Annotated in this window: 42 protein-coding genes, 2 pseudogenes and 3 riboswitches (1 of these 47 only partly in view); of the genes and pseudogenes, 20 read left to right on the top strand and 24 right to left on the bottom strand. The window is 72.8% G+C overall.

Going from position 1 to position 57,671, the window contains the following annotated elements; genetic code table 11:
* On the bottom strand, nt 1-735 hold the 5' portion of the coding sequence (gene cobG / locus AB0F01_RS16660) for a precorrin-3B synthase (RefSeq protein WP_362095487.1). The gene continues 663 nt to the left of window position 1, outside the view; 735 of the gene's 1,398 nt are visible here — the first part of the coding sequence; the start codon lies at nt 733-735; its stop codon lies beyond the left edge, outside the window.
* 44 nt (nt 736-779) lie between these two features.
* Nucleotides 780-933: riboswitch (cobalamin riboswitch) on the top strand.
* Nucleotides 934-963: 30 nt separating this feature from the next.
* On the opposite strand from cobG, the gene cobN reads away from it, so the two are divergent.
* The gene (gene cobN / locus AB0F01_RS16655) at nt 964-4,599 is read left to right on the top strand and encodes a cobaltochelatase subunit CobN (protein WP_362095485.1); all 3,636 of its coding nucleotides are present in this window, start codon (nt 964-966) and stop codon (nt 4,597-4,599) included.
* 64 nt (nt 4,600-4,663) lie between these two features.
* Here the strand turns inward: cobN and AB0F01_RS16650 are convergent, their stop codons facing one another.
* From AB0F01_RS16650 to AB0F01_RS16625, 6 genes are all read right to left on the bottom strand, one after another.
* Nucleotides 4,664-5,506 (bottom strand): ABC transporter ATP-binding protein, encoded by an 843-nt coding sequence (locus tag AB0F01_RS16650; RefSeq protein ID WP_362095482.1) that lies wholly within the window; start codon nt 5,504-5,506, stop codon nt 4,664-4,666.
* Entirely contained in the window at nt 5,503-6,582 is a 1,080-nt protein-coding gene (locus AB0F01_RS16645; RefSeq protein WP_362096024.1) for an iron ABC transporter permease, read from the bottom strand. Before AB0F01_RS16645 ends, AB0F01_RS16650 begins: the two co-directional genes overlap by 4 nt.
* 14 nt (nt 6,583-6,596) lie before the next feature.
* Nucleotides 6,597-7,565 (bottom strand): ABC transporter substrate-binding protein, encoded by a 969-nt coding sequence (locus AB0F01_RS16640; protein WP_362096021.1) that lies wholly within the window; start codon nt 7,563-7,565, stop codon nt 6,597-6,599.
* A 155-nt stretch (nt 7,566-7,720) separates the two neighbouring features.
* Nucleotides 7,721-7,905: riboswitch (cobalamin riboswitch) on the bottom strand.
* A gap of 91 nt (nt 7,906-7,996) precedes the next feature.
* Nucleotides 7,997-8,815 carry a tetratricopeptide repeat protein gene (locus AB0F01_RS16635; protein ID WP_362095479.1) on the bottom strand — a complete coding sequence of 273 codons (819 nt, stop codon included), beginning with the start codon at nt 8,813-8,815 and terminating at the stop codon, nt 7,997-7,999.
* A gap of 282 nt (nt 8,816-9,097) precedes the next feature.
* Nucleotides 9,098-9,805 carry a (2Fe-2S)-binding protein gene (locus tag AB0F01_RS16630; RefSeq protein WP_362095477.1) on the bottom strand — a complete coding sequence of 236 codons (708 nt, stop codon included), beginning with the start codon at nt 9,803-9,805 and terminating at the stop codon, nt 9,098-9,100.
* 485 nt (nt 9,806-10,290) lie between these two features.
* A riboswitch (cobalamin riboswitch) is annotated at nt 10,291-10,474 on the bottom strand.
* Between the two features lie 180 nt (nt 10,475-10,654).
* Entirely contained in the window at nt 10,655-11,677 is a 1,023-nt protein-coding gene (locus AB0F01_RS16625; protein WP_362095474.1) for a LacI family DNA-binding transcriptional regulator, read from the bottom strand.
* 139 nt (nt 11,678-11,816) lie between these two features.
* On the opposite strand from AB0F01_RS16625, the gene AB0F01_RS16620 reads away from it, so the two are divergent.
* The 6 genes and pseudogenes from AB0F01_RS16620 to AB0F01_RS16595 all read left to right on the top strand — a co-directional run bounded on the left by AB0F01_RS16620 (nt 11,817) and on the right by AB0F01_RS16595 (nt 19,961).
* Nucleotides 11,817-13,118 carry an extracellular solute-binding protein gene (locus AB0F01_RS16620; RefSeq protein WP_362095471.1) on the top strand — a complete coding sequence of 434 codons (1,302 nt, stop codon included), beginning with the start codon at nt 11,817-11,819 and terminating at the stop codon, nt 13,116-13,118.
* A gap of 10 nt (nt 13,119-13,128) precedes the next feature.
* Nucleotides 13,129-14,085 carry a sugar ABC transporter permease gene (locus AB0F01_RS16615; protein WP_362095469.1) on the top strand — a complete coding sequence of 319 codons (957 nt, stop codon included), beginning with the start codon at nt 13,129-13,131 and terminating at the stop codon, nt 14,083-14,085.
* Nucleotides 14,082-14,900: a carbohydrate ABC transporter permease gene (locus AB0F01_RS16610; protein WP_362095466.1), complete on the top strand. Its 819-nt coding sequence runs from the start codon at nt 14,082-14,084 to the stop codon at nt 14,898-14,900. The genes AB0F01_RS16615 and AB0F01_RS16610 overlap by 4 nt, the downstream gene beginning before the upstream one ends.
* On the top strand, nt 14,897-17,275 hold the full coding sequence (locus AB0F01_RS16605; protein WP_362095464.1) for a glycoside hydrolase family 3 N-terminal domain-containing protein: 2,379 nt from the start codon (nt 14,897-14,899) through the stop codon (nt 17,273-17,275). Before AB0F01_RS16610 ends, AB0F01_RS16605 begins: the two co-directional genes overlap by 4 nt.
* Before the next feature lie 183 nt (nt 17,276-17,458).
* Nucleotides 17,459-18,444 (top strand): annotated as a pseudogene (locus AB0F01_RS16600) (oxidoreductase).
* Between the two features lie 317 nt (nt 18,445-18,761).
* Nucleotides 18,762-19,961 carry an oxygenase MpaB family protein gene (locus AB0F01_RS16595; RefSeq protein ID WP_362095461.1) on the top strand — a complete coding sequence of 400 codons (1,200 nt, stop codon included), beginning with the start codon at nt 18,762-18,764 and terminating at the stop codon, nt 19,959-19,961.
* Between the two features lie 81 nt (nt 19,962-20,042).
* Here the strand turns inward: AB0F01_RS16595 and AB0F01_RS16590 are convergent, their stop codons facing one another.
* The 3 genes from AB0F01_RS16590 to AB0F01_RS16580 all read right to left on the bottom strand — a co-directional run bounded on the left by AB0F01_RS16590 (nt 20,043) and on the right by AB0F01_RS16580 (nt 23,257).
* Nucleotides 20,043-21,257: a TetR/AcrR family transcriptional regulator gene (locus tag AB0F01_RS16590; protein ID WP_362095458.1), complete on the bottom strand. Its 1,215-nt coding sequence runs from the start codon at nt 21,255-21,257 to the stop codon at nt 20,043-20,045.
* Nucleotides 21,258-21,638: 381 nt separating this feature from the next.
* Nucleotides 21,639-22,733 carry an NAD(P)-dependent alcohol dehydrogenase gene (locus tag AB0F01_RS16585; protein WP_362095455.1) on the bottom strand — a complete coding sequence of 365 codons (1,095 nt, stop codon included), beginning with the start codon at nt 22,731-22,733 and terminating at the stop codon, nt 21,639-21,641.
* Complete coding sequence (locus tag AB0F01_RS16580; protein ID WP_362096019.1) at nt 22,730-23,257, bottom strand: DUF4334 domain-containing protein; 528 nt, start codon at nt 23,255-23,257, stop codon at nt 22,730-22,732. Before AB0F01_RS16580 ends, AB0F01_RS16585 begins: the two co-directional genes overlap by 4 nt.
* Before the next feature lie 30 nt (nt 23,258-23,287).
* Between AB0F01_RS16580 and AB0F01_RS16575 the strand changes: the two genes are divergently transcribed.
* Nucleotides 23,288-23,548 carry a hypothetical protein gene (locus AB0F01_RS16575; protein WP_362095452.1) on the top strand — a complete coding sequence of 87 codons (261 nt, stop codon included), beginning with the start codon at nt 23,288-23,290 and terminating at the stop codon, nt 23,546-23,548.
* Between the two features lie 72 nt (nt 23,549-23,620).
* On the opposite strand, the gene AB0F01_RS16570 is transcribed toward AB0F01_RS16575, so the two are convergent.
* Nucleotides 23,621-24,346 carry a TetR/AcrR family transcriptional regulator gene (locus AB0F01_RS16570; RefSeq protein WP_362095449.1) on the bottom strand — a complete coding sequence of 242 codons (726 nt, stop codon included), beginning with the start codon at nt 24,344-24,346 and terminating at the stop codon, nt 23,621-23,623.
* A 286-nt stretch (nt 24,347-24,632) separates the two neighbouring features.
* Between AB0F01_RS16570 and AB0F01_RS16565 the strand changes: the two genes are divergently transcribed.
* The 6 genes from AB0F01_RS16565 (at nt 24,633) to AB0F01_RS16540 (ending at nt 33,884) form a co-directional block, all read left to right on the top strand.
* Complete coding sequence (locus tag AB0F01_RS16565; protein WP_362095447.1) at nt 24,633-25,796, top strand: CaiB/BaiF CoA-transferase family protein; 1,164 nt, start codon at nt 24,633-24,635, stop codon at nt 25,794-25,796.
* A gap of 235 nt (nt 25,797-26,031) precedes the next feature.
* Nucleotides 26,032-27,057, top strand: a complete 1,026-nt coding sequence (locus AB0F01_RS16560; protein ID WP_362095444.1) for an LLM class F420-dependent oxidoreductase — start codon at nt 26,032-26,034, stop codon at nt 27,055-27,057.
* A gap of 26 nt (nt 27,058-27,083) precedes the next feature.
* A complete protein-coding gene (locus AB0F01_RS16555) occupies nt 27,084-28,226 on the top strand; it encodes an acyl-CoA dehydrogenase family protein (RefSeq protein ID WP_362096016.1) in 1,143 nt (380 codons plus the stop codon).
* Nucleotides 28,227-28,349: 123 nt separating this feature from the next.
* A complete protein-coding gene (locus AB0F01_RS16550; protein WP_362095441.1) occupies nt 28,350-29,564 on the top strand; it encodes an acetyl-CoA C-acetyltransferase in 1,215 nt (404 codons plus the stop codon).
* 49 nt (nt 29,565-29,613) lie between these two features.
* Nucleotides 29,614-31,824 (top strand): 3-hydroxyacyl-CoA dehydrogenase NAD-binding domain-containing protein, encoded by a 2,211-nt coding sequence (locus AB0F01_RS16545; RefSeq protein WP_362095438.1) that lies wholly within the window; start codon nt 29,614-29,616, stop codon nt 31,822-31,824.
* Between the two features lie 227 nt (nt 31,825-32,051).
* A complete protein-coding gene (locus tag AB0F01_RS16540) occupies nt 32,052-33,884 on the top strand; it encodes an AMP-dependent synthetase/ligase (RefSeq protein ID WP_362095436.1) in 1,833 nt (610 codons plus the stop codon).
* A 449-nt stretch (nt 33,885-34,333) separates the two neighbouring features.
* On the opposite strand, the gene AB0F01_RS16535 is transcribed toward AB0F01_RS16540, so the two are convergent.
* Nucleotides 34,334-35,473, bottom strand: a complete 1,140-nt coding sequence (locus AB0F01_RS16535) for an acyl-CoA dehydrogenase family protein (protein ID WP_362095433.1) — start codon at nt 35,471-35,473, stop codon at nt 34,334-34,336.
* A 103-nt stretch (nt 35,474-35,576) separates the two neighbouring features.
* Here AB0F01_RS16535 and AB0F01_RS16530 point away from each other — a divergent pair, with 103 nt between their 5' ends.
* Both AB0F01_RS16530 and AB0F01_RS16525 read left to right on the top strand, forming a co-directional pair.
* A complete protein-coding gene (locus tag AB0F01_RS16530; RefSeq protein WP_362095430.1) occupies nt 35,577-36,203 on the top strand; it encodes a TetR/AcrR family transcriptional regulator in 627 nt (208 codons plus the stop codon).
* A 58-nt stretch (nt 36,204-36,261) separates the two neighbouring features.
* Entirely contained in the window at nt 36,262-36,672 is a 411-nt protein-coding gene (locus tag AB0F01_RS16525; protein WP_362095428.1) for a RidA family protein, read from the top strand.
* 199 nt (nt 36,673-36,871) lie between these two features.
* On the opposite strand, the gene AB0F01_RS16520 is transcribed toward AB0F01_RS16525, so the two are convergent.
* The 4 genes from AB0F01_RS16520 to AB0F01_RS16505 all read right to left on the bottom strand — a co-directional run bounded on the left by AB0F01_RS16520 (nt 36,872) and on the right by AB0F01_RS16505 (nt 40,769).
* On the bottom strand, nt 36,872-38,377 hold the full coding sequence (locus AB0F01_RS16520; RefSeq protein ID WP_362095425.1) for an aldehyde dehydrogenase family protein: 1,506 nt from the start codon (nt 38,375-38,377) through the stop codon (nt 36,872-36,874).
* The gene (locus AB0F01_RS16515) at nt 38,374-39,315 is read right to left on the bottom strand and encodes an oxygenase MpaB family protein (protein WP_362095422.1); all 942 of its coding nucleotides are present in this window, start codon (nt 39,313-39,315) and stop codon (nt 38,374-38,376) included. The genes AB0F01_RS16520 and AB0F01_RS16515 overlap by 4 nt, the downstream gene beginning before the upstream one ends.
* A 357-nt stretch (nt 39,316-39,672) precedes the next feature.
* Nucleotides 39,673-39,900, bottom strand: coding sequence for a DUF397 domain-containing protein (locus AB0F01_RS16510; protein WP_362095420.1), 228 nt, complete (start codon nt 39,898-39,900; stop codon nt 39,673-39,675).
* The gene (locus AB0F01_RS16505; protein ID WP_362095417.1) at nt 39,897-40,769 is read right to left on the bottom strand and encodes a helix-turn-helix transcriptional regulator; all 873 of its coding nucleotides are present in this window, start codon (nt 40,767-40,769) and stop codon (nt 39,897-39,899) included. The genes AB0F01_RS16510 and AB0F01_RS16505 overlap by 4 nt, the downstream gene beginning before the upstream one ends.
* Nucleotides 40,770-41,117: 348 nt before the next feature.
* Here AB0F01_RS16505 and AB0F01_RS16500 point away from each other — a divergent pair, with 348 nt between their 5' ends.
* Nucleotides 41,118-41,474: an ATP-binding protein gene (locus AB0F01_RS16500; RefSeq protein ID WP_362096013.1), complete on the top strand. Its 357-nt coding sequence runs from the start codon at nt 41,118-41,120 to the stop codon at nt 41,472-41,474.
* A 179-nt stretch (nt 41,475-41,653) separates the two neighbouring features.
* Here the strand turns inward: AB0F01_RS16500 and AB0F01_RS16495 are convergent.
* The 3 genes and pseudogenes from AB0F01_RS16495 to AB0F01_RS16485 all read right to left on the bottom strand — a co-directional run.
* Nucleotides 41,654-42,106: pseudogene (locus tag AB0F01_RS16495) on the bottom strand (LysR substrate-binding domain-containing protein); the annotation flags it as partial.
* A gap of 172 nt (nt 42,107-42,278) precedes the next feature.
* A complete protein-coding gene (locus tag AB0F01_RS16490) occupies nt 42,279-44,105 on the bottom strand; it encodes a glycoside hydrolase family 3 protein (RefSeq protein ID WP_362095415.1) in 1,827 nt (608 codons plus the stop codon).
* A 330-nt stretch (nt 44,106-44,435) separates the two neighbouring features.
* A complete protein-coding gene (locus tag AB0F01_RS16485) occupies nt 44,436-45,911 on the bottom strand; it encodes a non-reducing end alpha-L-arabinofuranosidase family hydrolase (RefSeq protein WP_362095413.1) in 1,476 nt (491 codons plus the stop codon).
* Between the two features lie 581 nt (nt 45,912-46,492).
* On the opposite strand from AB0F01_RS16485, the gene AB0F01_RS16480 reads away from it, so the two are divergent.
* From AB0F01_RS16480 to AB0F01_RS16470, 3 genes are all read left to right on the top strand, one after another.
* Nucleotides 46,493-47,950 carry an endo-1,4-beta-xylanase gene (locus AB0F01_RS16480; protein ID WP_362095411.1) on the top strand — a complete coding sequence of 486 codons (1,458 nt, stop codon included), beginning with the start codon at nt 46,493-46,495 and terminating at the stop codon, nt 47,948-47,950.
* A gap of 124 nt (nt 47,951-48,074) precedes the next feature.
* Nucleotides 48,075-49,604 (top strand): glycoside hydrolase family 43 protein, encoded by a 1,530-nt coding sequence (locus AB0F01_RS16475; protein ID WP_362095408.1) that lies wholly within the window; start codon nt 48,075-48,077, stop codon nt 49,602-49,604.
* 120 nt (nt 49,605-49,724) lie between these two features.
* Nucleotides 49,725-50,783 carry a LacI family DNA-binding transcriptional regulator gene (locus AB0F01_RS16470; RefSeq protein WP_362095405.1) on the top strand — a complete coding sequence of 353 codons (1,059 nt, stop codon included), beginning with the start codon at nt 49,725-49,727 and terminating at the stop codon, nt 50,781-50,783.
* 25 nt (nt 50,784-50,808) lie between these two features.
* Here AB0F01_RS16470 and AB0F01_RS16465 read toward each other — a convergent pair whose 3' ends face one another.
* The 5 genes from AB0F01_RS16465 to AB0F01_RS16445 form a co-directional block, all read right to left on the bottom strand.
* A complete protein-coding gene (locus AB0F01_RS16465; protein ID WP_362095402.1) occupies nt 50,809-52,608 on the bottom strand; it encodes a CocE/NonD family hydrolase in 1,800 nt (599 codons plus the stop codon).
* Nucleotides 52,605-54,104: an alpha-N-arabinofuranosidase gene (locus AB0F01_RS16460; RefSeq protein WP_362095399.1), complete on the bottom strand. Its 1,500-nt coding sequence runs from the start codon at nt 54,102-54,104 to the stop codon at nt 52,605-52,607. Before AB0F01_RS16460 ends, AB0F01_RS16465 begins: the two co-directional genes overlap by 4 nt.
* Nucleotides 54,105-54,275: 171 nt before the next feature.
* A complete protein-coding gene (locus AB0F01_RS16455) occupies nt 54,276-55,169 on the bottom strand; it encodes a carbohydrate ABC transporter permease (protein WP_362095396.1) in 894 nt (297 codons plus the stop codon).
* On the bottom strand, nt 55,169-56,191 hold the full coding sequence (locus tag AB0F01_RS16450) for a sugar ABC transporter permease (RefSeq protein WP_362095393.1): 1,023 nt from the start codon (nt 56,189-56,191) through the stop codon (nt 55,169-55,171). The genes AB0F01_RS16455 and AB0F01_RS16450 overlap by 1 nt, the downstream gene beginning before the upstream one ends.
* 10 nt (nt 56,192-56,201) lie before the next feature.
* The gene (locus AB0F01_RS16445; protein ID WP_362095390.1) at nt 56,202-57,491 is read right to left on the bottom strand and encodes an extracellular solute-binding protein; all 1,290 of its coding nucleotides are present in this window, start codon (nt 57,489-57,491) and stop codon (nt 56,202-56,204) included.
* Nucleotides 57,492-57,671 lie beyond the last annotated feature (180 nt).

Genomic DNA, 57,671 nt, shown 5'->3' with positions numbered 1-57,671 from the left:
CGCCCGCGTCAGCCCGCGTGCCACCGCGCCCGTCAACTCGTCGTCCGGCACGTCCAGTTCGTGGATCCGCCAGACCCGCGCGCCGCGGGCGCGCGCCACGTCCAGGAACACCTCCGCCGCCAGCACGGCGGCCCGGGGCGCGTCCTCGCCGGAGACCCGCAGGGCCTCCGGTGCCGAGCCCAGCGAGAGCAGCGCGCCCTCGCCGTGCGTCGCCCGCACGGTCACGTCGGCGCCGAGCCCGGCGACATCCCCGCGCCCGTCGTCCAGCGCGAACAGGAAGCGACCCGACAGGGCCACCGCCGCCGCGCTCGCGCACAACGCCGCGTCCAGGTCCGTCAGCCACCGCCGCACGTCCCGCGCGCCCCGCCCGTCCAGGCCGGACAGCGGGGAGGCGACGACGTTGCGCACCCGTTCGTGCGCCGGCGACGGCAACAACCCGGCCGCGCCCAGCAGTTCGGCGAGCTCCGCGCCGCACGCGGCCCGCAGCCCCCGCAGTTGGACGTTGCCCCGGGAGGTCAGATGCAGCTCCCCGTCACCGAGGAGCCGGGCCGCGTCCCCGAGCACCACGGCCTGCTCCACGGTGAGCACACCGCCCGGAATCCGCACCCGGGCCAGCGCCCCGTCGTCCGCCTCGTGCAGCCGCAGGGCACCCGGGCAGGCGTCGCCGGCGTCCCGGGAGACCGCTGTGGCCTGGGACGACGAGGGGTGGGGTGCCGTGGACATGGCGGCGAGCATACCCACCATCACACCGGGTGCACGCCCTCCCGTCCTCGCCGGGCACCTACTATGCTCCTCAGCGGATCACCCGATCCGCCACCGCCATGACGGCGACAGGGGAGGAAGCCCGGTGAGAATCCGGCGCGGTCCCGCCACTGTGAATCCGGCCACTGAGGCCGGGTGAGCCAGGAACTCCCGCCGTCTACACCGCCCGGGGCGCGGACCCCGAGGAAGGCCAGACGACGCATGCCGTTCTCGTCCGGGGACCACCCCCAGCACGCCGAGCAGCCCCGCATCCTGCTCCTGTCGACCTCCGACACCGACCTGCTCAGCGCCCGCGCCGCCGACGGCCCCGTGGCCTACCGGTTCGCGAACCCCTCCCGGCTCCCGCTCGACGACCTGCCCGCCCTCCTCGACGGCGTCTCCCTCGTCGTCGTCCGCCTGCTCGGCGGCCTGCGCGCCTGGCAGGACGGCCTCGACCTGCTGCTCGCCGACGGCCGCCCCGTCGTCGTCCTCACCGGCGAACAGGCCCCCGACGCCCAGCTGATGGCCGCCTCCACGGTCCCCGTCGGCATCGCCGCCGAGGCGCACGCCTACCTCGCCCACGGCGGCCCCGCCAACCTGGAACAGCTGGCCCGGTTCCTGTCCGACACGGTCCTGCTCACCGGCCACGGCTTCGATCCGCCCGCGCCCGCCCCCACCTGGGGCCCCCTGGAGCGCACCTCCCGCGGCGGGAACGGACCCGTCGTGGCCGTGCTCTACTACCGCGCCCACCACATGAGCGGCAACACCGCCTTCGTCGAGGCGCTGTGCTCGGCCGTCGAGGACGCGGGCGGACGCGCCCTGCCGCTGTACGTGGCCTCCCTGCGCGCCCCCGAACCCGAGCTGATCGACGCGCTCGGGGCCGCCGACGCGATCGTCACCACCGTCCTCGCGGCCGGCGGCACCCGGCCCGCGGAAGCCTCCGCGGGCGGCGACGACGAGTCCTGGGACGCGGGCGCCCTCGCCGCCCTGGACGTGCCCATCCTCCAGGCGCTGTGCCTGACCGGCTCCCGCACCGCCTGGGAGGACAACGACGAGGGCGTCTCCCCGCTGGACGCCGCGAGCCAGATCGCCGTGCCCGAGTTCGACGGCCGCCTGATCACCGTGCCGTTCTCCTTCAAGGAGATCGACGCCGACGGCCTGCCCGCCTACGTCGCCGACCCCGAACGGGCCGCCCGCGTCGCCGGCATCGCCGTCCGCCACGCCCGCCTGCGGCACGTCCCCGCCGCCCGCAAGCGCCTCGCCCTGGTCCTCTCCGCCTACCCGACCAAGCACTCCCGCATCGGCAACGCCGTCGGCCTGGACACCCCCGCCAGCGCGGTCGCCCTGCTGCGCCGGCTGCGCGAGGAGGGCTACGACTTCGGCGACGGCGCCGACGTGCCCGGCCTGGCCTCCGGCGACGGCGACGAACTGATCCGCGCCCTGATCGAGGCCGGCGGCCACGACCAGGAGTGGCTCACCGAGGAGCAGCTCGCCCGCAACCCGGTGCGCATCCCGGCCGCCGACTACCGCCGCTGGTACGCCACCCTCCCCGAGGACCTGCGCACCTCCGTCGAACGGCACTGGGGCCCGCCGCCCGGCGAGATGTTCGTCGACCGCAGCCGGAACCCGGAGGGCGACATCGTCCTGGCCGCCCTCCGCTTCGGCAACCTGCTGATCCTCATCCAGCCCCCGCGCGGCTTCGGCGAGAACCCCATCGCCATCTACCACGACCCCGATCTGCCGCCCTCCCACCACTACCTGGCCGCCTACCGCTGGATCGCCGCCCCCGCCGACGACGGCGGCTTCGGCGCCGACGCGATGATCCACCTCGGCAAGCACGGCAACCTGGAGTGGCTGCCCGGCAAGAACGCCGGCCTGTCCGCCGCCTGCGGCCCCGACGCCGCCCTCGGCGACCTCCCCCTGATCTACCCGTTCCTGGTCAACGACCCCGGCGAGGGCACCCAGGCCAAGCGCCGCGTCCACGCCACCCTCGTCGACCACCTCGTCCCGCCGATGGCCCGCGCCGACTCCTACGGCGACATCGCCCGCCTGGAACAACTCCTCGACGAGTACGCGCAGATCGCGTCCATGGACCCGGCGAAGTTGCCCGCGATCCGCGCCCAGATCTGGACCCTCATCCAGGCCGCCCGCCTCGACCACGACCTCGGCCTCCAGGACCGCCCCGACGACGACGGCTTCGACGACTTCCTGCTGCACGTCGACGGCTGGCTGTGCGAGGTCAAGGACGCCCAGATCCGCGACGGACTGCACGTCCTCGGCACCCCGCCGGACGGCGCCGACCGCGTCAACCTCGTACTGGCCATTCTGCGCGCCCGCCAGATCTGGGGCGGCACCACCGCCCTGCCCGGCCTGCGTGAAGCCCTCGGCCTCGACGAGTCCGCCGCCACCCGCACCACCGCCGACGCCGCCGAGGAGGAGGCCCGCGCCCTCGTCCAGACCATGGAGGATGCCGGCTGGGACCCCGCCGCCGTCCCCGCCGACCGCGGTGAACAGGTCCGCGCGATCCTGGAGTTCGCCGCCCGCGAGGTCGTGCCCCGCCTCGCCGCCACCACCGCCGAACTCGACCACGCCGTGCACGCCCTGAACGGCGGCTTCGTCCCGGCCGGCCCCTCCGGCTCCCCGCTGCGCGGTCTGGTCAACGTGCTGCCGACCGGCCGCAACTTCTACTCCGTCGACCCCAAGGCCGTCCCCTCCCGGCTCGCCTGGGAGACCGGCCAGGCCCTCGCCGACAGCCTCCTCGAGCGCTACCGCGCCGACCACGGCGACTGGCCCAACTCCGTCGGCCTGTCCCTGTGGGGCACCAGCGCCATGCGCACCGCCGGCGACGACGTCGCCGAGGCGCTCGCCCTGCTCGGCGTCCGCCCCGTCTGGGACGAGGCGTCCCGCCGCGTCACCGGCCTCGAAGCCGTCCCGTACGAGGAACTGGGCCGCCCGCGCATCGACGTCACCCTGCGCATCTCCGGCTTCTTCCGCGACGCCTTCCCGCACACCATCGGCCTGCTCGACGACGCGGTCCGCCTGGCGGCCGGACTGGACGAACCGGCCCACGTCAACCACGTCCGCGCCCACGTCCAGCAGGACCTGGCCGACCACGGCGACGAACGGCGCGCCACCACCCGCATCTTCGGCTCCCGCCCCGGCACCTACGGCGCCGGCCTGCTCCAGCTCATCGACTCCCGCGACTGGCGCACCGACGCCGACCTCGCGGAGGTCTACACCGTCTGGGGCGGCTACGCCTACGGCCGGGAACTCGACGGCCGCCCCGCCCGGGGCGAGATGGAGACCGCGTACCGGCGGATCGCCGTCGCCGCCAAGAACACCGACACCCGCGAACACGACATCGCCGACTCCGACGACTACTTCCAGTACCACGGCGGCATGGTCGCCACCGTCCGCGCCCTGCGCGGCACCGCCCCCGAGGCGTACATCGGCGACTCCACCCGCCCCGAGACGGTCCGCACCCGCACCCTGGTCGAGGAGACCTCCCGGGTCTTCCGCGCCCGGGTCGTCAACCCCAAGTGGATCGAGGCGATGCGCCGCCACGGCTACAAGGGCGCCTTCGAACTCGCCGCCACCGTCGACTACCTCTTCGGCTACGACGCCACCACCGGCGTCCTCGCCGACTGGATGTACGACAAGCTCACCGAGGCGTACGTCCTGGACCCCGCCAACCGGGAGTTCCTCCAGCAGGCCAACCCGTGGGCCCTGCACGGCATCGCGGAGCGGCTGCTGGAGGCCGAGTCGCGCGGTATGTGGGAGAAGCCGGACCCGGAGGTGCTCCAGCAGCTGCGGCAGGTGTTCCTGGAGACGGAGGGCGACCTGGAGGGCGAGGACTGAGTCGCCGGTCTCGCTCGTGCCGGTGCGGGAACCGCCCCGCGGTCCCCGCACCGGCCCGCCCGGGTCAGCGGCTCCCCGGGGCCGACGCGCCGGCGGCCGTCCGCCCCGGCAGGAACGTCACGTGCGGCGCCCCCGTCTCCGGGTGCGCGCCGACCTCCGCCGCGACCCCGTACACCTCGGCCAGCAGCCGGGGGGTGAGGACCTCGGCGGGTGTACCGGCGGCGGCCACCGTCCCCTCGTGCAGCACGTAGAGCCGGTCGCAGAAGTACGCGGCCAGGTTCAGGTCGTGCAGCGCCAGCAGCACCGTCGCGGACAGCCGGCGCAGGGCGCCCAGGATGTCCAACTGGTGCCGCACGTCCAGGTGGTTGGTGGGTTCGTCCAGCACGAGCAGGGCGGGCCGCTGGGCGAGGGCACGGGCGATGAGCACCCGCTGCCGCTCACCGCCGGACAACCGGTCGAAGGAGCGGTCCGCCAGGTGAGCCGCGTCGACCGCGGCGAGGGCGTCACCGATCAGCGCCGCGTCCTCGGCCGTGTCCCCGTCGAGGAACCGCTTGTGCGGAGTACGGCCCATCGCGACCACCTCACGCACCGTCAGCTCGAAGTCGGCGCCCCCGTCCTGCACCACCGCCGCGACAGTCCGCGCCAGCTGCCGCACCGGCACCGACCAGGCGTCGGCCCCGTCGACCGTCACCCGGCCCGAATCGGGCCGCAGCACCCGGTACACGGCGCGCAGCAACGTCGACTTGCCGCTGCCGTTCGGCCCGACCAGCCCGATGGTCTCGCCCGCGCGGGCGGACAGGGACACCTCCCGCACCAGGCGTCGCGCACCCGCCGAGAGGGACACGCCCTCGACGGACAGCCCGACGGCGGAGCGGCCCGAGAGGCCGCCGGCACCGTGAGCCTTCACGCGAGCCCCCCTTCCGTGCCACGCCGGGCGTCACGGCGCATCAGCCACAGGAAGAACGGCCCCCCGCACAGCGCCGTCAGCACGCCGACGGGGATCTCCATGGGCGCCGCCACGACACGTGCGCCGATGTCGGCCCAGATCAGGAACACCGCCCCGCCGAGGGCGGCCGTCGGCAGCACCCGGCGGTGGTCGGACCCCACGAACAACCGCACGATGTGCGGCATCATCAGGCCGACGAAGCCGATCGGCCCGGCCGCCGCGACCAGTACCCCGGTGACCAGGGACACCAGGACGAACAGGCGGGCCCGGAAACGCGCCACGTCCAGTCCCATGGTGGTCGCCGCCTCCTCACCCGCCAGCAGCAGGTTCAGGTTCCGGGCCTGCGCCAGCAGCACGCCGATGCCCACCGCCAGCCCCAGCCCGGGCAGCCACAGCGCGTCCCAGCCGACCCCGCCGAGACCGCCGAGCGTCCAGGCGAGCACCGCGCGGGCCTCGTTGCCCCGGTCCGTGGTCAGCAGCAGCAGGTTCAGCACCGCCGTGAGCACGGCCGCGACCGCCACCCCGGCCAGCACCAGCCGGGCCGACGTGATCCGGCCGCCCGCGCGGGCGGTGGCGTACACCACCAGCAGCGCCCCCAGCGCCCCGGCGAACGCGGCGGCCGGCAACGACACCGGCCCGAACACGCTCACCCCGAACACGATCACCGAGACCGCGCCCAGCGACGCCCCCGACGACACGCCCAGCAGGTACGGCTCGGCGAGCGGGTTGCGCAGCAGCGCCTGCAGCGCGGTGCCGACGACGGCCAGCCCGGCCCCGGTCACCGCGCCGAGCAGCACCCGCGGCGCCCGCACGTCCAGCACGATCGTCTCGCGCGCCCGGGACCAGCCGGGATCGCTCCACTCCACGCCCCACGCGTGCGTGACGATGCCCCACACCTGCCCCGGCGGCACCCGCACCGACCCGATCGCCAGCCCGGCCGTCGCGGACGCCACCAGCAGCACCGCGAGGACGAACAGCACCGGCCCGAGGCGGACGCGCCGCGGGCCGGCCGCCTTCCGCGGGGGAGCAGTCACCAGGGTGCCGGCGCCGCTCACCGGAAGCTCTCGGGGTGCAGCCCGCGCGCCAGGTCACCCACCGCGTACGCCGACCGGACGCCGACCAGGGTCGCGGTCAACGGCAGCACCACGAACCGCTTGTTCCGGATCGCCGGCACGTCCTTCAGGGCGGGCTGCGCCAGCAGGAACCTCTTCTTCTCCTCGACGCTCCCGGCGCCCGCGTAGTCGTACACCGCGATCACCTCGGGGCGGCGCTCGACGACCTGCTCCCAGGACACGTCACCGAAGACGTCGTCGAGGTCGGCGAACACGTTCTCCCCGCCCGCCAGCCGGATCAGCTCCGTGCCCAGGCTCTTGCCGCCCGCGGTGAACGGGGCCTTGTCCCCGCTGTCGTACACGAACACCGGCACCCGACGCTCGCCCTCGACGGCCTTCACCGCCTTCCCGACCCGGCCCCGCAGGTCGGCGACCAGCGCGTCCGCCCGCTCGGACACCCCGAAGATCCGGCCGACGGTGCGGATCTCGTCGTAGGTGTCGTCCATCGTCACCCGCTTCTTGCCGCAGTACTCGCGGTTGAGGTGGGTGTCGATCCCGGCGTCCGCGAACGCCTTCCGGGAGCGCCCCTGCTTCTCGTCGAAGGCGCTGCCGTACCCGCCGTAGACGAGGTCGGGCTCCGCGTCGAGCACCTTCTCGAAGGACGGTTCCCGCTCGGCCAGTTCAGGGACCGCCTCGAAGTCCGCCTTCAGCTCCGGCAGCACCTCGGAGTCCGGGAACGCCGTCCCGACCATCCGGTCCTTCAGGCCGAGGGCCAGCATCAGCTCCGCCGGGTGCTGGTGGATGGTGACCACACGCTCCGGGGGCCGCTCGTACGTCGTGGTCACACCGCAGTTGTCGACGGTGACCGGAAAGCCCTCCGGGGCCGGCGCCCCGGCCTTCGCGTCACCCGCGGAGCCGCTGCCGGAGGCACCGCAGCCGGCGCTCAGCAGCACCGCCGAGAGGACCAGGGCGACCGCGGCCCGGGCGCGGGGGGAGCGGGGTGCCGTGCGTGAGCGGTGCGGGGGGTGCGGCCGGCGGGGCGGCCGGCCGGGGTGGTGCCTGCGCTGTGTGCGGGCAGGGGAGAACAAGGGGGACACGTGAGCCTCCTGGAGTCCGCGCTCCTCGGGACGGGCCCGCGACAGGCCAGTGTCCTGACTCCCGGATCGCTGTTCCCCCCTCGCCTTCCCGCGCGGCGCGCAGTGGCATGCAGCAGGGGTGCACTCCCCGGTCACAGTGGCGGGACCGTGCCGGATTCACACCGGCTTCCTGTCTCCCGTCGCGGCGATGACCCGTTGATCCTACTGGCTCCGCCGTGCCGCCCGCTCTCGGCGGTGACGGGGGAGCGCGGGGCGGCGGAAGCCGGTTTCCCCACGCGCTCCCGCCGGCCGGCCGGCGGTCCTCACCCGCCGTCGATCCGCTCCAGCAGCGCCCGCGCCTCGACGGTGCGCCGGTGGTCCGGGCCGAAGGAGGACAGGCAGGCAGCGTGTGCCGCTGCGGCCCTCCGACGGGCGTCGTCGGCTCGGCCCATACCCAACAGGGCGTTGGCGACGACCAGTTCGACGGCGCCGGTGTCCGGGAGACGCTGATGCGCGGGCAGGGCCCGGTACAGCGTGTCGGCGGTCCGCGCCTCGGCGAGGGCGTCGTCGTGGCGGGCCTGACCGTTGAGACTGCGCGCCAGGCCGAGCCGCAGGACCAGGGCCTGCCGGTCACGTTCCCGGTGGGCGGCCAGGGCCTCGCGGGCGACCGCTTCGGCCTCCTGGTGGCGCCCCTGCGCGTTGAGGGCGAAGGCCAGCCCGTTGCGGGCCGCCGCGGCCAGGCGGGACATCTCCGGTCCCGTTCCCCGGTCCGCGGCCTCCGCGACCGCCGCGCACTCCGCCTCGCACTCGGCGTGCCGGCCGAGGGAGGTCATCTGCTGGGCGCGGTCCGAGCGCAACTTCAGGGTCAGCCAGTGGTCGGCGCCGAAAGTCCGCTGGAACGCGGTCAGCGCCTCGTCGTAGGTGGCGAGCGCGTCGGCGTGGTTGCCCTGTGCGCCCGCGGCCAGGGCGGCGATGTTCAGCGCCACGGCCGCGTACTCGTCGTCGCGCCCCCGGGCCACGGCGCGCGCCCCGGCCTCCGCCTCGGCGTAACGACCGGCCTCGTACAGGGCCTTGGCCTCGGCCACGGGCGTGCCCGTCATCTTCTCGTCGTCGCTTCGGCGGCGTGCGCGGAACCATCTCATGACGGGCGAGAATACGGGTGCGCTCGACGTCCTCTCCGGCGCGTGCCCCGACCGGGACCCGTCCTCGCTGCCGGGGCAGGCCCGGATCCGGCCATGCGCGGGGCCGGGGTCGGCCCTCGGGCGGTCACCACGGGTCCCCGGGGCGCGGGGGTGGAGGGGCCGCCAGTGGTCGGTGAAGACGGTGGTGATCAGGTCGAGGAGCGTGGCCTCGTCCGTCGGAAGGGCCCGGACGTGCTGGGGCCCGCCGGCGCTCGGTGGCGACGACGGTCACGTCCGTGGTGGTCATGCGGTGCGCTCCCTGGTGTTCAGGACGCAGTCGCCGCAGGTGCCCGCGCCGGGGACGCGGTAGTAGAGGCAGCAGTTGTGGCGGTGGAAGGTGAGGGTGTGCGGGCGGCCGGTGTGCAGGGTTCCCGCGCCGGCGAGGGGTGGTCGGTCCAGCAGGGCGCGGACCAGGGGGAGGACGGGGTGGGGTGCGTCGGGTGCGCTGGCGGTTAGGACCCGTGCGGCGCCGACGAGGGCGGAGGCCGCGTTGCCGCGCAGGGTGTGCGGGGACACGCCGTGGACGCGCCGGACGGTGTCGGCCAGCGGGACCAGATTCTGCTCGACGACGGTGCGGTGCAGCGCCGTGTCCGTTCGCGCGGTGAGCATGTGCGGTGCGGGCAGCCACAGTTCGAGCGGCCCGGTGGGCGTCCGGCGCCACCACAGCCCCTCGGGGCCGAGGTCGGGGACGGCTCCGGTGAGCGCCGCCGAGGCGAGGGCCACCGACCAGAGCCGTGAGGCCGTGCCCAGGTGCAGGGTGGAGGCGGCCACGCGCGGCTCGTCGGTGCCGATCCGCCGGCCCACCAGCCCGACCGACGTGTCGAGCGGGCCGGCGTCGGTGTGCAGCTCGGCCATCGGGCGGAAGTCCGCCGTGTGCGCCCGCGGCCCGGCCGTCACCTCGAAGTAGGGGCCGACGGCGGACACGCGGTCCCATGTCGTGGCGTTCACCATGTGCGTACCGTTCTGGTCAGCTCGGGGAAGGACCGGGTGTGCAGGGTCCTCCCGGGGTGGCGCAGCCTCCGGTTGCCTTCCTCGTCCGCGGTGATCCCGGCCCGCTCGCCCGGTGCCGCCGGACGCGGAGTGAACTCCTGTCGGCCCGGAGCGGGTTCGAGCAGCGGGAGCAGCGCGGGCGGGGCGTCGACGGGAGGGCGGTGCGGGGTGCACTGCGCAGCCCGAAGCTGCCCGCGAGCGGGTCGGAGGCCGGCCGGTCCGTGCAGGGAACTGGGACCGGGGGAGGAGAAGAACACCGGTGCGGGGAGCGGTCGTTCGGTCCTCAGAGTCCGACGGATGCGACGTGTCCGACGGGCGGCCGGTACATCCGTGTCCAGGGGCCCGTCCGGCCGGTCCCGCCCGTCCGGGCTGCCGGGGGCGGGGGCATCTCACGAACGTGCGAGCACATAAGTGCCACGGTCCTCTCTCGGGGAGATCCGCCCCGGTTCGGCGAGGTACGACGGCGTGAGTCTCCTGACTCGGGATCCCTGCTCTCCCCGGCCTTCCCGCCCGGTCGGGCGGTGGCATCGGCGGGGTCGCTCCCCCTTCACAGTGGCGGTACCGTGCCGGATTCACACCGGCTTCCTCGTTCCGCCGTCGCTCGGTCGAACGGAAGCATGACAGACCCGTACCGGTCCCCGCCAGCCCGCGAACTGTGCCGCGAGCCACACGGCGGGGACGCGCCGGAGCATGCCGGGACGTGCCGGGTCCGCCCCGACCCCGCTGTCCCGGTGGTGAGTTGGCGGCCGTGGTCGGCGTTCACCCGGCCCGGTGGCGCGGTCCGGGCTCCGCCGCGCTACCGGGCCCCGGTCAGCCGCCGGGCCGCTCCGCCGTGCTCTGCCGGACCACCAGGTGCGTCGCGAGTTCTATGCGCTGGGCGGCCTTGCCGGTGTCGTCCGGGGTGAGCAGCATGCGGGTGGCCTCCTCGGCCATGTTCCGCAGGGGCTGGTGGACTGTGGTGAGGGGCGGGCTGGACCACTGGGCCAGGGGGACGTCGTCGTAGCCGACCACCGACAGGTCCTCCGGGACGCGCAGGCCCTTCAGCCGGGCGGCCTCCAGGACGCCCAACGCCTGCAGGTCGCTGCCGGCGAAGATCGCCGTGGGCCGGCCGGGGCCCTCCAGGAGGGACAGGGCGTGCTCGAAGCCGCTCTGGACGTGGAAGTCGCCGAACCGGGTCAGGCGGGGGTCGGGTTCCAGGCCGGCCATGGCCATCGCCGAGCGGAAGCCGTCGAGGCGGGCGAGGGAGCACAGCATGTCCTCGGGGCCGGTGACGATGGCGACGCGTTCGTGCCCGAGGTCGGTGAGGTGGCGGGTGGCGGCGAGCCCGCCGGCCCAGTTGGCGGAGCCGACCGAGGGCACGTCGGGATCGGGGTCGCCGGCCGGGTCGATGACGACGAACGGGATGTCGGCGGCCCTCAGGCGGCGCTTGACGCTCTCGGGGAGCAGGGAGAAGACCAGGACGACGCCCAGCGGCCTGCGGCGCAGTACACCGTCGAGCCAGTCCGGCGCGGGGGCGTGCCGGGTGCCGCTCTCGGTGAGCACCACGGTCGCCCGGTTCTGCCGGGCGACGCCGTCGACCCCTCGGATGAGTTCCATCGCCCAGACGCTCTCCAACTCGTGGAAGACGAGTTCGATCAGCGGGGAACGGGGCGGGGAGGGGGCACGCCGACGGTAGCCGCGGTCCTTCAGGAGGCGCTCGACCCGGTCCCGGGTCGTCCGGGAGACATCCGAACGACCGTTGAGGACCTTCGAAACTGTCGGCATCGAGACGCCGGCCTCTTTCGCGACCGCCGCCAGCGTGACCCTGCCGCTCACCTCGTCGTCATCGTGCATGGCCGCCAATATAGGCCACGGCTGCGTCCATAACGGTTGGATGAACAGGTGCACGACCGTTGACCGGGCATCAGCGCTGTCCTACTGTCCCACCGCATGGACTTTCGGCGAAGACGCCGAAACTTTCGAAAGGCAGACGATGAAGACACGCGCGCGCTTGCCCCGAATGGTCGCCTGCGGGGCGACGCTCGCTCTCGCCCTGGGTCTGACGGCCTGCGGCGGTGGCGGCGGTGCCTCGGCGGACGACGACACGATCCATGTCCTGGTCTACGGTGACGCCACCAACAAGGTCGAGAAGCGGTTCGTCGACGAGTTCAACAAGACGTCCGACGTCAAGGTGGTCCTGGACACCATCCCCGGTGCCGACTACCAGAAGAAGCTGCAGACCATCCTGAGCACTCCGCAGGCCCCCGACATCTTCTTCAACTGGGGAGGCGGCAGCATCCGGCCGTTCGTCAAGGCGGACCTGCTGATGCCGCTGGACGACCTGATCAAGGAGAACCCGGACCTGCAGAACAAGTTCCTGCCCGCCGTCTTCGAGAACGCCGTCGTCGACGGCAAGCCGTACGGCATCCCGATGCGCGGCACCCAGCCGGTCCTGCTCTTCCACAACAAGGATGTCCTCGACAAGGCCGGCGTGAAGCCGCCGAAGACCTGGGACGAACTCCTCGACGCCGTAGGAAAGCTGAAGGAGGAGGGCGTCACGCCGATCGCGCTGGGCGCCGGTGACATCTGGACGACCCAGATGTGGTTCCAGTACCTCTTCGACCGCGTCGCCGGCCCCGAACTGCTGCAGAAGGCCCTCGGTGGCGACCCGAGCGCCTGGGAGAGCCCCGACGCCAAGAAGGCCCTCGGCATGATCCGGGAGCTCGTGGACGCGGGCGCCTTCGGCAAGAACTACGACTCCGTCAAGTACACCAACGGCGGCTCGGTCCAGCTGGTGGCCTCCGGCAAGGCGGGCTTCGAGCTGATGGGCTCCTGGTACTACTCCCAGCAGCTCACCGACCACCCGGACTTCGCCGAGAAGGGCCTCGGCTACTCCGTCTTCCCGTCCGTCGAGGGCGGCAAGGGCGACCCGAAGAACGTCGCCGGCAACACCAACAACTACTACTCGGTGACGAAGAAGACCAAGCACCCCGAGGCCGTCGCGGAGTTCCTGGAACTCATGTACTCCGACGACTTCGTCAAGGCGCAGCTGGAGATCGGCAACCTGCCGACCACCACCAACACCTCCCAGTTCATCGACGACTCCGAGAACGCCGACTACACCCGCTTCCAGTACGACCTCGTCAGCGACACCCCCTCGTTCCAGCTCTCCTGGGACCAGGCGTACCCGCAGAAGGCCAGCTCGGCGCTGTACCAGGCCATCCAGCAGTTCTTCAACGGACAGCTCGACGCGGACGGCTTCATCAAGGCCATGCAGGCCCTCCCCACCGAGTGACGAACGGCTCATGACCACCAAGACACTGAGCGCCCCGCCCGCCGCCGGACCCCGCAAGGGGACCCGGCGGCGGCCGGCCGCATCCTCCACGGCGGGAGTGGGCCGCCCCGGCTTCGGCTGGGCCGTGCCCGCCGCCGTCTTCTTCATCCTCTTCGCGATCACGCCGCTGGTCATGGTGGCGGTGCTGTCCCTGATGGCCTGGGACGGACTCGGCTCGCCCGAGTTCGTCGGCTTCGATAACTGGTCGAAGCTGTGGGACGACCCGGTGATGTTCCAGAGCATCTGGCTGACGCTGCTGCTGACCGCGCTCGGCGTGGTCATCCAGACGCCGCTGAGCATCGTGCTCGGCGTCTGGGCCGCGGGACACCAGCGCAACCGCGCGGTGCTGTCGGTGATCTACTTCATCCCGCTGCTGCTGTCCGCCACCGCCGTCTCCGTGCTGTGGCGGGCGCTCCTCGACCCGAACTTCGGCATCCCCGCCGAGGCGACCTGGCTGTTCGGCGACGGCAACCTGTTCGGTGAACAGGCCACCGCCCTCGGGGTGCTGGCCTTCGTCAGCACCTGGCAGTTCACGCCGTTCCACACGCTGATCTACCAGGGCGCGGCCCGCGCCGTCCCGCAGGTGCTCTACCAGGCCGCGGAGATCGACGGAGCCGGCCGCTACCGGCAGTTCTTCCACATCACCCTGCCGCAGCTGCGCAACTCGATGATCACCTCGATGATCCTGATGATCGTCGGCGGCCTGACCACCTTCGAGACCGTCCTCATCCTGACCCAGGGCGGCCCCGGCACCGACACCACCATCAGCGCCTACTACATGTACGACAAGGCATTCAAGAGCTTCGACTACGGCACCGGCTCCGCCATCGCCCTGACCCTGGTCGTCGCCGCGACCGTCATCTCGCTGATCGTCGTCCGGGTCTCCGGCTACGACAAGATGCGCAGCACCATGGAGGGTGTGTCATGAGGCGCCGCCCGAACTACCTGGCCGGCGCGGGCTCCCTCCTCTGGCTGTTCGTCATCGGGCTGCCGCTGTACGTCATGTTCGCGGCGACCGTGCGCACCCGCCAGGACTACGCCGAGAACGGCCCCGTCTCCCTCCCGGACAGCTTCACCCTGGACAACTACACCGGGGCGTTCAACGCCGGGTTCGGCCAGTACTTCCTCAACACCCTGGTCGTCACCGGAGCGGTCATCGGCATCGTGCTGCTGCTCGTCCCGCCGCTGGCCTACGCCATCGTGCGGAGCCGGGGCCGGACCACGACGGCGGTCTTCCGGCTGTTCCTGCTCGGCCTGGCCATCCCGGCGCAGGCCGTCATCGTGCCGATGTTCTACCTGATCAGCCAGGCCGGGCTGTACGACAACCTGCTCGGCGTCATCCTGCCCACGGCCGCGTTCTGCCTGCCGATGTCGGCCCTCATCCTCAGCGGCGCGATGCGCGACATCTCCTCGGAGCTGTACGAGGCCATGGCCATGGACGGCGCCTCCCCGCGACGCATGTTCTTCCAGCTCGTGCTGCCGCTGTCCCGCGGCGGACTGTCCACCATCGTGGTCTTCTCCGCCCTCCAGGCGTGGAACGGCTTCCTGTTCCCCCTCGTCCTGACCCAGTCCGACTCCAGCAAGGTGATCACCCTGGGTCTGTACAACTTCCAGACCGAGCACGGCATCGACATCCCCGGTCTGCTGGGCGCCGTGGTGCTGTCCATGGTTCCCATCCTTCTCGTCTACCTGTTCGCCCGTCGCGCCCTGGTCCAGGGCCTGATGGGCGTCGGAGGAAAGTGACCGCCAACGTGGCCGTAGAGACCACCTCCCAAGTCCCCCTCTGGAACGACCCCGCCCGCCCGGTGTCCGAGCGGGTCGACGCCCTCGTCGAGGCGATGACCCTGCGCGAGAAGATCGCCCAGCTGTACGGCGTGTGGGTCGGCGCGTCCGACCAGGGCGGCGAAGTCGCCCCCCACCAGCACGACATGGAGGAGGCCGTCGACCTCGACGCCCTCCTGCCCGCCGGCCTCGGCCAGCTGACCCGCCCCTTCGGCACCGTCCCCGTCGACCCCGCCCTCGGCGCCCTCTCCCTGGCCCGCACCCAGTCCCGCATCGCGGCCACCAACCGCTTCGGCATCCCCGCCCTCGCCCACGACGAGTGCCTGGCCGGCTTCGCCGCCTGGGGCGCCACCGCCTACCCGGTGCCGCTGTCCTGGGGCGCCACCTTCGACCCCGACGCGGTCCGCCGGATGGCCGCCGCCATCGGCCGGGACATGCGCTCCGTCGGCGTCCACCAGGGCCTGGCACCCGTGCTGGACGTCGTCCGCGACGCCCGCTGGGGCCGGGTGGAGGAGACCATCGGGGAGGACCCCTACCTCGTCGGCACCGTCGGCACCGCCTACGTCCAGGGCCTGGAGTCCGCCGGGATCGTCGCCACGCTCAAGCACTTCGTCGGCTACTCCGCCTCCCGCGCCGGACGCAACCTCGCCCCCGCCCCCCTCGGCTCCCGCGAACGCGCCGACGTGCTGCTGCCGCCCTTCGAGATGGCGGTCCGCGAGGGCGGCGCCCGCTCCGTCATGCACGCCTACAACGACCTGGACGGCATCCCCGTCGCCGCCGACGAGACCCTGCTCACCGGGCTGCTCCGGGACGCCTGGGGCTTCGACGGCACCGTCGTCGCCGACTACTTCGGCATCGCCTTCCTCAAGATCCTCCACGGGGTGGCCGCCGACTGGGCCGAGGCCGCCGGCGCCGCCCTCGCCGCCGGCGTCGACGTGGAACTGCCCACCGTCAAGACCTTCGGCGAACCGCTCGCCGAAGCCGTCACCGACGGACGCGTGCCGGAGTCGCTCATCGACCGCGCCCTGCGCCGCGTGCTGACGCAGAAGGCCGAACTCGGGCTGCTCGACCCGGACTGGAACCCGGTGCCCCCGGCCCTCGACGGCACCGACCCCGAGGCCCCCGACGACCCCGACGCACTGCGCGGCACCGTCGACCTGGACCGGCCCGAGAACCGCGCACTCGCCCGCGAGGTCGCCGAGAAGGCCGTCGTCCTGCTCACCAACGACGGCACCCTGCCCCTCACCCGGCCCCGCCGCATCGCCCTGATCGGCCCCAACGCCGACGAACCGACCGCCGTCCTCGGCTGCTACTCCTTCCCCCAGCACGTGGGCGTGCAACACCCGGACGTCCCCGTCGGCATCGACCTGCCGACCCTGGCCGAGACGATGACCGAGGAGTTCCCCGACGCCGAGATCACGGTCGTGCGCGGCACCGGCGTCGACGACGGTGACCTCTCCGGCATCGACGCCGCCCTCGACGCCGCCCGGGAGGCCGACGTGGTCGTCGCCGCCCTCGGCGACCGGGCCGGACTGTTCGGCCGGGGCACCAGCGGCGAGGGCTGCGACGTGGAGTCCCTCGCCCTGCCCGGCGCCCAGCAGCACCTCCTCGACGCCCTCCTCGACACCGGCCGCCCGGTCGTGACCGTCCTGCTCACCGGCCGCCCCTACGCACTGGGCCGGGCCGTGGAGGAGTCCGCCGCGATCGTGCAGTCCTTCTTCCCGGGCGAGGAGGGCACCCGCGCGATCGCCGGGGTGCTCGGCGGACGCACCGACCCCTCCGGACGCCTGCCGGTCAGCGTGCCCCGCGGCACCGGCGCCCAGCCGTCCACCTACCTCGGGGCGCGCCTCGCCCAGGCCAGCGACGTCTCCAGCATCGACCCGACCCCGGCCTTCGGCTTCGGCCACGGCCTCACCTACACCACCTTCGACTGGACCGACCTCGCCGTGGACACCGGGGAAGCGGCCACGGACGGCGAGTTCACCCTCGGCCTCACCGTCCGCAACACCGGTGAGCGCTCCGGCACCGAGGTCGTCCAGCTCTACCTGCACGACCCGGTCGCCTCCGTCGTCCAGCCGGTCCAGCGCCTCGTCGGCTACGCCCGGGTGCCGCTGGAGGCGGGGGAGTCCCGCCGTCTGAAGGTCACCGTGCCGGCCGACGTCGCCTCCTTCACCGGCCGCGACGGCCACCGGATCGTGGAGCCCGGCGAGCTGCAACTCCGCCTGTCCGCGTCCAGCACCGCCACCCGCCTCACGGCGACGGTCACCCTGACCGGCCCGGCACGCCGCGTGGACCACACGCGCCGGTTCCACGCGACGTTCACCCAGGAGGGCTGACCCGGGGGACGGACGCAGACCGGCCCGCGGGACCCGCCCGCCCCCGTCCCGCGAGGGATGCCGGCCCGGACCGATCACCCGGTCCGGGCCGGCCGCCCCACGCGGGCGTCGGCGTGCGACCGGCCGTCTGCTGTCGGCGAAGGCGCCTGGCCGCGCGGGTGATCGCGGTGCTTGGGTGTCGGCATGGAGATTCTGTTTCTGGGCGGGACGGCCTGGGTGGCTCGGGAACTGTCGCGTCAGGCGCTGGCACGTGGCCACCGGGTGACCTGCCTCGCGCGGGGCGAGAGCGGGGACGTCGCGGCCGGAGCGACCCTGGTGGCCGCCGACCGCCGCGATCCGTCGGCGTACGAGCCCGTGCTCGACCGCGTGTGGGACGCGGTCGTCGAAGTGTCGTGGCAGCCGCGCTTCGTCGGCGAGGCGCTGGGCGTGCTGGGCGGCAGGGCCGGGCATTGGGTGTACGTCTCGTCCGTCAGCGCCTACGCCTCCCACGCCACGCCGGGGGCGGACGAGTCCGCGGCCCTGCTCCCCCCGACGCAAGGAGCGAGGCGGACCGCGAGGTGTACGGCGAGGCGAAGGCCGCCTGCGAGCAGGCGTCGACGGCCGCCGTGGGCGACCGCCTCCTGATCGCACGGCCCGGGCTGATCGGCGGCCCGGGCGATCACAGCGGGCGCTCCGGCTACTGGGCCGCCCGCGCCGCACGCGATCCGCGAGGGCCGATGCTGGTTCCCGACACACCGGCCCTGCCCACACAGGTCATCGACGTACGGGACCTCACGGCCTGGCTGCTCGACGCGGCGGAGACGGGCATCACCGGCCCCCACGACGCCGTGGGCCCGGTCGTTCCGTTCGCGGAGTGGGTCGAGCTGTCCCGCGCCGCCGGCGGGCACTCCGGACCGGTGGTCACCGCGGACTCGGCATGGCTGCTGGCCAACGGCGTGGCCCAGTACATGGGGCCGGAGTCGCTGCCGATGTGGCTGGTCGAGCCGGGCTGGGAAGGACACGCGGCCCGGGACGGCTCCGCCGCGCGCGCCGCGGGGCTGCGCCACCGGCCCCCGGCCGAGACGGTGGCCGACACACTGCGCTGGGAACGCGAGCAGGGGCTGGACCGGGAACGGCGCGCCGGGCTCAGCGCGCGACGCGAGCGCGAGTTGCTCGGCGCCCTGGGCTGAGGTGACCGGAGGCGGACCGCGTCTTCCCGCTCCACCGCGCGCGGCCCGCCGCACGACCCCGTCGCCCCCGTCGCCCCCGTCGCCCCCGTCGCCCCCGTCGTCCCCGCGGGCCGGGGGAGGGGTGTCGGGCGCTCCCTCCCTGCCGAACCCCTCTACCACACGGCTGTGTTCATCCCATTGCCGACGGCGACCCGCCTCGCTATGTTAATCAGAAATCACATCGGTGAGGCGAGGGTGAAGCCGTCCCCGATCGCACAACCAGCAAGTCTGCGAAGGCACCCACCGTCATCTGGCCCTTTCAGGGAAGCAGGAAGTCAATGGAGAACCTCAGCAGGCGAAAGGCACTGTCGCTCGGGGTGGCACTCGGTATCGTGGGCGCCGCCACCCCCCTCCAGGCATGGGCCGCGACGGACTCGGTGTCCGGGACCGCGGCGGCCACCGGACCGGAGTGGATCTGGGACGACGCGGCCGACCCCCTGATGGAGTCGATGCTCAGGAACGGACACGTCCCCGCCATCAACCGGGCCTGGGAGTCGTGGGTCGACAACGACGACCCGTTGCCCGCGGGGGTGCCGGCCGAGTTCACCGCCTACCTGCGGGAGGTCAACCGGCTGCCCTCCTGGGCCGATCCCGTGAAGCTCGCCCGCGCCGCCGACTTCAACCGGCGCAGAGACACCTACCTGTTCATGCTGTACGGCCTCGGCAGCGGCATCATGAGCACCGTGATCCCCCGTGAGGCCAAGAGCGTCTACTGGTCCGCGGGCGGCGCCGACATGAAGGACCGCGCGGCCAAGACGTTCACGTTCGGCTACGACCTGGCGGAACTCGGGGCCTTCAAGCCCTCCGGCCAGTTCGTCGTCACCGCCAACAAGACGCGCGTGGTGCACGCCGCCGTGCGCCACCTGCTGCCGCAGTCCCCGCACTGGCGCGCGGTCGCCGACGAGACCATCCCGATCAGCGCCGCCGACATCCTGGTCACCTTCCACAGCCTCGGCACCTACGTGCACCGCAAGCTCCTCGACTGGAAGATCCCGTACTCGGCCGCCGACCAGGAGGCGTTCCTCCACCACTGGCAGGTCGCCATCGCCCTGCTCGGCGTGCCGTACGAGCACATCCCCCGTACCTGGGCGGCGGCCGAGAAGCAGTCGGCGCAGGTTCTGACCCCGATCCTCGCCCCGTCGCGCGAGGGCATCGCCCTCGCCGAGGAACTGCTCGGCCTGACCGCCCAGATCGACCTCGGCGTCACCCGCGGCTTCCTCAACGAGTTCGTGCGCTACGTCCTCAGCGACGAGGTCGGCGACTGGCTCGGCCTGAAGCGGGACTACGCCGCGGCGGCCCTGGTCCGCACCGTCTGGCCGGCGTTCATCCTGTTCCGGGAAGGACTGTCGCCGGTGATGCCCGCCTCCTTCTACATGCTCGACCAGTTCGTGCGGGCGCTGGCCATGCTGTTCCTCAACCAGGGCACCTCCGGCAAGACCACCCCCATCACGATCCCCACCGGCAACCGGCCGGGCTGACCACCCTTCCGGCCCCTCCTACGCCGCCCCTCCCGCAGACCTCCTGGGTCCCCGGGTGCGGGCGGCGCGGCGGCGGCCGTCTCACAGGCCCAGCGCGGCCACGACCAGACCCGTCACCGTCTCCCGGTGCTGCGGGCTGTCCCGCCACCTCAGCCGGCGGCCCGCCTCGACGACCGCACCGAACCCCGCGTGCACCAGCACCCGGGCCTGGCGCGGGTCCAGCTCCGGGCGGGCCAGCCTCAACTGCTGCTCCCAGACGGCGATGTGATTGCGCTGCGCCAGGACCAGGGGGCGGCGCAGATCGGTCGGCAGACCGGCGAGTTCGGCCTCGGCGACACTGTTGAGCTCGGTGTACTCGAAGCTGTAGGCGACATAGGTGGCCGCCAGCGCGACGACCGCGTCGTGCGGGTCGGTCACCCCGTGCAGGCTCTGCTCCACGCCCTGGGCGAGCAGCCCGGCCGCCTGGAGGCACGCCGCGGCCAGGATGTCGATCTTCCCCTGGTAGTGGCGGTACAGCGCGGACGGGGTCAGTCCCACCGCGTCGGCGATCTGGCCGTTCGTGACGTTGGCGAACCCGTCCCGCGCGAACAGCGGTATGGAAGCCGCCAGGATCTCCGAGCGACGCGTGCGCGGCACCGGCCTCACGGGCAGCTCGACGGGCCGGGCGGCCCGTCGGCCCGCCGCCGGATCGGTCGCGGCCACCCGCAGCGCGGCGGCCAGCAACAGTTCCTCCGCCCGGCGTTGGGCGATCGACGTGCGGTGCATCGTGATGGAGCCGATCGCGCCGAGGGCCGCCATGGCCCGCAGGCGGCCGTCGGGCAGCGGGTGCTCGCGCTGCACCGCCCCGTCGACCCGCTCGACGAGCCGGGAGAACTTCCCCCGCAGACGCCGGCGGTCCTCGCGGTCGAGGTAGCGGGCCTCCCACCGGTACACGCCGCCCGACGCGCGGTGGGCGATGGTGACCCGGGTGAGGGCGTCGAGGAGGTCGGCCAAGGGGGCGTCGGCGGGCACCTCGTCCAGCGCGGCCACCAGCCCGTCGACCATGACGTGGGCGCACTCGGCGAACAGCGCGTACTTGTTCGGGAAGTGCCGGTACAGGGCCGCCGCCGTGATGCCCACCTGGGCGGCTACCTCCTCCATGGACGCCTTGTGGTAGCCGCGTTCACTGAACACCCGCCCCGCGGCGTCGACGATGAGCTGCCTGCGGTTCCGCGGCCGGGTGCCCGCCGCCGGACGGCCGGACGCCCCGGCGCGCGCGGAGGCGGCCGAACGGGCGGACGGGGAGGCGGGAGCCATGGGAAGCAGTCAATCACACGCGGTCACGACGCCTCCCGGTTCTCCGCCGGGAGACGACCGCGCTCGGTGCGGGCCCGTGACCCTCCCGCCCCGCGCGTCCTGCCCGTCCTCCCCGTCCGCACAGGCGGCAACCGAACGTCTTGCACGGGCGCCCCGGGGCGTTCACCTCGGGCAGCCGGGCAGCCGGGCAGCCGGGCAGCCGGGCAGCCGGGCAGCCGGGCAGCCGGGCAGCCGAGCGGCCGAGCAGTCGAGCGACCGAGCAGTCGAGCGGTCGATCGGGTAGGGCCCGTGCCGACCGACCGACCGACCGGGCGGGTCGGCGCGGTGGGCGGGCCGGCGCGGTGGGGGCCGGGGGCGTCCCGCACGGGCAGGGGACGGCGGTCAGGGAAAGGTGAGCACCGGCTTGACCACGCTGCCGTCCTGCATCGCGGCCACCGCGCGTCCGATCTCCTCGAAGGGGAACGTGCCGACCAGTGCCTGGACCGGGAAGCGTCCGCTTCGGTGCAGCGCGATCAGCTCGGGGAGGAAGCGGCCGGGATCCGCGTCGCCCTCGATCACCCCGTGGAGGCGCACGCCCTTGGCGAGCAGCGCCCTCGCGTCCAGCGTCACCTCCGTGCCGAGGCCCAGGAGGGCCACTTCGCCGCGTGGGCACAGCGCTTCCACCGCCCGGCGGGCCATCTCCGGGCGGCCCGTGGTCTCCACGACCCGGTGCGCGCCGCCACCGGTGAGCTCGCGCAGGGCCGACACCAGACCGTCCCCCGGGGGCAGCGCCGCGCGGGCGCCGAGGGCGGTGGCCAGACCGCGCCGGGAGGCGACCGGGTCGACGGCCACCACCGGGTCGCAGCCCGCCGCCACCGCGGCCATCAACGCGCTCAGGCCCACCCCGCCCGCGCCCACCACGACCAGCGAGGACCCCGGCTCGGGTCGCAGCCGGTTGAGGACGGTGCCGGCGCCCGTCTGGCCGCTGCAGCCCAGCGGGGCCACCACCGAGGGGGGCAGGTCGGCCGGCACCCGGACCACGCCGCGTTCGTGCACGACGGCGTACGTGGCGAAGCTCGACTGCCCGAAGAACCCGGCGTGCAGCGGGCTCCCGTCGAGGGACAGGGGAGTGGTCCCGTCCTCGCGCCCGCCCGAGAAGTTCAGGGCCTGCGCGGAGCGGCAGTAGGCCGGACCGCCCCGTGCGCACTGCTCGCAGGCACCGCAGCTCGCGAAGGTCAGGCAGACGGAGTCCCCCGGTGCCAGGCCGGTGACCTCCGCGCCCACGGCCTCGACGCAGCCCGCGCCCTCGTGCCCGAAGACCATCGGCGTCCATCGTGCGGGCCAGGCGTCCCGCATGCCCAGATCGGTGTGGCAGACGCCCACCGCGGTCATCCTCACCAGGACCTCGCGCGCCCGCGGGGTGTCGTCGAGGTCCGCGTCCCGGAGCAGGAACGGGCCGCCGGGTGCCTCGACGACGGCGGCCCGGATCCGCCTCACCCGTCCTCTCCGGGCGCTCCGTCCTCCGCGGGCTCCGGTGCCAGGGGCGGGAACTCGGGGTCCCGCTGCAGGTGGAAGTAGTAGTACGGGCCCTCGGCGGTGACCCCTTTGGCGTTCATGATGCCCATCAGCGTGCTGTCGTCCACCCACTTGAAGTGGTCCAGCACCGGCCGGCCGTCGTAGATCATGGTGGCCGTCGGCTCGCCCCGGAACTCCACGGTCCACAGGCTCGCCTCGCCCTGGCCCAGCTCGCGGTGGGAGTACAGCCTGCCGTCGTCGTCCCGGCACATCAGCGGCTTGGCGTCGTGCACCGAGGTGAACGTCTTGCCGTACCACCCGGCCTTGGGCAGCATCCCTTCCAGGGGGTGACCGGTGCGGAACTCGCCGCCCTTCCAGTCACCGAGGATGTCCTCGGGACGGGCGGGGCCCAGGGCCGCCCAGATGGCGTCGAGCTCGCGGGGGTCGACCGGGCCGTCCGTCTCCCGCAGCACGTGGAACCGCGCGCGGGCCTCGGTCACGTCCATGGGCACGTCCATGCTGATGTCCTCTCGTCGGTGCCGTCCCCGGGGGAGGGGGGCGGATCATCGCTGGAGCTGGAGCTGGAGCTGGAGCTGGAGCTGGAGCTGGAGCTGGAGCTGGAGCTGGAGCTGGAGCTGGAGCTGGAGCTGGAGCCGGGACCGGGACCGGAGCTGTGGTGGGGCCGAGGCGGCGCGCCGCAGCCGGACAAGGTGCCGGACAAGATGCCAGCCAGGGGGGCCGAACCAAGGGCCGACCAGGAACCGGACAGGGAGCCGAAGAAGCAGCTGTTGCCGTAGCTGGAGGCACCGTTCGCGGTGGTTGTGGGGGCTGCCCGAGGGGTGGGCGGCGCACGGGTGGTGCGGCCCGCGTCACCCGGACGGGTGCGGGGACGTGTCCCCCACCCCTGCGGCGGTGCGTGCGAGCGCCGGCCGTCGCGGGAGCGGGAGGGAGAGGTCGCCGGTGACCGCTCCGGGGTGGCCCACGGTGCCGAGACCGAGCAGGACGTGGCGTTCGGCGACCTCCTCCGCGGTGAGCGGGCCGTCCGCACGGAACCAGTTGGCGACCCCCTGGCACATGACCAGCACGGAACGCACCGCGTCCGCCGGGATCGGGGTGGTGAAGACGCCCTGGCCACGGCCCGCCTCGACCGTGTCCAGCAGCATGTGCTCGAGATAGTCGCGCAGGGCGACGTAGCGGGCCCGGTTCTCCGGTTCCAGGCTCCGTATCTCGGTGTCCAGGAAGGCCAGTTGCTGCCGGTGCGCCATGTAGAGGACGATCGATTCGACCATGCCGCAGAAGCGGGCCAGCGGATCGTCCCCGGCCTCCGCGGCGGCAGCCCGGCACCGGTCCAGGACGTCCTTGATCGACGTCTCCAGCAAGGTGGCCAGCAGGGCCTGCTTGTTCTCGTAGTGGTAGTAGAGCGCGGGCACGGTGACTCCGACCCGGGACGCGATGTCCCGCACCGAAGTGCCGTGGTAGCCCTGCTCGTTGAATGCCTCCATGGCACGCATGAGGATCGGGTGCAGGTCGAGCGGTCCGTAGGAGCGCCAGTGCTCCGCCGACGGTGTCGGGTCCTGGCTGGGCACGGTGTTCAACGGCACTCCTCGGGACGGGCGGCGATCGGCGACATCGTACGGCCGCGCATCCGGCTCACCTCCTCGCAGACGTCCGGCACGGGCACTTAGCGGTCGATCAGGCAGGCGGTCCGCGTGGGGCCGGATCTCCGCGCCGTGCCCCGTCACTGTCCCGGTAAGTAGCGGCAAAAACAAGTGCTGCACGGGGAGTTGACCGACGGACCGACCGCTCCTACGTTTTAGCGAACGCTCAGTAAGTCCCCGGTCGCCCGACGGTTCCTGCCGTCCGGCACCGAGAGAGGAACGCATGAGCCCGAACCCCACCCCACCCTCGTCCGGCCGCCCCGTGGCCGGTCCCCTGGACGGTGTGCGCGTGGTCGAACTGGCGGGGATCGGCCCCGGCCCGTTCGCCGCGATGCTGCTCGCCGATCTGGGCGCCGACGTGGTGCGCGTCGACCGGCCGGGCCGCCCGCCGCTCGGCGGCGACCCCCGACGCGACCTGACCAACCGCAACAAGCGTTCCGTCCTGGTCGACCTCAAGTCACCCGAAGGGCCGGACACCGTCAGGGCGTTGGCCGCCCGCGCCGACATCCTGCTGGAGGGTTACCGGCCCGGTGTCGCGGAGCGGCTCGGAGTCGGCCCCGAGGAGTGCCTGGCCCTGCATCCCGGGCTGGTGTACGGCCGGATGACCGGCTGGGGCCAGAGCGGTCCGCTCGCCCGCCGCGCGGGCCACGACATCGGTTACATCGCCACCGCGGGCGCCCTGTCCATGATCGGCCCCCCGGACGGTCCCCCCGCCGTCCCGGCCAACCTCCTCGGCGACTACGCCGGCGGTTCCCTCTACCTGACCACCGGCGTCCTCGCGGCCCTCCTCACCGCCCGCGCCACGGGCCGCGGCCAGGTGGTGGACGCCGCGATCGTCGACGGCACCGCCCACCTCACCGCCCTGTTCTGGGGCATGCTCTCCGACGGTTCCTGGCAGGATGCCCGCGGCCGGAACCTGCTCGACGGCGGCTGCCCCCACTACGGCGTCTACGAGACCGCCGACGGTGGCTGGATGGCCGTCGGGGCCCTGGAACCCCAGTTCTACGCGGTCTTCGTCGACCTGCTCGGCCTGGACGGCGACGGTCTGCCGGACCGTGCCGACCCGCGCAACTGGCCCGCACTGCGGTCCGTGTTCGCGACCCGCTTCAAGACCGCCACCCGCGACGCGTGGACGGCCGTCTTCGAGGACACCGACGCGTGCGTGGCACCGGTGCTCTCGCTGCGCGAGGCGTCCGGACACCGGCACCTGAACGTGACCGGGCGCGGCACCTACACCGAGGCGCACGGCGTCACCCAGCCCGCTCCGGCGCCCCGCTTCTCCGCCACCCCGGGAACCCTGCGCCGCCCCCCGGCCGCCCCCGGGGCGCACACCCCCGACGTGGCCCGCGAGTGGGACGTCCCCGAGCTGCTGGAAGCCGCGGGATGACCGCCTCGGCCCGGCGACGGCCGCTCCACGACGGCCTCCGGAGGACCGCGGACCCCCCGGTGGCGTCCTCGGACCGACGCCCGGCGGGGCGACCGCCGGACGAGAACCGCCGACCGGCCCCGACCTCGGCCGGCACGTGCCGACGACCGCCCCGCACGAGCCACCGGTCGCGGCGCACCACCGGACACCTGGGCGGGCGGCCACCGATCCCGTCACTGCCGAAGGACCACTGCTGATGGAACTCTCCACGCCCCTGGCGTACGCCCGTGATCCGCGCGCCGCCGCGGACGAGGCCGCCGCCCTGGAAGCGGCGGGACTCGACGCCGTCTGGGTGGCCGAGGCGTACGGCTTCGACTCGCCGACGATCATGGGCTACCTGGCCGCGAAGACCGAACGCATGCGCATCGGTTCGGCCGTCCTCAACGTCTACTCGCGCACCCCCGCGCTGATCGCCCAGACCGCCGCCGGGCTCGACGCGCTCACCGGTGGCCGTGCCATCCTCGGCATCGGCGCCTCCGGCCCCCAGGTCGTCGAGGGCTGGCACGGCCGCCGCTACGACCGGCCGCTCGGCCGCACCCGCGAGGTCGTCGAACTCTCCCGGCGGATCTGGCGGCGCGAGGTCATCGAGCACCACGGCATCACCGACCTGCCCCTGCCGCCGGGGAAGGGCAGCGGCCTCGGCAAACCGCTCAAGCTGCTCAACCACCCCGTCCGCGACACCATCCCCGTCCACGTGGCGGCGCTCGGCCCGGCCAACGTCCGGATGACCGCCGAGATCGCCGACGGCTGGCTGCCCTTCCTCTACGTCCCGGAGTTGGCGGGCGAGGTCTGGGGACGCTCCCTGGCCGAGGGCGCCGCCGCCCGCGACCCCGCGCTGGGCCCGCTGTCGGTCGTGGCGGGCGGTCTGCTGGCCATCGGTGACGACGCCGAGGCCGTCCGCGACCTGATGCGCCCCACCGTCGCCCTCTACGTCGGCGGCATGGGCGCCCCCGGGCGGAACTTCTACCACGCCCTCGTCTGCTCCTACGGGTACGAGGCCGCCGCGGCCACCATCCAGGAGCACTACCTCGCGGGCCGGCGGAAGGACGCGGAAGCCGCCGTGCCGGCCGAGCTGCTGGAGCTGCTCTGCCTGGCCGGCCCCGAGGGTCATGTCCGCGACCGCGTCGAGGCGTTCCGCGCGTCCGGCGTGACGATGCTCAACGTCACGCCCGTCGGCCCCGAACCGGCCCGTCTGATCGAGCGAGTGAGGAGCTGGCTGTGACCCCGACCCCGACCCCGACCCCGACCCTGGAACGCGAGCTGTACGGTCCCGACCACGAGGCGTTCCGCGAGACGGTGCGGACCTTCCTCGCCAAGGAGGTGACCCCGCACCACGAGCGGTGGGAGCGGGACGGTGTCGTCGACCGCGAGGTGTGGCGCGCGGCCGGGCGCCGGGGGCTGCTGGGCCTGTCCGTCGGTGAGGAGTACGGCGGTGGCGGGAACGACGACTTCCGCCACAGCGCCGTCCTCATCGAGGAGTTCGCCCGCGCGGGCGCCTCCGGCCTCGCGCTGAGCCTGCACAACGACATCGTCGGCCCCTACCTCACCGGGCTCGCCACCGACGAGCAGAAGCGGCGCTGGCTGCCCGGCTTCACCTCCGGAGACCTCGTCACCGCCGTCGCCATGACCGAACCCGGTGCCGGGTCCGACCTCCAGGGCATCCGCACCACCGCGACCGACAAGGGCGACCACTACCTGCTCAACGGTGCCAAGACGTTCATCTCCAACGGCATCCTCGCCGATCTGGTGATCGTCGTCGCCCGCACCGCGCCCGAGGGCGGCAGCACCGGGCAGAGCCTGCTGGTCGTCGAGCGCGGGATGGAGGGCTTCGAACGCGGCCGCAACCTCGACAAGATCGGCCAGAAGGCCCAGGACACCGCCGAGTTGTTCTTCCACGACGTGCGCGTCCCCAAGGAGAACCTGCTGGGTGAGGAGAACCGGGCGTTCGCCCACCTCATGGCGCACCTCGCCCAGGAACGGCTGGCCATCGCGATCGGCGCCGCCGCCGCGGCCGAGGAGATCCTGGCCGTCACCACGCGGTACGTGAAGGAGCGCGAGGCGTTCGGCAGACCGCTGGCGGCGCTGCAGCACACCCGCTTCGAGATCGCCGAGATGGCCACCGAGGCCGCCGTCACCCGCACCTTCGTCGACCGCTGCATCACCGAGCACACCCACGGCCGGCTGGACGCGGTGCACGCGTCGATGGCCAAGTGGTGGGCCACCGAACTCCAGAAGAGGATCGTCGACCGGTGCCTCCAACTCCACGGCGGCTACGGCTACATGACCGAGTACCGGGTGGCACGGGCCTTCCTGGACAGCCGCGTCCAGACCATCTACGGCGGCACCACCGAGATCATGAAGGAGATCATCGGCCGCTCGCTGCTGCGCTGAGCACCGAGGCCCGCCCGCTCGCCCGGGAACACCCCCGACGCGCCGCGCGCCCGGCACCCCTCTCCGATCTCCGCATTCGATCCCCGATTCGATCCGACCGACTCGACAGGGAAGGCACCCGAGGTGAGCACCGAAGCGTACGTCTACGACGCGATCCGCACCCCGCGCGGACGCGGCAAGGCAAGCGGCGCCCTGCACGGCACCAAGCCCATCGACCTGGTCGTGGGGCTGATCCACGAGATCCGTGACCGCTTCCCGGGCCTGGACCCGGCCGCCGTCGACGACATCGTCCTCGGTGTGGTCAGCCCGGTCGGCGACCAGGGCTCCGACATCGCCCGTACCGCGGCCATCGCGGCCGGACTGCCCGACACGGTCACCGGTGTGCAGGAGAACCGCTTCTGTGCTTCAGGTCTGGAGGCGGTCAACCTGGCCGCCGCCAAGGTCCGTTCCGGCTGGGAGGACCTGGTCCTCGCGGGCGGCGTCGAGTCCATGTCCCGGGTGCCGATGGGCAGTGACGGGGGAGCGTGGTCGCACGACCCGCGCACCGGCCATGTCACCGGCTTCGTCCCGCAGGGCATCGGCGCCGACCTGATCGCCACCCTCGAGGGCTTCTCGCGCCACGATGTGGACTCCTACGCGGCGCTGTCCCAGGAACGGGCCGCCGCCGCGTGGAAGGACGGGCGCTTCGACCGCTCCGTCGTCCCCGTCCGGGACCGCAGCGGCCTGGTCGTCCTCGACCACGACGAGCACCTGCGCCCCGGCACCACCGCCGAGAGCCTGGCCGCCCTCGAACCGTCGTTCGCGGACATCGGCGAACAGGCCGGCTTCGACGCGGTGGCGCTGCAGAAGTACCACTGGGTGGAGAGGATCGACCACGTCCACCACGCGGGCAACTCCTCCGGCATCGTCGACGGCGCCGCCCTGGTCGCCATCGGCAGCGAGGCGGCGGGGGAGCGGCACGGACTGACCCCGCGCGCCCGGATCGTGGCCGCCGCGGTGTCGGGAGCCGACCCGACCATCATGCTGACCGGGCCCGCGCCGGCGACCCGCAAGGCGCTGGCCAAGGCGGGGCTGACCATCGAGGACATCGACCTGGTGGAGATCAACGAGGCGTTCGCGGCGGTGGTGCTGCGCTTCGTGAAGGACATGGGCCTGTCGCTGGACAAGGTCAACGTCAACGGCGGCGCCATCGCGCTCGGGCATCCGCTGGGCGCGACCGGCGCGATGATCCTCGGCATCCTCGTCGACGAACTGGAGCGCCGGGACAAGCGCTACGGACTGGCCACCCTGTGCGTCGGCGGCGGCATGGGCATCGCCACCGTCGTCGAACGCCTCTGACCCCCAGCGCCCGCCCGCGCCCTCCTGCGCAGACCCCGGAGACCCCCTCATGACCCAGAGCACCACCATCCGCTGGGAACAGGACCGCAGCGGTGTCGTCACCCTCGTCCTCGACGACCCCGACCAGTCCGTCAACACCATGAACGCCGCGTTCATCGACTCGCTGGAGGCCGTCACGGCACGGCTCGCGGAAAGCGCCGACACCGTCCGAGGAGTGATCGTCGCCTCCGCCAAGCGGAGCTTCTTCGCCGGCGGTGACCTGCGGGACCTGATCTCCGTCACGCCCGCGACCGCGCAGGCGTCCTTCGAGGCGGGCATGCGCGTCAAGCGCGCGCTGCGCGTCCTGGAGACGCTGGGCAGACCGGTCGTCGCCGCCCTCAACGGCGCCGCGCTGGGCGGCGGTTACGAGATCGCCCTGGCCTGTCACCACCGCGTGGTCCTGGACAGTCCGGACGCCCGTGTCGGACTGCCCGAAGTGACCCTGGGGCTCCTGCCGGGCGGCGGGGGAGTGACCCGCACGGTCCGCATGTTCGGCGTGGCGGAGGCCCTGCGCACGGTCCTGCTGGAGGGCACCCGGTACGGTCCGGCGCGGGCCCTGGAGGCCGGTCTGGTGGACGAGATCGCCGCCGACGCCGACGAACTCATCGACCGGGCGAGGGCGTTCATCGACGCCCACCCCGAGTCCGCCCAGCCCTGGGACCGGCCCGGCCACCGCATCCCCGGCGGCACCCCCGCCGACCGGGAACTGGCCGCACAACTGCCCGCCTTCACCGCGCTGCTGCGCAAGAAGACGGGCGGTGCCCCCTGCCCCGCACCGCACGCGATCCTCGCGGCGGCCGTGGAGGGCGCGCAGGTCGACGTGGACACGGCCTTCGAGGTGGAGGCCCGCCACCTGACGGAACTGGTCACCGGGCAGATCACCAAGAACATGATCCAGGGGTTCTTCTTCGACCTGCGGGCGGTGAACTCCGGCGCGGGCCGCCCGAAGGGCGTCGTACCCCGCGAGGTGCGGCGGGTGGCCGTCCTCGGCGCGGGCATGATGGGCGCCGGGATCGCCTACTCCTGCGCGGAAGCGGGCATCGAGGTCGTCCTGAAGGACGTCTCCACCGAGGCGGCCGAGCGCGGACGGGCCCACGCGGAGAAGCTGTGCGGGAGGGCCGTGGCGCGCGGGAGGTGGACGCCGGAGCGGGCGGACGCGCTGCTCGCCCGCATCACCCCCACCGCCGACGCGGCCGACCTGGCCGGCTGCGACGCGGTGATCGAGGCGGTCTTCGAGGACACGGACCTCAAGCACCGCGTCTTCCGGGAGGTGCAGACGGTCGTCGCCCCCGACGCCCTGCTCTGCTCCAACACCTCCACCCTCCCCATCTCCGTCCTCGCCAAGGGGGTCGAACGCCCCCGGGACTTCGTCGGCCTGCACTTCTTCTCGCCCGTCGACAAGATGCCGCTGGTGGAGATCGTCAGGGGCGAGCGGACGGGCGAGGAGGCGCTGGCGCGGGCGTACGACCTGGTGCGGCAGATCCGCAAGACGCCGATCCTGGTGAACGACTCGCGGGGCTTCTTCACCTCCCGGGTCATCGGCCGCTTCCTCGACGAGGGCGTCGCCATGGTCGGCGAGGGCATCGACCCGGCCTCCGTCGAGCAGGCCGCCGCCCAGGCCGGCTACCCGGCGAAGGTGCTGGCGCTGATGGACGAGCTGACCCTCACCCTCCCGCGCAGGATCCGGGAGGAGACCCGCCGTGCCACCGAGGCGTCGGGCGGCACCTGGGAGCCGCACCCGGCGGACGCCGTCATCGACCGCATGATCGACGAGTTCGGCCGCCCCGGCCGGTCCGGCGGCGCGGGCTTCTACGAGTACGCCGACGGCCGGCGCACCCGGCTCTGGCCGGGACTGCGCGACCACTTCACCCACCCGGACGCGCCGCCCGCCGACCCCGCCGTCCCCAGCGCCCCCGCAGTCCCGGCGGACCTGACCGAACTGAAGGAGCGGCTGCTGTTCGCCGAGGCCCTGGACGCCGTGCGCTGCCTGGAGGAAGGCGTGCTGGTGTCCGTGGCGGACGCCAACGTCGGTTCCCTGCTGGGCATCGGCTTCCCGCCCTGGACCGGCGGCGTGCTCCAGTACGTCAACGGCTACGAGGGCGGCCTGCCCGGCTTCGTAGCCCGCGCCCGGGAACTGGCCGCCCGGCACGGCCGCCGGTTCGCCCCGCCCGCGCTGCTGCTCCGCAAGGCCGAGCTGGGCGAGAGCTTCACCGACGCCTGATCCGGTCCGTCGGAGGGCGTCCGTCGACGCCCTCCCGAGATTCTCCCCCGTCGATGCGCCACCCCCTCGACCCGTGCCCCACCGATCGCCCCGGAGCCCCACCGCACCGCCGATCCGCTGCTCACCGATCCGCCGACCGACCCCGGCCGCACCGGGTACGCCCTCCCCGGGCTTCCCCCACGCCCCGGTCTCCCGGACGTTCCCTTCCGACCCGCAAGGAGGCCCCGATGACCTCGGCACCGCGCACCGCCGACGCCCTGCCCGACGACCCGGCCGACCGGACCCTGCCGCAACTCCTGGCCCGAAACGCCGCCGCGTACCCCCGACTCCCCGCCCTGTCCTGGCAGTCGTCGGACCCGGACGAGGAATGGACCACCCTCGACTGGGCGGAGGTCCACGAGCACACCCGGCGCCTGGCGGCCGGCTACCGCGCCCTGGGCGTCGGACGTGGTGACCACGTGCTGATGATGATGTCCAACCGGTCCGAGCACTGGCTCTCCGACCTCGCACTGGTCCGCCTCGGCGCGATCCCGGTCAGCGTCTACGGCACCGCCGCGCCCGAGCAGATCGTGCACATCTCCCGCAACTGCCGGGCCCGCATCGCCGTCGTGGAGGGCGCGGCCCAGCTCGCGGTGTGGGAACCGCTGCTGGCCGACGCCGAGACTCCCCTGGAGCGGCTGGTGGTGGCCGAGGAGGGCGCGGAGGCGGCCCATGTGCCCTACGCCGCGCTGCTCCGTGAGCCGGTGCCGGAGGGGTTCGACAAGGAACTCGACACCGCCCGCCCCGAGGACCCGCTGACCGTCGTCTACACCTCCGGCACCACCGGCGAGCCCAAGGGGGTGGTCCTGACCCACCGCGTGGTGCTCTCCAACGCCCTGGCGCTGGACGCCGTGGTGGACCTGCCCCCGCACGTCGAACACATCTGCTACCTGCCGTTCGCCCACATCGCGGAGCGGATGCTGGGCATCTACCTGCCCTGTCACCGGGCCTCGCACGTGTACCTGTGCGCCGACCCGACGCGCGTGGGCGAGGTCGTGCGCAAGGTGCGGCCCGCGCAGTTCTTCGGCGTGCCGAGGATATGGGAAAAACTGTCCGCCGCCGTGCGGGCGGTCCTCTCGCTGATGCCGCCCGAGCAGCGCACCGCCATCGACCAGGCCTTCGAAGTGGCCCGTGAGCACGTCGCGTACCGCGAGCGGGGCGAGCAGCCGCCCGCCGACCTGGAGGAGCGCTACGCCCGCGCCCGCAAGGACGTCCTGCTGCCGCTGCTCGCGGCGGGCGGCCTGGACCGGGTGACCTGGTCGGCCAGCGCGTCGGCCCCCATGGCCGTCGACGTCCTCAACTTCTGGGCCGGCTTCGGCATCGTCATCATGGACGCCTGGGGGCTGACCGAGACCACCGGCGTGGCCACCAGCAACAGTCCGAAGACCGGCTTCCGGATCGGCTCGGTGGGGCGGCCGGTGGAGTCCGTGGAGATCCGTACCGCCGAGGACGGCGAGATCCTGGTGCGGGGCACGTCCGTCTTCCCCGGCTACCTCCAGCCGGACGGCTCGGTACGCTCCGCCCTGGACGACGAGGGCTGGCTGGCCACGGGGGACATCGGCCGCATCGACGAGGACGGGTACCTCTGGCTGACCGACCGGAAGAAGGAGATGATCATCACCTCCACCGGCAAGAACGTCTCGCCCGCCCTGGTGGAGAACGCGCTCAAGGAGCACCCCCTGATCGGTCAGGCCATGGTGCACGGCGACAACCGCTCCTACCTCGTGGCGCTGCTCGTCCTCGACGCGGAGGGCGCCCCCGCCTGGGCCGCGGCCCACGGCGTCGAGGCGGACGGGGGACTGGCGGGGCTGGTGGAGCACCCCGAGGTCCGGGCCGAGGTGGACCGCGCGGTGGCCGCCGCCAACGCCCGGCTCAACCGCACCGAACAGGTCAAGCGGTACGAACTGCTGGCCGAGGAGTGGGGCCCGGCGACGGGTGAACTGACGCCGTCGCTGAAGATGCGGCGCCGGATCATCCGCGACAAGTACGCCGACCGGATCTCCGGGCTCTACGAGGGCTGACGGGCGGCGGCAGGCCCGGGCGCGCCGGGCCTGCCGTCCCGTCTCCCGGGTGCGCCGGGCCGGCTGCCGCGTTTCCCGGCCGCGCCCCGGGGCCCGCCCGGCCGCCTCCACCCGGTCGCTCACTTCCGGCTTCCGCCCGGGCGCCCACTTTCGGCTTCCGCCCGGCGGTGCCGCCGCTCGGCGGCTGCCGTCCTCGCGCGTGCACGGCCCGGCCCGTTCGGCGGGAGCCGTACCCGAGCCCGCCCCCGGACCGCATCCGGCCGCCGCCCGCATCCGGCCGCCGCCCGCCCCACTCGGGGCGAGCGGCGGCCGAACGTGTCCCCGGGGGACGGCCGGTGGGCGAACGTGGTCCGGGACCACCGCCCACCCGGTGCTCGCCCGGTGTCTGCCCGCCCGCCCGATGCCCGCCCGGTCGCCCGGTCGCCCGCCTGGTCTCCCGGTTCCCGACCTCAGAGACCGTAGGTCCGGCCGATGACGTCGCGCTGGATCTCGCTCGTGCCCCCGTACACCGTGGAGACGACCGCGGCGCGCAGGTGCCGCTCCATGTCGAACTCCGTGGTGTAGCCGTAACCGCCCATCATCTGCATGCCTTCCAGGGCGGTCCGCTTGGCGATCTCCGTCGCCTTCAGCTTGGCCATCGACGCCTGCCGCGGAAGGAGTTGATCCGGCCGGGCGTCGCAGTCGAGCGCCACCTCCCGTACCAGCAGCCGGGTGCACTCGATCTCGGTCGCGAGATCCGCGATCCGGTGCCGCAGCGCCTGGAAGGAACCGACGGGACGCCCGAACTGCTCGCGCTCGCGCACGTAGGTCACGGCGTCGTCGAAGGCCCGGCGTGCCAGCCCCAGCATGTTCGCCGCCAGGAACAGGCGCTCGTGGTTCAGGCCGGCCATCAACTGCCGCCATCCGTTGTTCACCTCGCCGACTACCGCCTCCGCGGGGAGCCGCACGTCGGTCAGGAAGACGTCGTTGACCTCCCGGCCGCGCATGGTCTCGATCCCGTGTATCCGGACGCCGGGCGTGTCGGCGGGCAGGTGGAACATGGTCAGCCCGCCGTGCTTGTCCTCGCCCGTGCGGGCGACCAGCAGGATGCTCCGCGCGCAATGGGCGTTGGAGATCCACGTCTTCTGGCCGTCGATCACCCAGGAACCGTCCTTCTCCCGCCGGGCACGGCAGCGCAGCGCACCGACGTCCGACCCGGCTTCCGGCTCCGACATGGCGATGGACAGCACGTCACCGCCGACCACGCCCGTCAGCACCTCCCGCCGCTGCCGCTCGGAACCGAACCGCTCGTAGGCCTTGGCCGTGATGACGGTGGTGATGAAGCCGCCGCAGGGCACCAGCCCGTAGGAGGTCTCCTCCAGGAAGAGGCAGGCGTCGGCCACACCGCCGCCCGCGCCGCCGTACTCCTCCGGCAGGCACACCCCGAGCCAGCCCAGGTCGGCGAGGCGTGCGTAGAGCCCGGGGTGGTGTGCTTCGCGGCCCCCCGAGGTCAGGGCGTCGCGTTGTTCTCGGGTACCGCACTCCCGCTTGGCGAAATCACGTACGGCCGCGGCGAACGCGGTCTGTTCCTCGGTGAGTCGACTGCCCATCGGGTCCCTCCGGTGTCCGGTGCCGGGTCGGCGCGGTTACAAAGTGATGCTAGTTGTTTCATCGTCGCTCGGGGAAGGGTGCGCCGGTATCGTGAGGGGCACCATGAGAACTGACACGAACGACTCGTGGCTCGACCGGGCCCTGGCCCGGTCCGAGCCGGAGGACCACATCGCCCGGCGGATCCTCGACGCGGCCCTGGAGCAGTTCACCCTGCTGGGCGTGCGCCGGTCGTCCATGGACGACGTCGCCAAGCGGGCCGGTGTCTCACGGGTCACCGTCTACCGGCGCTTCCAGACCAAGGACAAGCTCGTCGAGGACACCCTGCTGCGCGAACTGGGCCGGTTCTTCGAGCGGCTGGACGCGGCGGTCGCGGGAGTGCCGACCATGCGCGACCGGGTCGTCGAGGGCTTCGTGGTCGCCCTGCGCCACAGCCGCGCCCACCCGTTGCTCGGCGGCATGCTGCGACTCGAACCCGACGTCGTGCTGCCCTACCTGACCGTGCAGGGCAGTTCCTCGCTGTCGGCCACCGTCGAGTACCTGACGGTCCACCTCCGCCGCGCGCAGCAGGTCGAGGGCCGCCCCGACGAAGACCCGCGCCCCGTCGCCGAGTTGATGGTCCGGGTCGCGGTCTCCTTCCTGCTCAACCCCGCCAGCTGCATCGAGATGGAGGACGAGGACCAGGCCCGGGCCTTCGCCCGCCGCTACCTCGCTCCGCTGCTGGACGCCTGACCGTGTGCGGGCCGAAAAGGACGTGCGGACCGGCGGGCAGGTGGGACAGACTCGCCGGATGACACCGGAGATCAGCCGCATCAACCCCGATCAGCTGCACGAGACGCCCGGATACCACCACGTCACCGTCGTGGAGACGGGCAGGACGGCCTACTTGGCGGGGCAGTGCCCCGTCGGCCCGGACGGCTCCGTCGTCGGTGAGGACTCCCTCGACCTGCAGGTCGACCAGGTCGTCGAGAACGCACTGGCCGCCCTGGCGGCGGTGGACGCCGGGCCCCAGCACGTGGTGCGCTCGGTCATCTACGTGCGCAGCGACGACCGGGAGGACCTGGCCTCCGTCTGGAGCCGGTTCACCGCCTCCCCCCTGGCCCCCGCGTTCACCACCGCCAGCACGCTCCTGGGAGTCGCGCAGCTGGGTTTCGCCGGCCAGCTGGTCGAACTCGATCTCACGGCCGCCCTCCCCGCCTGAGCGACACCGTGCCGGGACCGCCGGTCCGCACGTCACCAAGCGGCCCTTCAGCAGGCGGCCCTTCAGCAGGCGGCCGCTCACCGGGCCGCCGCTCGCCGGCCCGGCGGTCACCGGGAGCCCGTCGTGCGGACCGCCGGTCGCCCCGCTCCACCCCGACGGGGCGCGCTCCGGCCGGCCCCGGCCGCCCTCCCCGTGCGCCTCAGCGCCGCCGGTGCAGGGACCGCGCCAGCCGCACCGCGCGCTCCCGCGTGGCGGGCGGCACCGAGAAGGACGTCAGCGCCATCGCCGGGGCGAACCGCTGCACCGTCACCGACTGCACGGACGTGAAGGCACGCAGCCCCTCCTCGCCGTGGATCCGCCCGAACCCGGAGTCCTGCGAGCCGCCGAACGGCAACGCCGGCACGGCCGCGAACCCCAGCACCGAGTTCACCGACACCGCTCCCGCACGCAGCCGCGCCGCGATCGCCGCGCCGGTCCGGCCACTGCGGCAGAAGACCGCGGCGCCCAGGGCGTACCGCGAGGCATTGGCCCGTTCCACCGCCTCGTCCACGCCGGCCACCGCGTTGATCACCACCACCGGCCCGAACGTCTCCTCCGTCACGACCTGCGCGTCCTCCGGCACATCGGCCAGCACGACCGGAGCCACGTACGGGGCGCGCACCGACTCGGTCCCCCCGAGCAACGCCCGCGCACCCGCGGCGACCGCGCCGCCGACGTGCCGCTCGACGACCTCCACCTGCCCCGCCAGCGTCATCGGGCCGTACGAGGCGTCCGCCCCGTCCCCCGGGCGCAGCGCCCCGGCCCGCTCCACGACCCGCTCGCACAGGGCCGCGTGGATCTCGCGCACCGCGTAGACCCGCTCCACGCCCGCACAGGTCTGCCCCGCGTTGCTCAGCGCCCCCCACACGATCGCGTCGGCCGCCGCGTCCAGGTCCGCGTCCGCGGTGACGATCACCGCGTCCTTCCCGCCGCACTCGGCGAGGAACGGGGTCAGCGTCTGCGCGCACACCGCCATCACCCGGCGGGCCGTCCCGGGTGACCCCGTGAAGGCCAGCTTGTCCACGCCCGACCTGGCCAGTGCCTCCCCGGTCCCGGCGGCGCCGGTCACCGTGGTGAACAGCCCGGCGTACTCGGGCACGGCGGCGTCGAACAGCTCGGCCGTCAGGACCCCGGTGCCGGGGGTCAGCTCGCTCGGCTTGAAGACCACCCCGTTCCCCGCGGCCAGGGCGTAACCGAGGGAGCCCATCGGCGTGTAGAGGGGGTAGTTCCACGGTCCGATCACCCCGACCACCCCCAGCGGCCGGTGCACCAGCGACGCCCGCTGGTGGACGGTGAACAGTCCGGTGCCCACCCTCCGCCGGCGCAGCACCCGTTCGGCGTTGCGGGCCGCCCAGCCCAGGTGCTCCAGGGTGAGGACCACCTCCAGCGCCGCGTCCCCGGCCGGCTTGCCGGTCTCCTCGGCGATGGTGCGCGCCACCGCGTCCAACTCCGTGGCCAGGGTCTTCTTCCAGCGCAGCAGGTGGTCGCGGCGCCGGCGCGCGGGCAGCGCCGCCCATCCGGCCTGCGCGTCCCGCGCGCGGGCCACGGCACGCGCCACCTCCTCGGGACCGTGCACCGGGTGCTCGGCGAGCGCCTTGCCGGTCGCGGGGGAGTGCGTGGTGAACGTCGCCGCACGGGGGGCGGCGGCGGGCGTGGTGTCGGTCATCGGGTCTCCTCACGGTGAACATCGGAGGCGGACGGCCGGACCGGAGCGGCGGTCCCGGCCGTCGGCGCCTCGTCCTGGGGCTGGGCCGTCCCGCGGGAGTGCGCCCAGTGCGGACCCAGGTCGTCCAGGGTCCAGCCGAAGGGATACGTACGGGCCTTCGGCTTGCGCGGAAGCCGTTCCGGCCGCGCGGGCAGCAGACGGATCAGCGCGGCCCGGACGCGGAAGCCCCGGTGCACGACGGCCCGCACCAGGCGCGGCTGCGGCCGGAAGCCGAGCGCGGTCAGCAGGGGTTCGTCCAGGACGGCGAGCAGGATCCGTGAGGCGGCACGGCGCAGCGGAGCCGGGTACCAGGCCGCCATGATCCGTAACGTGGCGGCGGCCACGCGGCGGTTGGCGGGATCGTAGGCGAACATCTCCCGCTCGTAGGCGTCGTGCAGCTGCTCGAACTCCTCGTAGGTGCGCGGCACATCGGCGATCCCCATCATCTCGCCCATCCGCCGGCCCACCAGCGCGAGACTCCGGGTCTCCTGCTCCGACAGGCGCCGCCAGCCGAACCGGTCGATCCACCGCTTCGGCCCCACCACCGTGGTCGCCAGCACGTACAGGAAGTCCTCGTTGGGGATCCGGTAGCGCCCGTGGATACGGTTCAGGTGCCGTGCGGCGGCACGCCCGTGCGCGGAGTCCATCCCCTCCCGGACCATCTCGTACGTGAGCAGCACCGTGTCGTCGTACCGCTTCTGGCCGGCGCGTTCGAACTCCTGGGTGCGGTCCAGCAGCCGCGAGATGCGCGGGACGCCGTAGTCGCGCAGGAACGCGACGGACGTCCCGTGGAGGTAGTCGCGGGGGAACTCGTGCTGGATGATCCAGCGGTAGATCTGCTCGAAGTCGCGTTCCGGATCCATCTGCTGGATACGGCGGAGCCGGCTGTAACGGCCCATGGGTGACCCCTCCCGGTGGACGGTCTCCGCGTCGCTCGGCACCCCGTACGCCGTACGGCCGCGGACGACGGCGCTCCCGGCCTGGAGGGCAGGCGTGTCCTGCGGTGGTGCCGGAATCCGGGGGGAGCACCGCTGTGAGTCGAAGATACTGAAACTATTGATTTGTTTCACCAGGGCGTCAACACCCGTGACACAACGGGGACTCGACGAACGCGCACGCGGCCGTACCGTAGGGGGAAGCGCTGACGCGCGGACCGTCACGGAGGCGGCGGCCCACCGGGGGCGCCGACCCCCGGCCGTCCCACCGACGCGTCACGCGTCATCCACCGTGCTCCGCGAGCCCGTTGCCCGGTGGGTTCAGTCCCCCGGTCCGGCCCCCTGCGCCCCTGCGCACTCCGGGCCGAGACCGGCGACGAACCCGGACCACGCACGGTGCGCGAACGCGAGCCGAGGGCCACCGCGCTCCTTGGAGTCCCGCACGTGGACGGCCAGGTGGCCGGCGGCGACTTCGACGCACTCGCCCCCTTCATCCCCGCTGTAACTGCTGCTGAACCAGGTGAGACGGGTCGGCTGTTCGGTTTTCATAGGGCTCCCAGCATCTTCTCGAGCAGGCGCAGGGACTCGCGTGGAGTGAGTGCCTGCCCTCGGATGCTGCCATGCTTCGCCGCCAGGACACGCACCTGTTCCTGGTCAGCGACCAGGCGGCTGAAGTGCTGGACCTCCAGGTACGCCACCTGCGGCTTCGACTTGGGAGTGAGCAGCGTGAACGGCCCGCCCATCCCCGCGTGGTCTTCGCTGGAAGTGGGCATGACCTGGATCTCGACGTGCCGCAGCCGGCCGATCCGGAGGAGTTGTTCCAACTGGCCGCGCTGCACGTCCGAACCGCCGAACGGCTGGCGCAGAATGCTCTCCTGGATGACCGCACTCACGGTCGGTGGTGGCCATCGCGTCATCAACTCCTGCCTGCTCATGCGGGCCGCAACGCGCTCCTCGACGGTCTCGTCGTCGAAGTAGGGCTGCCGACTGACGAACACGGCCCGTGCGTAGTCGGACGTCTGGAACAACCCCGGTACCGCCTGATTGGCGAAGTAGCGGAGCTCCACGGCCTCCGCCTCCAGCCGCGCATAGTCGCGGAACCACTCCGGATGCCGCACCCGGCGTCGGGTCTTCGCCCGGGTGACGTCCTCCGCGGCCGAGGCGAGCAGGCCGCCGCAGTCCAGCAACCGGTCGACCGCGACGAGCAGTTCGGGCTGCGGAGTCCGCCGGGCCCGTTCGACCGACGAGATCGTCTCCTCCCCGTAGCCGAGCCGTTCGCCCAGCTCCTTCCGGCTCAGCCCGGCCCGCTCACGGGCGACCCTGATCTGCCGTCCCAGAGCCCGGAACAGGTCCGCGACCTCGTCCGTACCGTCCGTGTCGTCACCCGTGGGACCCGCCGACCCCGGTTGCACTGCCATGCCGCACCACCACCCTGCCCTGATCCGTCTGCCGGGGACGGAACCTGCGAAGGCCCGGCCCGGTCACGGGCATACGCCCGTACGTCGCTCCGTCCCCGCCGGGACAGTCACCCCGTGTACCGCCCGAAGGGCTCCCCACGGTAGGGCGGTTCGGTCACCCTCGGTGAGGTTAACGAACGAACCGTCACCGCTCCAGGTGAACCGACCGTAGGCACGGCGCGCTGGCGCACCGTGTTCCCAGCCACCGCACTCGGTGCGCACAGGGTGCGTCACGCGGCCGAGCAATGGCTGGCCGCGCGGCACGGCAGGCAGGACGAAGGGCCCCGCGACGGCACGGGCGGCGCCCCGCTGAACGGCCCGCGCACCTCCTGCGACGACGACGCCACCGCGACGGCCCGTCTCCTCATCGCCGAACTGACCGCCAATGCGGTCCTGCACGGCCGGGTGCGGGGCAGGCACGCACGTCTCACCCTCACCCTGACGCCCACCGCACTCCGCATCGAGGTCACCGACGCCCGGGGCGACCGCCGGCCCGCGCCCGTCCCCGGCTCCGACACCACCGGGGAGTCCGGACGGGGCCTGCTCCTCGTCGCGGCGCTCGCGGACGACTGGGGCTGCGAGCCCTGCCCGCCGGGCGGCAAGACCGTGTGGGCGGAGTGCGGCGGCCGGTGGAACCGCAGCCCCGGCCCGTGCTCCGGTGCCTGAGGAGGGACCCACCGCTGCCGGAGCCACACGTCCTGACGTCGGCAGGAAGGAGCCACACGTCCTGACGTCGGCAGGGCGGTCCTGCGCGCCGAGTCGGTCAAGGGACACCAGGCCCGCCGAGGAAGGACGCCGAGCTCAGTCCCGCTCGGTCCCGCTGCTCGGAACTGTCGTGGGGCGTTTCACCGACGCCGTCGTGAAGTGCCGGGCGCAGCGGCACGGGCCTCCGACTCGGTCGGCTGGTGGTCGACGTGGGCCGGACGGATCGAAGCGAAGGCCGTGGCGAGCTGGTCCAGCAGAGGCTCGGCGCGGGGGTGGGGGTCGCGGCGCGGTGTGATCGCGTAGATCCCACGGGTCGGGGGAGCTACGAGGGGCAGGGTGGTCACGTCGGCCCGCAGCGCGCACCTCAGCACCCCGGGTATCAGCGCGATGGCATGACCGGTGGCGACCAGGGCCAGTTTGCCCGGCAGATCGGCGGCGGCGAGGTCGATGCGGACGCTGACTCCGGCGCGGGCGGCGTGCTGGTGCAGGAGCGCCGCCGAGCCGTCGTTGTCCTCGACCCAGGTCTCGTCGGCCAGCGCCTCGACGCGCACCGGCCCGCTCCCGGCTCGCGGATGGTCGACGGGCAGCACGACGTCACCGGTCCTCGCCCCCGGGGAACGATACAAAACCTTTCCAGGCCGGGGCCCGGCACGGCCTCCCGGCTCGAAGACCGAGCACCGGGCCCCAGGTCATGACGTCGGCAGGACGGTCCGGCGCGCCGGGTCGGTCAAGGAACACCAGGCCCGCCGAGGGTGTCCGCCCAGCTCAGCGCCGGTACGACAACCCGTGCCCGGAGGGGAACAGGACGGTGTCCGGATCGTCGGCGCGGGGGATGGGCACCGGCAGCCGTCCGCGCGGGTCGACCCGGCCGGCGATCACCCGGGCGGCGGCATGCAGTTCGACCTCGGTCCAGCAGTAGGAGGCCAACGACGCCCGGACGTCGCCGAGATGGGCGATGTCGTACGGGTTGCGCACCGCCAGGTGGACGACCGGAACGCCCGTCGCGAGAAGCCGGGAGACCAGCGTGCGCTGGGCGCTGGTGGCACCGACGTTCTCGGTGGTGACCACCACCGCGTCGCGTCCCCGGGTGGCGGCCACCGCCTCGTCGACCGTCGCCGCGTCGGGTGAACGGCCGGTCGCGAGGTGGGTGGTGCGGTAGCCCAACTCATCGAAAGCCCGAGCCAGTTCGGGAACCGTGGACCGGGTGGCGTCCGTCGGGAAGGCGGGGCTGGCCCCGACGACGAGCAGCTTCTTCTGTCCGCGGCGCAGGGGCAGCGCGCCGCCCTTGTCGACCAGCAGGGTGGTGGTGCGCTCGGCGATGCGGGCGGCGGAGAGCCGGTGCGCGCGGGCGCCGACGACGCGGTCGACCACCTTGGGGGAGACGTAGGGGCTGCCGCTGAGCAGGCCGGCCTTCTCCTTCACCCGCAGGATGCGCAGGACGGACTCGTCCAGGCGGTCCTCGGTGATCTCGCCGCCGCGGACGGCGGCGAGGACGCCGTGGTAGGCGACGTCGATGTCCGGCGGGAACAGCAACTGGTCGGCGCCCGCCTTGAGGGCGAGCACCGGCACGCGGTCGTCGCCGTACTTGGTGCGCACGCCCTGCATGTTGAGCGCGTCGGTGACGATGACGCCGTCGAAGCCGAGTTCGCCGCGCAGCACGCCCTGGAGGATGGTGGGCGACAGGGTGGCCGGCTCGTTGCTGGGGTCGAGCGCCGGGACCTGGAGGTGCGCGGTCATGATCGAGTCGACACCGGCGGCGATGGCGGCCCGGAACGGCGGGGCGTCGATGCGCTCCCACTCCTCCCTGGTGTGGGTGATCACGGGCAGTTCGGTGTGGCTGTCCTGCCCGGTGTCCCCGTGGCCGGGGAAGTGCTTGGCGCAGGCCACGACACCCGCCTGCTGATACCCCGTCACCTGGGCGGCCACCATGCGGCCGACCTCGCGCGGATCGGCGCCGAAGGAGCGGACGTTGATGATCGGGTTGGCCGGGTTGACGTTGACGTCGGCGACCGGGGCGAAGTTCTGGTGGATGCCCAGCGCGGCGAGTTCGGTACCGGAGATCCGCCCGGCGGTGCGCGCGTCGGACAGTGAACGGCCCGCGCCGAGCGCCATCGCTCCCGGCAGCTGGGTGGCGCCGCTGCCGATGCGGACGTTCGCGCCGTGCTCCTGGTCGATGGAGATCAGGGCGGGGACGGGCGTGGGCAGCGCGAGCGAGGCCCGCTGGATGCCGTTGGTCAGGTCCGCGATCTGGCGCGGGTCGTGGAGGTTGTTGGTCCAGCCCTGGAAGTAGATGACCCCGCCGAGGTGGTACTTGGCGATGAGTTCGGCCACGGTGCGGACGCCCAGTTCCCTGAGGTTGCGGTCCTGGTCGAACTGGCTGGGCGAGGTCGCCGACGAGCCGTAGAAGTACGGCACGAACAGCTGGCCGACCTTCGCCTCGGTGCTCATTCCGGAGAGGATCTTCTTCAGGCGCCGGTCGCGCCGGTGGGCGGCCGCAGGGGTGGCCGTCGCGCCCACGACACCCGTGGCACTCGCGGCGACCACGGCCGCGGAGGCGAGGACGGTTCGTCTGGACGGGCTTCGGTCCTGCATGCGGGCATGCTCCTTCCAGCCTTGCTGGGCAGGGGAGTTGCGGGAATCACGAGGGGAGCCGAACAGCGCGCAACGTAGCCCGCGGATCCTGCGCGGGGCAAGAGGTCTAGACACAATAGGTCTAGACAAAGCAAGGGCTGCTGCTCCCGACGCGTCGCGCGCCGCACCTCTGGCCGGACACCGCCTCGGCGATCACCGGCCCCCTCGGCCGGGCTGGTCGTCCCACGCCACCTGCGCACCACCGGAGAGCCGGAAGGTGCGGCGGGCCCGGCCCACCCGCCGGACCCGCCGCACCGGTCTCCCCCCTGGTCACCGGCCCCCGTCCTGCCGTCAGCGTTGCATCGTGAGCAGACCTGGACGGTAGGGCAGGAGGCCGTAGTCCCCGCCGGAGTTGGGGCTGCGCCCCTGGTACAGCAGCTGCAGGCGGCAGGGGTCGACGGTCATGGTCTGATCGGGATTGGTGCGGAGCAGTTCGCCGTGGCTGATGTCGTTGGTCCAGGTGGCGCCGCTGTTGGCCTTGCCGGCGAAGGGGTTGCTCTCGGTCGCGGCCTGGGGCGTCCAGGAGCCGTTCAGGCTCGTCGCCGTGAACGAGCGGAAGTAGCGGCCCTGCGAGCCGATCGCCTCGACGATCATGAGGTAGCGGTTCTGGCCCTCCAGTTTGTAGACCTGCGGGGCTTCGAACAGGTTGTTCGTCGTGTCGCTCATGACCACGGTCGAGGTCGACCCGAAGCTGCCCGGGAAGTTCCCGATCGGCATGTTCGCCCGGTAGATCCGGCCGTTGTCGCCGGCGAAGAACAGGTACATGTTCGTGCCGTCACCGATGAGGGCCTGGTCGATGGGTCCCGTCCCGGAGTCGGGGATGCTCCCGGAGAAGAGCACCTGCTCGGACGACCAGCCGTTGGGGTCGGTGGGGTTGCTCGACGTCCGGTAGGAGAAGGCGGTGCGGCCCCACTGGTAGGCGAGCACCCAGATGTCCTTCGGCGCGAAGTAGAACAGCGTGGGCGCCACGGTCGAGGCCGACATCGGGTTCTGGCCGGCCGAGGCCATCTGGGACCAGTCGGTGAACAGGTCGAAGTTCATCGACCCCCACCGCGTCCCGGTGTCGTGCGTGGTCGCGTAGACGAGCTGCCGGCCGTTGTAGGGGGCGACGGTGAAGTCCTTGAGCGAGACCCAGCCCTGCCGGGGCTGCGCCAGTGCGCCCGTGGACGTCCAGCGGTAGCTCGACGGCAGCTCGCACGTGCCGGGTGTGCCGGGATCGCCGGCGCCGACCTCGACGAGCCGCCACTGCTGGTTGGTCCCGCCCCAGTCGTCGTACTGGACGATGTTCGCGTTGTCGGCGGTGGACCCGCCCTGCACTTCGAGGGCCTTGCCGCTGTGGCGCGAGATGAGCCGGACGTGGCCGTCCGCGCTGTCGGCCAGCCGCCACTGCTGGTTCGTGCCGTTCAGGTCGGACCACTGGACGATCGAACCGCCGTTGGCGGTGGACCAGTTGTACACGTCCAGCACCTTGCCCGAGTGGCGGGACCTGAGGCGGTAGTACCCGTCACCGGAATCGACGAACTGCCACTGCTGCTGGGCCTGGTCGTTCCGCGTCCACTGGGTGATGCGGGCCCCGTCGGCGGTCGCCCGGTTGTGGACGTCCAGGGCCTTTCCGCTGTTGCGGTTGACCAGCACGTACGTGGCGTTGGTGTCGACGGTGGCCGCCTCGGCGGGCTGGGCGCCGAGGAACGTGGCCAGGAGGAGCAGCGGAGCGAGGACGCCGAGTAAGCGTCTCGGACCGACCGGGGACAGCGGGCGTGACCACATCGAGGGCCTCCTTGAGGGCGGGTGGGGGGCGGCGGCGAACCGCGGGAGCGGCAGCCGCTCCGGGGTGGGGCGGATGTCGAATGTTTCGAAAGTGATCCCGGTTGCGTGACGCCACAAGCTAGGAAGCCGACGCTCCGGGGTCAAGGTCTACGGCCGACCTGACCACAAACAGTCCCTCCGAACCGGCCGAGCGGTCCGGCAGGTTGACCGGAGAACGGCAGGTGGTGAGCGGTCCGACGAGTCGCCTCCGTGGGCCTGACTCCGTGACCGGCCGTCCGAAAGTTTCGCACCGGAGTCGGAAATTGATGACGCCGAGGGGTTGACGAGGCACTGTCAATCACTCAATGATCCTGTCTGGTACGCCGACCGCGTACCGAAATCTCGAACGGAGCCCGCCTGTGCGGGCTCCTACAGCCCGAGCCGCACCACAGCCGTGCCACAGCCCGCACGGCCGAAGGACCGCCGCCCGGCGCACCCCGGCGGCCGACCGGGACCGTCCGTGCCGGTCGAGATCTCCCCCCGGGTCCCATGACCGCGACGTCCGGTGACCCCGTCATCCCCTACCCCCTGGAGGTACAGCCATGGGCTCCTCAGCCCTCGCCAGACCCCCTGTACGGCAGAAGTTCCGCGCCGCGATGCTGGCGCTGGTCGCCGGCTCCGTCGGCCTGGCCGGCGCGCTCGTCGCGCCGTCGCCCGCCCAGGCCGCCGAGAGCACCCTCGGTGCCGCGGCGGCACAGAGCGGCCGCTACTTCGGCGTCGCCATCGCCGCCAACCGGCTGAGCGACTCCACGTACGCCTCGATCGCGAACCGTGAGTTCAACTCGGTGACGGCCGAGAACGAGATGAAGATCGACGCCACCCAGCCGCAGCGGGGCCAGTTCAACTTCACCAACGCCGACCGCGTCTACAACTGGGCGGTGCAGAACGGCAAGGAGGTGCGCGGTCACACGCTGGCCTGGCACTCCCAGCAGCCCGGCTGGATGCAGAACCTCAGCGGCGGCGCGCTGCGCCAGGCGATGATCGACCACATCAACGGCGTGATGGCCCACTACAAGGGCAAGATCACGCAGTGGGACGTGGTGAACGAGGCGTTCGCCGACGGCAGTTCGGGTGCCCGGCGCGACTCCAACCTGGAGCGCACCGGCAGCGACTGGATCGAGGTCGCCTTCCGCACCGCGCGGGCCGCCGACCCGTCGGCCAAGCTCTGCTACAACGACTACAACGTCGAGGACTGGACCTGGGCCAAGACCCAGGCCATGTACCGCATGGTGCGGGACTTCAAGCAGCGCGGCGTGCCGATCGACTGCGTCGGCTTCCAGTCGCACTTCAACAGCGGCAGCCCCTACAACAGCAACTTCCGCACCACGCTGCAGCAGTTCGCCGCCCTCGGGGTCGACGTGGCCGTCACCGAGCTCGACATCCAGGGCGCCTCGCCCAACACCTACGCCGCCGTGGTCAACGACTGCCTGGCCGTCTCCCGCTGCCTCGGCGTCACCGTCTGGGGCGTCCGCGACAGCGACTCCTGGCGTTCGGAGCACACGCCGCTGCTGTTCAACAACGACGGCAGCAAGAAGCAGGCGTACAGCGCCGTGCTGAACGCCCTCAACGCGGGCGGCGGCAACCCGGACCCCGACCCGGACCCGGACCCGGAGCCCGGTGACGGCACCGCCATCAGGGGCGTCGCCTCGGGCCGCTGCCTGGACGTGCCCAACGCCAGTACGGCCGACGGCACCCAGGTGCAGCTCTACGACTGCAACAACCGCACCAACCAGCAGTGGACGCTGACCGGCTCCGGTGAGCTCAGGGTCTACGGCGACAAGTGCCTGGACGCCGCCGGCACCGGAAACGGCGCCAAGGTCCAGATCTACAGCTGCTGGGGCGGCGACAACCAGAAGTGGCGCCTGAACTCCGACGGTTCCATCGTCGGCGTCCAGTCCGGCAAGTGCCTGGACGCCGTGGGCGCCGGCACCGCCAACGGCACCCAGATCCAGATCTACTCCTGCTCCGGCGGCAACAACCAGCGCTGGACCCGCGCCTGACACGACCCGCGCGAGCACAGCACCGCAGCACGTGAGGGCCGCCGCCGTCCAGGCGGCGGCCCTCACCGGCCGTCCGTCGTGCCGCAACGGACGCTGCCCGGCACCCGAAGGGAACACGACCTCCGTGCACCTGTACGACAACCCGGTGATCAGCGGGTTCCACCCCGATCCGAGCGTGTGCCGGGTCGGCGACGACTACTACCTGGTGTGCTCCAGCTTCGAGTACGTCCCCGGACTGCCGCTGTTCCACAGCAGGGACCTGGTGCACTGGGAGCAGATCGGCAACGTGCTGGACCGCCCCGCGCAGCTGCCGCTGCCCCTCCCCGGCGCCAAGGCGTCCGGCGGGCTCTACGCCCCCACCATCCGTCACCACGACGGCCGTTACTGGGTCATCACCACCAACATCGACGGCGGCGGCACCTTCGTCGTCACCGCCGAGCGGCCCGAGGGGCCGTGGAGCGACCCGGTGTGGACCGGCCTGCCCGGCATCGACCCCGACCTCGCGTGGGAGGAGGACGGCACCTGCTGGTGCGCCTTCTCCGGTCCCGCCGGCGGCATCAACATCGCCAGGATCGACCCCCTCGGGGGAGAGGTGCTGGAGGGGCCCGTCGCCACCTGGTCCGGCACCGGACTGAAGTTCCCCGAGGCACCGCACCTGTACCGCATCGGCGACTGGTGGTACCTGCTCATCGCCGAGGGCGGCACGGAACGCGGCCACAGCGTGTCCGTGGCCCGCAGCCGCTCGCCGCGCGGCCCCTGGGAGGGCGCACCCGGCAACCCCCTGCTGACCCACAGCGGCAGCGCCCGCCCCGTCCAGAACACCGGCCACGCCGACCTGGTGCAGGCCCCCGACGGCAGCTGGTGGATGGTGCTGCTCGGCGTCCGCCCCCGCGGCTTCACGCCCGACGTGCACGTGCTCGGCCGCGAGACGTTCCTGACCCCCGTGGAGTGGGACGAGGACGGCTGGCCCGTCGTCGCGCCCGTCCCCGAGCGGCACCCGGCGCCGGGCGGCGCCTGGCATCCCGTGCCCGCCCCGCCCGCCCGCGACGACTTCGACGGGCCGGCTCTCGCCCCGCACTGGATCTCGCCGTTCGCCCGCCCCGAGGGCTCCTGGTCCCTCACCGAGCGCCCGGGCCATCTGGTCCTCCACGCGACCGGCCCCACCCTGGACAGCCCCGGACACACCTTCGTCGGCCGCCGCCAGCAGCACCACGACTGCCGCGTCACCGCCCTGCTCGACCCGGGCACCGGCCGCGGCGGCCTCTGCGTGCGCCTGGACGAGGCCCACCACTACGAGATCGAGGCCGGGGACGGAGAGGTCCGCGTCGTCGCCCGGATCGGGCCGCTGCGCAGCACCGTCGCCCGCCAGCCGGCCCCGGCCGGCCCCCTGACCCTCACCGTCACGGTCCGGACGACCGGCCTGGTCCCCGCGTCACCCGGACTCACCGACGGCGGGACCACCGGCCCCGACACCCTCGCCTTCCACGTCGGCACTCCCGGCACCCCGGACGGGCCGCCGCTCGCCGAACTGGACGGACGCTACCTGTCCACCGAGGTCGCCGGCGGCTTCACCGGCCGGGTCATCGGCATGTACGCCACCGAGGGCACGGTCGCCTTCGACTGGTACGAGTACGTCCCGGCGCCTGCCGGTTGACGCGCGGGTGCGGGCGGGCTCCGGCCCCCCGGGGCCCTCGTCCACGCCCGTCCGACCCCCCGGCCGAGGCGCCGGTCGGACCCCGCGGAGCCCAGCCGCGCCTTGGGATAATCTGTCCCCATGCCCCCCCGACCAGCCGGATCGCGCCCCACCCTGTCCCTGGTGGCCCAGACCGCCGGTACGAGCGTGCCCACCGTGTCCAAGGTGCTGCGAGGCGGAACCGACGTCTCGGCGGAGACACGCGCGAGGGTCATGGAGGCCGTGCGGGCCGTCGGCTACACCCGCAGGGGCGGGGCCAAGAGCGAGAGCGGGCGGGACGAGCCCGGCCTGTCCCACGTACTCGACCTCGTCGTCACCCACTTCGAGGGGTCCTGGGCCAACCTGCTGATCGCCGGCGTCGGCCGGGAAGCGGCCGCGGCCGGCCTCGACGTCGTCCTGACCCTCGCCGAACCGGACGGCGACTGGGTGTCGCGGGTCCTGCGCCGACGCACCCTCGGCGTGATCGGGACGCTCGTCGATCCCGCCTCGCACCAGTTCGGCACCCTCTTCGCCGCCGGCGTCCCCGTGGTGCTGATCGACCCCATGAGCACACCCCCGTCCGGGGTGTCGAGCGTCGGCGTGGCGAACTGGGAAGGCGGCAGGATGGCCGCCGAGCACCTGCTGTCCCTCGGCCACGAGCGCATGGGCGTGGTCGCCGGCCACGCCCGCCACCTCTTCAGCCGCGCCCGCGTCGACGGTTTCCGCGCCGCGGCCGACACGGCGGCGGCCGGCCCGGCCACGGTGTCGGTGGCCCACGGCGGCTGGAACCGGACCAAGGCGGCCACCGCCGCCCACACCCTGCTCGACGCCGACCCCGGCATCACCGGGCTCTTCGCCTGCGCGGACTCCATGGCACTCGGCATCTACGACGCCCTGGCCGCCCGCGGGATGCGGATCCCCGAGGACATCAGTGTCGTCGGCTTCGACGACCTGCCGGAGGCGCAGTACATCACCCCCGGCCTGACGACCGTCCGCCAGCCCAGCACCGAACTGGGCGCCGCCGCGGTCAAGCTCCTCATCGAGCAGACCCGCGGCGAGGACGGCGGCGCCCGGTCACCCGCCCGCATGGAACTGGCCACCGAGCTGGTCGTCCGGTCCTCCACCGCACCCGCCCGGGCCACCACGGCACCACGCCGGTGACCCGCCGGCCGCGGCCCGGCCCGTCTCACTCCGGTGCCGTCGCCGCGACCTGCAGGACGAGACGGCTCGGACAGGCGGCGCCGTGACGGATCGTGTACTCCGCCGCCGCGGGCCGCGCGGCCGTGCCGTCCGCGTCGAAGGCGTTGCGCCCGACCTCCCAGCGGGGTGACGAACTGGGGGCGACGTCCACGCGCACCCGGTGGTCCGGCAGGAACGTGTGCGCCGTCGACCACAGGTCCACGACCACCTCCACCTCCTGACCTGGCACCACCGGCCGCCGCTCGCCCAGGCCCGTCACCGGATCGACGGACCGGGCCGACGCCCGCTGCACACCGTCGGCGACGACCCGGCTGCTGCCGTCCGGGTGCTCGTCGCACAGCCGCACCACCACGTCCGCGTCCGTACCGGTGGTCACGAGGTGGACCACGGCACGCACCGCGCCCAGCACCGTGAGGCCCTCCGCGAGCGGCCCGGTGCGCCACGCCACCACGTCCTGCCGCGCCTCGACCTCCCTCTGGTCGGCGGGCCCCGCCGTGAACGGCGCGAACAGCAGCACCGCACCGCCGCGCGTCGGCACCGGGTCCTCCGGGTCACTGATCAGCCGCCGTTCACCGCTGCCGCTTGGCTCGGCGGCCAGCGCGCCCCCCGGGTTCAGGTACAGGGCGAGCGTCCGCGTGCCGGGCGGCGGGAACGCGTCCAGCGTCAACCACCGGTCGGCGCCCATCACGAACACGCGCACCGGCGGCCCCACGGGTGGGCCCGAGCGCAGGACGGAGTCGAACCACCGCAGGTGCCACGCGGTCAGGTCGCTGCCGTCACCGAGGTCGTCGGCGGACGCGCCCGGCCCGAAGTCCGCACCGGCCGCCCGGCCCGACAGGTCGTCGTGCGTCCAGGGGCCGACCAGCAGACGGGGCGCCGGCCCGCCGGTGTCCTTCGCGCGGCGCAGCAGCCGCCGGTACATCTCCAGGGTCGGCCCGAGGAACACGTCGAACCATCCGCCGGTCAGCAGGACGGGAACGTCGACCGCGTCGAGCCGGTCGACGACCTTGCCCTCGCGGTGCCGGGCCGACCCGAGCGGCTCCCGCAGCCGGTCCAGGCCCCACCGGACGATCGCCTCGGCGTCCCACCCGGGGTGCGGGGGCCCCGCCCGGAACGCGTCACCGGAGGCGATGGCCCGCTCGGTGGCCTCCCACCGCCGCTGCTCGGCCTCCCGCTCGCGGGCGGAAGCGATACGCGAGGCCAGGTCCGGGGCGATCGCCCCGTGCGTCCACGTCAGGGTGCTCCCGATCTCCGGCACGCCGCCGCGGAACCGGAAACCGTCGAGCGCCGACAACGACGGCGTCAGCGCGGGGGCGATCGCCCGCAGCGCCGGGGCGCCTCCCAGCAGGGCGGCGAACTGGGTGTCCGAGGCGTAGGACGCGCCCCACATGCCGACGCTGCCGGTGCACTCGGGACGCGCCGCGAGCCAGGCCACGGCGTCGGCTCCGTCGGCCACCTCCTGCACGCCGGGGTCGAAGACGCCCTCGGAGCCGAAGCGGCCCCGCACGTCCTGGAGCGCGACGAGGTAGCCGGCGGCGACGAGGCGCCCGACGTCCAGCAGCCCGTCGTGCTCCTCGCGGGTCACGTCGTAGGGATGGCGGGTCAGCAGGGCCGGCCACGGCCCGGTCCCGTGCGGCAGCAGCAGTACGGTCCGCAGCCGGGTCCCGTCGCGCAGGACGCAGTCCGCCTCGCGGCGCCCGGCTACCGGACCGGGCGCCCCGCGGGCCAGGCCGCCGCCCGTCCCACGGGGCACCGGCTCCCGGACGGGCCGCTCGCCGTCGCTCACCGCAGGGCGACCGCCGACCACGACGTCGGCGGGAGGTCGATGCTGAGCACGCCGTCGGCGAGCGCCGCGCCGGTGTTCGGGGCCGGGGCCACCCGGTCCGGCCGGGCGAGCGTGTTCTTCGCGTACGGGTCGGCGTCGGCGAGCGTGACCGCCTCGGTGACGCGCGTGGAGCCGAGGCCGCGCACGTCGACCGTGACCCGGGCGGTCTCCGCGAGGGAGCGGTTGACGAGGAAGACGGCGGCGCGGTCCTCGTCCACGGTCGCCACGGCGTCGACGAGCGGTGCCTCCCCGAAGCGCGCGGTGTCGTAGACCGGTGCCTCGATCAGGGGCCGGAGCACCTCGCCGGAGGCGAGCCGGCTCGTGATGGCGAAGGGGTGGAAGGTGGTCTGGCGCCAGGCGGGGCCGCCCGGCTCGGTCATGATCGGCGCGATCACGTTGACGAGCTGGGCGAGGGAGGCCGAGGTGACGCGGTCGCTGCGGCGCAGCAGCGTCATCAGCAGGTTGCCGACGACGACGGCGTCCGCCACCGTGTAGACGTCCTCCAGCAGCCGCGGGGCGTGCCGCCACTCGTCGTGGACCTTCTCGGCCTCCTGATGCTCCTTCAAGTACCAGACGTTCCACTCGTCGAAGGAGATGTTGATCTTCTTGCCGGAGCGCTTCTTGTGCCCCACGTGGTCGGCGGTCGCGACGACGGTGTCGATGAAGTAGTCCATGTCGACCGCCGAGGCGAGGAAGGAGCCGAGGTCGCCGTCGTGCTCCTGGTAGTACGCGTGGCAGGAGACGTAGTCGACGTGGTCGTAGCAGTGTTCGAGGACGGTGCGTTCCCAGTCGCCGAAGGTCGGCATGGTGGAGCCGGAGGAACCGCAGACGACGAGTTCGAGGTCCGGGTCGGCCCGCTTCATCGCGGCGGCGGTGCGGGCGGCCGTCTTGCCGTAGTCGTCCGCCGTCATGAAGCCGGTCTGCCAGGGGCCGTCCATCTCGTTGCCGAGGCACCACATGCGCACGTCGTGCGGTTGTGGTGTGCCGTTGGCGATGCGCAGGTCCGACAGGGCCGTGCCGGACGGGTGGTTGGCGTACTCCAGGAGGTCCAGGGCGGGCAGAATGCCGCGGGTGGCCACGTTGACCGCCAGCATCAGCTCTGAGCCGGTCAGCTTCAGCCACCGGGCGAACTCGTCGAGGCCGACCTGGTTCGACTCCAGGGAGCGCCACGCCAGGTCGCGGCGTACCGGGCGCTGTTCGCGGGGGCCGACGGAGTCCTCCCAGCGGAACCCGGAGACGAAGTTGCCGCCCGGGTAGCGGACGGTCGTGCTGCCGAGCTCCCGGACGAGTTCGACGACGTCCATGCGGAACCCGTCCTCGTTGGCGGTCGGGTGTCCGGGCTCGTAGAGGCCGGTGTACACGCAGCGGCCGAGGTGCTCGACGAACGAGCCGAAGGTGCGGCGTCGGACCGGTGCGATGACGGCCTGCCGGTCGAGCTCGATGTGGACGCGGGGCACTGCGGATCCTTTCGGGGGAGGGGCGCGGGGGGTCACGGACCGGGGCGCCGGTCAGCCGCCTGCCCCTGCCGGAGGCGTGGCAGGGGCAGGCGCGGCACGGTCCGGTGCGAGTGCCGGTACGGGTCCGGGCACGGACCGGGGGCGGGCCCGGGCACCGATCCGGTGCGGGGATCAGCCCTTCACGGCACCGGTGAGGCCGCCGACGATGCGCTTCTCGAAGACCGAGAAGAAGACCAGCGCGGGCAGCATGGCGAGCGAGGTGAAGGCGAGCACCTTCGCGGTGTCGGTGGAGTACTGGGAGGAGAAGACCTGGACGCCGAGCGGCAGGGTGAAGTTGGCCTGCGAGTTGAGGACGTACAGGGGCAGCAGGTAGTTGTTCCAGCTGCCGACGAACCCGAGGATGCCGACGGTGACCACACCGGGCAGCGACAGCGGCACCACCATGCGGAAGAAGAACCCGATCCGGCTCATGCCGTCGATCGCTGCGGCCTCCTCGATCTCGTTGGGGATGGCCCGGAGGAAGGGCACGAGGATGATGACGGTCGTCGGCAGACCGAAGGCGATCTGCGGGATGATCACGCCGAGCAGGTTGTCGACGAGGCCCAGGTCCTTGATGACGAGGTACAGCGGGGTGATCGCGATGACCATGGGGAACATCAGCCCGGCGGCGAACAGCGAGTACATCGCGCCCTTGAGCCGGAAGTCGTAGCGCGCGATGACGAAGCTGACCATCAGCCCGAGCGTGACGATGCCGACGGTGCTGGTGACCGCGACGACGAGGGAGTTGGCGAACTCCCCCCAGAACACCTGGGACTTCAGGACGCCGAGGTAGTTGCCGGTCACCCAGGGGCGGGGCAGCGCGGCCGGGTCGGTGGTGATCTGCGCGTTGGTGCGGAAGCCGCCGAGCACGATGAAGAGCACCGGTGCGACGCAGACGCCGACGAAGAGCAGCGCCACGAAGTAGGTGACGGGGCTGCCCCACTTCTGCGGCCGGTCGCGGCGGCCGGCGGACTTCGCCGGCTCCGGCGCGCGGGACGCCCGGGAGGGGGCGGTCGTCGCACTCATCACACGGTCCCTTCGGTGACGGCGCCCTTGAGGTCGCGGCGCAGGACGAGGCGCTGGTAGACCAGCGCGACGATGAGCGAGATCAGGAACATCACGACCGCGACGGCGCTGCCGTAGCCGTAGTTCCCGGCGTTGCGGCCCTGGGCGAGCATGTAGATCGCCATGGTCGAGGTGCCGGCGGTGCCCGACACGTACTGGCCCCAGATGATGTAGACGAGGTCGAACAACTGCAGCGAGCCGATGATCGACAGGAACGCCCAGATGCGGATCGTCGGCCCCAGCAGCGGCAGCGTGATGCGGCGTTGGATCTGCCAGTAGGAGGCGCCGTCGATCTGCGCGGCCTCGAAGATCTCGTCGGGGATCGATTGCAGGCCGGCGAGCATCAGAATCACCGCGAAGCCGATGTACTTCCACGTGATGATGCCCATCAGCGTCCAGATCGCCAGGTCCGGGTCGGCGATCCAGTCCGCTTCCAGGGAGCCCAGGCCGATGCGGTGCAGCAGGTCGTTGAGCGCGCCGTTGCTCTGGAGCATCAGGCTCCAGCCGGTGCCGACGATGACCTCGGAGATGATGTAGGGCACGAAGATCAGGACGCGGATCGTCGAACGGCCGCGGATCCGCTGGTTGAGCAGCAGCGCCAGGCCGATCGCCAGCGGACCCTGGATGACCAGGGAGAGCACCAGGATCAGGCCGTTGTGCCACAGCACGTCGTGGAACGCGGAGTCGGTGAGGATCAGCTTGTAGTTGTTCAGGCCGACCCAGTCGGTGGGCTCTCCGTAGCCCTTCCACTGGTAGAAGCCGTAGTACCCGGCGAGCACCACGGGGAAGATCACGAACGCCAGGAACGTGATGACCGCCGGCGCGGACAGGACCGCGATCTCCAGTCGGGTCCGGGCACGCCGTCGGCGGTGGGCGGCCGCTCGCGGCGGAGCCGGGGGCACGGACGTGGCCGCGTCCCCGGCTCCGGGCGTGCCCTGCGACGTGCGGCCGTCGGCCGTGTCGGTGCCCAGGGTGTCGCTCATGTCTGCTGACTCAGCCCTTCTCGGCGGCGGCCTTGACGTCCTTGACGATGTCGGCGGACGTGCCCTTGCCGGCCATGAGGTTCACGACGGCGATGTTCATGGCGTTGCCGACGTTCTGGCCGTACACCGTGTCGAGGAACTGCATGGAGTACGCGGCCTTGTTGAACGCCTCCAGGGCCGAGATGTTGTAGGGCTCGGTGACGACCCCCTGCGCCTGCTTGTTCACCGGGATGGTGTCGAAGGCCTCGGCGTAGGCCTCCTGCTGCTCCTTGGTGACGACGAACCGGAGGAAGCCCAGGGCCTCCTCCGGCGCGTTCTTGGAGAGCGAGTAGCCGCCGGCGCCGCCCATGATGGCGGTCGGGTCGCCCTTGCCGCCGGACACCGACGGGAAGGGGAACCAGCCCAGGTCCGGGAGGGGCTTCTTGTCCGGGGTCAGGTCGGCGATGACACCGGGGTTCCAGTTGCCCATGAGCTCCATGGCCGCCTTGTGGTTGGCGATCATGCCCGCCGAGGATCCGGCGCCCTGCTGCGACGTCGCCGTCAGGAAGCCCTTCTGGAAGGGCTCGGTGTCCAGGAGCTTGGCGAGGTCGTCACCGGCCTCGGTCCAGCACGGGTCGTCGAAGGTGAGCGACTTCGCGGCCTCCTGCATGACCTCCTGGCTGCACTCGCGCAGGGCGAAGTTGTAGTACCAGTGCGCCGCCGGCCAGGCGTCCTTGGCGCCGACCGCGATCGGGGCCACCTTGATCGCCTTCAGCTTCGCGACGGCGTCCCGGAGTTCGTCCATCGTCTTCGGCGGCGCGGTGATGCCGGCCTTCTCGAACAGGTCCTTGCTGTAGTAGATGCCCTCGGGCTGGGTGTCGAGCGGCATCGCGTAGACCTTGCCGTCGATCGAGACGCCTTCGAGGGCCGCCTCGCCCACGTTGCCCCGGTCGGTGTCGGTCAGTTCCAGTTCCTTGATCTGGCCGGCGTCGACCATGGCCTGCATCTTGCCGCCACCGCGCTGCAGGAAGATGTCGGGCGCGGAGTTCGAGTTGAGCGCGTTCTGCAGCTTGCCGTCGAGGTCCTCGTTCTGGACCGACTGGATCTTGATCGTCACGTCGGGGTGCAGCTCGTGGTAGGCCTTCGCGGCGTCCCTCCAGAACTCCGCCCCGCGCCCTTCCATCGCGTTCGTCCAGAGCGTCACCGTCCCCTGGCCGCCGGACGAACCGCCGCCGTCGTCTCCGCCGGCGCAGCCGACCGCGGCGAGTGCCAGGCACAGGCCGATCGAGGCAGCCGTCGCGCTGCGGGTTCTCCTCGTCATCGTGGGAACTCCCTGCTCCGTTGTCCGTGGACGAGCCATTGATGCTGCTGGCAGTTTGCGCAAACTAATGAACCGTCTGCGAGGTAGGAGCAAGGTGTACCGCCAGAAATGAACGGCAAGCAATAAAGAGTTTTCGCAAGTTGCCCAATCGTTACCGGCTTGGCGGGCGTTGTTCGTGAT

Source organism: Streptomyces sp. NPDC029526 (genome assembly GCF_040637405.1).
GTDB lineage: Bacteria > Actinomycetota > Actinomycetes > Streptomycetales > Streptomycetaceae > Streptomyces.
This window is presented reverse-complemented; position numbering and strand designations above follow the sequence as displayed.

Bases quoted from the DNA above. Each gene is read 5' to 3' on its own strand.
- cobN (WP_362095485.1), top strand. From the start codon at position 964: ATGCCGTTCTCGTCCGGGGACCACCCCCAGCACGCCGAGCAGCCCCGC.
- AB0F01_RS16635 (WP_362095479.1), bottom strand. From the start codon at position 8,815: ATGAGATGGTTCCGCGCACGCCGCCGAAGCGACGACGAGAAGATGACG.
- AB0F01_RS16630 (WP_362095477.1), bottom strand. From the start codon at position 9,805: ATGGTGAACGCCACGACATGGGACCGCGTGTCCGCCGTCGGCCCCTAC.
- AB0F01_RS16625 (WP_362095474.1), bottom strand. From the start codon at position 11,677: ATGCACGATGACGACGAGGTGAGCGGCAGGGTCACGCTGGCGGCGGTC.
- AB0F01_RS16620 (WP_362095471.1), top strand. From the start codon at position 11,817: ATGAAGACACGCGCGCGCTTGCCCCGAATGGTCGCCTGCGGGGCGACG.
- AB0F01_RS16615 (WP_362095469.1), top strand. From the start codon at position 13,129: ATGACCACCAAGACACTGAGCGCCCCGCCCGCCGCCGGACCCCGCAAG.
- AB0F01_RS16610 (WP_362095466.1), top strand. From the start codon at position 14,082: ATGAGGCGCCGCCCGAACTACCTGGCCGGCGCGGGCTCCCTCCTCTGG.
- AB0F01_RS16595 (WP_362095461.1), top strand. From the start codon at position 18,762: ATGGAGAACCTCAGCAGGCGAAAGGCACTGTCGCTCGGGGTGGCACTC.
- AB0F01_RS16590 (WP_362095458.1), bottom strand. From the start codon at position 21,257: ATGGCTCCCGCCTCCCCGTCCGCCCGTTCGGCCGCCTCCGCGCGCGCC.
- AB0F01_RS16580 (WP_362096019.1), bottom strand. From the start codon at position 23,257: ATGGACGTGACCGAGGCCCGCGCGCGGTTCCACGTGCTGCGGGAGACG.
- AB0F01_RS16565 (WP_362095447.1), top strand. From the start codon at position 24,633: ATGAGCCCGAACCCCACCCCACCCTCGTCCGGCCGCCCCGTGGCCGGT.
- AB0F01_RS16560 (WP_362095444.1), top strand. From the start codon at position 26,032: ATGGAACTCTCCACGCCCCTGGCGTACGCCCGTGATCCGCGCGCCGCC.
- AB0F01_RS16545 (WP_362095438.1), top strand. From the start codon at position 29,614: ATGACCCAGAGCACCACCATCCGCTGGGAACAGGACCGCAGCGGTGTC.
- AB0F01_RS16540 (WP_362095436.1), top strand. From the start codon at position 32,052: ATGACCTCGGCACCGCGCACCGCCGACGCCCTGCCCGACGACCCGGCC.
- AB0F01_RS16535 (WP_362095433.1), bottom strand. From the start codon at position 35,473: ATGGGCAGTCGACTCACCGAGGAACAGACCGCGTTCGCCGCGGCCGTA.
- AB0F01_RS16530 (WP_362095430.1), top strand. From the start codon at position 35,577: ATGAGAACTGACACGAACGACTCGTGGCTCGACCGGGCCCTGGCCCGG.
- AB0F01_RS16525 (WP_362095428.1), top strand. From the start codon at position 36,262: ATGACACCGGAGATCAGCCGCATCAACCCCGATCAGCTGCACGAGACG.
- AB0F01_RS16520 (WP_362095425.1), bottom strand. From the start codon at position 38,377: ATGACCGACACCACGCCCGCCGCCGCCCCCCGTGCGGCGACGTTCACC.
- AB0F01_RS16515 (WP_362095422.1), bottom strand. From the start codon at position 39,315: ATGGGCCGTTACAGCCGGCTCCGCCGTATCCAGCAGATGGATCCGGAA.
- AB0F01_RS16510 (WP_362095420.1), bottom strand. From the start codon at position 39,900: ATGAAAACCGAACAGCCGACCCGTCTCACCTGGTTCAGCAGCAGTTAC.
- AB0F01_RS16505 (WP_362095417.1), bottom strand. From the start codon at position 40,769: ATGGCAGTGCAACCGGGGTCGGCGGGTCCCACGGGTGACGACACGGAC.
- AB0F01_RS16490 (WP_362095415.1), bottom strand. From the start codon at position 44,105: ATGCAGGACCGAAGCCCGTCCAGACGAACCGTCCTCGCCTCCGCGGCC.
- AB0F01_RS16485 (WP_362095413.1), bottom strand. From the start codon at position 45,911: ATGTGGTCACGCCCGCTGTCCCCGGTCGGTCCGAGACGCTTACTCGGC.
- AB0F01_RS16480 (WP_362095411.1), top strand. From the start codon at position 46,493: ATGGGCTCCTCAGCCCTCGCCAGACCCCCTGTACGGCAGAAGTTCCGC.
- AB0F01_RS16470 (WP_362095405.1), top strand. From the start codon at position 49,725: ATGCCCCCCCGACCAGCCGGATCGCGCCCCACCCTGTCCCTGGTGGCC.
- AB0F01_RS16455 (WP_362095396.1), bottom strand. From the start codon at position 55,169: ATGAGTGCGACGACCGCCCCCTCCCGGGCGTCCCGCGCGCCGGAGCCG.
- AB0F01_RS16450 (WP_362095393.1), bottom strand. From the start codon at position 56,191: ATGAGCGACACCCTGGGCACCGACACGGCCGACGGCCGCACGTCGCAG.
- AB0F01_RS16445 (WP_362095390.1), bottom strand. From the start codon at position 57,491: ATGACGAGGAGAACCCGCAGCGCGACGGCTGCCTCGATCGGCCTGTGC.